General features: G+C 66.4%; 55 protein-coding genes and 1 pseudogene (2 of these 56 only partly in view). 32 read left to right on the top strand and 24 right to left on the bottom strand.

The features are described from left to right. A protein-coding gene (locus IB259_RS14220; RefSeq protein WP_175161368.1) for an AsmA family protein crosses the window boundary here: on the top strand, nt 1–1,074 show its 3' portion. Its footprint begins 1,446 nt before the window's first position; only the last 1,074 of its 2,520 coding nucleotides appear in the window; the start codon falls outside the window, past its left edge; its stop codon occupies nt 1,072–1,074. Further along, the gene (locus IB259_RS14215) at nt 1,071–1,457 is read left to right on the top strand and encodes an MOSC N-terminal beta barrel domain-containing protein (RefSeq protein WP_054451940.1); all 387 of its coding nucleotides are present in this window, start codon (nt 1,071–1,073) and stop codon (nt 1,455–1,457) included. Before IB259_RS14220 ends, IB259_RS14215 begins: the two co-directional genes overlap by 4 nt. A gap of 22 nt (nt 1,458–1,479) precedes the next feature. On the opposite strand, the gene IB259_RS14210 is transcribed toward IB259_RS14215, so the two are convergent. The 4 genes from IB259_RS14210 to rsmD all read right to left on the bottom strand — a co-directional run bounded on the left by IB259_RS14210 (nt 1,480) and on the right by rsmD (nt 4,205). After that, a complete protein-coding gene (locus IB259_RS14210; protein ID WP_175161370.1) occupies nt 1,480–2,703 on the bottom strand; it encodes a benzoate/H(+) symporter BenE family transporter in 1,224 nt (407 codons plus the stop codon). After that, on the bottom strand, nt 2,700–2,951 hold the full coding sequence (locus tag IB259_RS14205; protein ID WP_042795127.1) for a YfhL family 4Fe-4S dicluster ferredoxin: 252 nt from the start codon (nt 2,949–2,951) through the stop codon (nt 2,700–2,702). Before IB259_RS14205 ends, IB259_RS14210 begins: the two co-directional genes overlap by 4 nt. Before the next feature lie 125 nt (nt 2,952–3,076). Beyond that, nucleotides 3,077–3,580 carry a pantetheine-phosphate adenylyltransferase gene (gene coaD, locus IB259_RS14200; protein ID WP_013396175.1) on the bottom strand — a complete coding sequence of 168 codons (504 nt, stop codon included), beginning with the start codon at nt 3,578–3,580 and terminating at the stop codon, nt 3,077–3,079. 58 nt (nt 3,581–3,638) lie between these two features. After that, the gene (gene rsmD, locus IB259_RS14195; RefSeq protein ID WP_054451938.1) at nt 3,639–4,205 is read right to left on the bottom strand and encodes a 16S rRNA (guanine(966)-N(2))-methyltransferase RsmD; all 567 of its coding nucleotides are present in this window, start codon (nt 4,203–4,205) and stop codon (nt 3,639–3,641) included. Here rsmD and ftsY point away from each other — a divergent pair. Further along, nucleotides 4,204–5,583 (top strand): signal recognition particle-docking protein FtsY, encoded by a 1,380-nt coding sequence (ftsY, locus tag IB259_RS14190; protein WP_054451937.1) that lies wholly within the window; start codon nt 4,204–4,206, stop codon nt 5,581–5,583. The two genes, rsmD and ftsY, sit on opposite strands and share 2 nt — an antisense overlap. A 78-nt stretch (nt 5,584–5,661) precedes the next feature. On the opposite strand, the gene IB259_RS14185 is transcribed toward ftsY, so the two are convergent. Continuing rightward, nucleotides 5,662–7,320, bottom strand: coding sequence for a CYTH and CHAD domain-containing protein (locus IB259_RS14185; RefSeq protein ID WP_119449619.1), 1,659 nt, complete (start codon nt 7,318–7,320; stop codon nt 5,662–5,664). A gap of 331 nt (nt 7,321–7,651) precedes the next feature. Here IB259_RS14185 and IB259_RS31235 point away from each other — a divergent pair. Both IB259_RS31235 and IB259_RS31000 read left to right on the top strand, forming a co-directional pair. Beyond that, nucleotides 7,652–7,780: pseudogene (locus tag IB259_RS31235) on the top strand (ESPR domain-containing protein); the annotation flags it as partial. Then, entirely contained in the window at nt 7,781–13,603 is a 5,823-nt protein-coding gene (locus IB259_RS31000; protein WP_255509551.1) for an autotransporter domain-containing protein, read from the top strand. 73 nt (nt 13,604–13,676) lie between these two features. Here IB259_RS31000 and phnE (IB259_RS14145) read toward each other — a convergent pair whose 3' ends face one another. From phnE (IB259_RS14145) to IB259_RS14120, 6 genes are all read right to left on the bottom strand, one after another. Next, nucleotides 13,677–14,501 carry a phosphonate ABC transporter, permease protein PhnE gene (phnE, locus tag IB259_RS14145; protein ID WP_119449618.1) on the bottom strand — a complete coding sequence of 275 codons (825 nt, stop codon included), beginning with the start codon at nt 14,499–14,501 and terminating at the stop codon, nt 13,677–13,679. Beyond that, the gene (gene phnE / locus IB259_RS14140; protein ID WP_054451934.1) at nt 14,498–15,382 is read right to left on the bottom strand and encodes a phosphonate ABC transporter, permease protein PhnE; all 885 of its coding nucleotides are present in this window, start codon (nt 15,380–15,382) and stop codon (nt 14,498–14,500) included. The genes phnE (IB259_RS14145) and phnE (IB259_RS14140) overlap by 4 nt, the downstream gene beginning before the upstream one ends. Beyond that, entirely contained in the window at nt 15,379–16,149 is a 771-nt protein-coding gene (phnC, locus tag IB259_RS14135) for a phosphonate ABC transporter ATP-binding protein (RefSeq protein ID WP_192329341.1), read from the bottom strand. Before phnC ends, phnE (IB259_RS14140) begins: the two co-directional genes overlap by 4 nt. A gap of 6 nt (nt 16,150–16,155) precedes the next feature. Next, entirely contained in the window at nt 16,156–17,154 is a 999-nt protein-coding gene (gene phnD, locus IB259_RS14130; RefSeq protein WP_054451932.1) for a phosphate/phosphite/phosphonate ABC transporter substrate-binding protein, read from the bottom strand. A gap of 165 nt (nt 17,155–17,319) precedes the next feature. After that, the gene (locus IB259_RS14125; protein ID WP_054451931.1) at nt 17,320–18,138 is read right to left on the bottom strand and encodes an IclR family transcriptional regulator; all 819 of its coding nucleotides are present in this window, start codon (nt 18,136–18,138) and stop codon (nt 17,320–17,322) included. 12 nt (nt 18,139–18,150) lie between these two features. After that, entirely contained in the window at nt 18,151–18,966 is an 816-nt protein-coding gene (locus tag IB259_RS14120) for an HAD-IIB family hydrolase (RefSeq protein ID WP_054451930.1), read from the bottom strand. Nucleotides 18,967–19,117: 151 nt separating this feature from the next. Between IB259_RS14120 and ribBA the strand changes: the two genes are divergently transcribed. The 6 genes from ribBA to IB259_RS14090 all read left to right on the top strand — a co-directional run bounded on the left by ribBA (nt 19,118) and on the right by IB259_RS14090 (nt 23,616). Further along, nucleotides 19,118–20,293: a bifunctional 3,4-dihydroxy-2-butanone-4-phosphate synthase/GTP cyclohydrolase II gene (gene ribBA / locus IB259_RS14115; RefSeq protein ID WP_192329338.1), complete on the top strand. Its 1,176-nt coding sequence runs from the start codon at nt 19,118–19,120 to the stop codon at nt 20,291–20,293. Nucleotides 20,294–20,303: 10 nt separating this feature from the next. Beyond that, a complete protein-coding gene (ribH, locus tag IB259_RS14110; RefSeq protein ID WP_006391339.1) occupies nt 20,304–20,834 on the top strand; it encodes a 6,7-dimethyl-8-ribityllumazine synthase in 531 nt (176 codons plus the stop codon). Then, a complete protein-coding gene (nusB, locus tag IB259_RS14105; RefSeq protein ID WP_054451928.1) occupies nt 20,803–21,297 on the top strand; it encodes a transcription antitermination factor NusB in 495 nt (164 codons plus the stop codon). Before ribH ends, nusB begins: the two co-directional genes overlap by 32 nt. Nucleotides 21,298–21,524: 227 nt before the next feature. Then, nucleotides 21,525–22,490 carry a thiamine-phosphate kinase gene (thiL, locus tag IB259_RS14100; protein ID WP_119451993.1) on the top strand — a complete coding sequence of 322 codons (966 nt, stop codon included), beginning with the start codon at nt 21,525–21,527 and terminating at the stop codon, nt 22,488–22,490. A 56-nt stretch (nt 22,491–22,546) separates the two neighbouring features. Beyond that, the gene (locus IB259_RS14095; protein ID WP_054452311.1) at nt 22,547–23,053 is read left to right on the top strand and encodes a phosphatidylglycerophosphatase A; all 507 of its coding nucleotides are present in this window, start codon (nt 22,547–22,549) and stop codon (nt 23,051–23,053) included. Beyond that, nucleotides 23,050–23,616 carry a CinA family protein gene (locus tag IB259_RS14090; protein WP_054451926.1) on the top strand — a complete coding sequence of 189 codons (567 nt, stop codon included), beginning with the start codon at nt 23,050–23,052 and terminating at the stop codon, nt 23,614–23,616. The genes IB259_RS14095 and IB259_RS14090 overlap by 4 nt, the downstream gene beginning before the upstream one ends. 45 nt (nt 23,617–23,661) lie before the next feature. Here the strand turns inward: IB259_RS14090 and pyrF are convergent, their stop codons facing one another. From pyrF to IB259_RS14075, 3 genes are read right to left on the bottom strand one after another with little or no spacing between them, the layout of a single operon-like run. Then, a complete protein-coding gene (pyrF, locus tag IB259_RS14085; RefSeq protein WP_054451925.1) occupies nt 23,662–24,480 on the bottom strand; it encodes an orotidine-5'-phosphate decarboxylase in 819 nt (272 codons plus the stop codon). Between the two features lie 6 nt (nt 24,481–24,486). Then, the gene (locus IB259_RS14080; RefSeq protein WP_054451924.1) at nt 24,487–25,806 is read right to left on the bottom strand and encodes an NAD(P)/FAD-dependent oxidoreductase; all 1,320 of its coding nucleotides are present in this window, start codon (nt 25,804–25,806) and stop codon (nt 24,487–24,489) included. A gap of 49 nt (nt 25,807–25,855) precedes the next feature. Then, nucleotides 25,856–26,254 (bottom strand): diacylglycerol kinase, encoded by a 399-nt coding sequence (locus IB259_RS14075; RefSeq protein ID WP_054451923.1) that lies wholly within the window; start codon nt 26,252–26,254, stop codon nt 25,856–25,858. A gap of 182 nt (nt 26,255–26,436) precedes the next feature. On the opposite strand from IB259_RS14075, the gene IB259_RS14070 reads away from it, so the two are divergent. The 11 genes from IB259_RS14070 to IB259_RS14020 all read left to right on the top strand — a co-directional run bounded on the left by IB259_RS14070 (nt 26,437) and on the right by IB259_RS14020 (nt 38,585). Then, nucleotides 26,437–27,174, top strand: coding sequence for a FadR/GntR family transcriptional regulator (locus IB259_RS14070; protein ID WP_175160383.1), 738 nt, complete (start codon nt 26,437–26,439; stop codon nt 27,172–27,174). A 13-nt stretch (nt 27,175–27,187) separates the two neighbouring features. Continuing rightward, nucleotides 27,188–28,258, top strand: a complete 1,071-nt coding sequence (locus IB259_RS14065; RefSeq protein ID WP_370528703.1) for an L-idonate 5-dehydrogenase — start codon at nt 27,188–27,190, stop codon at nt 28,256–28,258. Nucleotides 28,259–28,320: 62 nt separating this feature from the next. After that, nucleotides 28,321–29,295 (top strand): sialic acid TRAP transporter substrate-binding protein SiaP, encoded by a 975-nt coding sequence (locus tag IB259_RS14060; protein ID WP_054451920.1) that lies wholly within the window; start codon nt 28,321–28,323, stop codon nt 29,293–29,295. Between the two features lie 63 nt (nt 29,296–29,358). Further along, the gene (locus IB259_RS14055; protein ID WP_225596857.1) at nt 29,359–29,985 is read left to right on the top strand and encodes a TRAP transporter small permease; all 627 of its coding nucleotides are present in this window, start codon (nt 29,359–29,361) and stop codon (nt 29,983–29,985) included. Between the two features lie 44 nt (nt 29,986–30,029). Further along, nucleotides 30,030–31,436, top strand: a complete 1,407-nt coding sequence (locus IB259_RS14050) for a TRAP transporter large permease (RefSeq protein WP_175160381.1) — start codon at nt 30,030–30,032, stop codon at nt 31,434–31,436. A gap of 13 nt (nt 31,437–31,449) precedes the next feature. Continuing rightward, nucleotides 31,450–32,196: an SDR family oxidoreductase gene (locus IB259_RS14045; RefSeq protein WP_192329336.1), complete on the top strand. Its 747-nt coding sequence runs from the start codon at nt 31,450–31,452 to the stop codon at nt 32,194–32,196. Between the two features lie 29 nt (nt 32,197–32,225). Next, on the top strand, nt 32,226–33,092 hold the full coding sequence (locus tag IB259_RS14040) for a fumarylacetoacetate hydrolase family protein (RefSeq protein WP_054451917.1): 867 nt from the start codon (nt 32,226–32,228) through the stop codon (nt 33,090–33,092). A 26-nt stretch (nt 33,093–33,118) separates the two neighbouring features. Continuing rightward, nucleotides 33,119–34,654, top strand: coding sequence for a UxaA family hydrolase (locus IB259_RS14035; RefSeq protein WP_192329334.1), 1,536 nt, complete (start codon nt 33,119–33,121; stop codon nt 34,652–34,654). A 46-nt stretch (nt 34,655–34,700) separates the two neighbouring features. After that, a complete protein-coding gene (manD, locus tag IB259_RS14030) occupies nt 34,701–35,912 on the top strand; it encodes a D-mannonate dehydratase ManD (RefSeq protein WP_088142648.1) in 1,212 nt (403 codons plus the stop codon). Nucleotides 35,913–35,915: 3 nt separating this feature from the next. Beyond that, nucleotides 35,916–37,478 (top strand): mannitol dehydrogenase family protein, encoded by a 1,563-nt coding sequence (locus IB259_RS14025; RefSeq protein ID WP_192329332.1) that lies wholly within the window; start codon nt 35,916–35,918, stop codon nt 37,476–37,478. 42 nt (nt 37,479–37,520) lie between these two features. Then, nucleotides 37,521–38,585: an Ldh family oxidoreductase gene (locus IB259_RS14020; protein WP_192329330.1), complete on the top strand. Its 1,065-nt coding sequence runs from the start codon at nt 37,521–37,523 to the stop codon at nt 38,583–38,585. A 28-nt stretch (nt 38,586–38,613) separates the two neighbouring features. Here IB259_RS14020 and IB259_RS14015 read toward each other — a convergent pair whose 3' ends face one another. From IB259_RS14015 to IB259_RS13990, 6 genes are all read right to left on the bottom strand, one after another. Further along, complete coding sequence (locus IB259_RS14015) at nt 38,614–39,615, bottom strand: amidohydrolase family protein (protein ID WP_192329329.1); 1,002 nt, start codon at nt 39,613–39,615, stop codon at nt 38,614–38,616. Between the two features lie 68 nt (nt 39,616–39,683). Continuing rightward, nucleotides 39,684–40,235, bottom strand: a complete 552-nt coding sequence (locus IB259_RS14010; RefSeq protein ID WP_119452003.1) for a 3-hydroxyanthranilate 3,4-dioxygenase — start codon at nt 40,233–40,235, stop codon at nt 39,684–39,686. A gap of 140 nt (nt 40,236–40,375) precedes the next feature. Then, the gene (locus IB259_RS14005; RefSeq protein WP_054451910.1) at nt 40,376–41,344 is read right to left on the bottom strand and encodes a LysR substrate-binding domain-containing protein; all 969 of its coding nucleotides are present in this window, start codon (nt 41,342–41,344) and stop codon (nt 40,376–40,378) included. Nucleotides 41,345–41,350: 6 nt separating this feature from the next. Continuing rightward, nucleotides 41,351–41,788, bottom strand: a complete 438-nt coding sequence (locus tag IB259_RS14000; RefSeq protein ID WP_054451909.1) for a RidA family protein — start codon at nt 41,786–41,788, stop codon at nt 41,351–41,353. Nucleotides 41,789–41,812: 24 nt separating this feature from the next. Further along, nucleotides 41,813–43,270, bottom strand: coding sequence for a 2-hydroxymuconic semialdehyde dehydrogenase (locus IB259_RS13995; protein ID WP_192329328.1), 1,458 nt, complete (start codon nt 43,268–43,270; stop codon nt 41,813–41,815). 78 nt (nt 43,271–43,348) lie between these two features. Further along, the gene (locus IB259_RS13990; protein ID WP_225596856.1) at nt 43,349–43,903 is read right to left on the bottom strand and encodes a GNAT family N-acetyltransferase; all 555 of its coding nucleotides are present in this window, start codon (nt 43,901–43,903) and stop codon (nt 43,349–43,351) included. A 148-nt stretch (nt 43,904–44,051) separates the two neighbouring features. On the opposite strand from IB259_RS13990, the gene IB259_RS13985 reads away from it, so the two are divergent. Further along, nucleotides 44,052–44,888 (top strand): AraC family transcriptional regulator, encoded by an 837-nt coding sequence (locus IB259_RS13985; RefSeq protein WP_192329327.1) that lies wholly within the window; start codon nt 44,052–44,054, stop codon nt 44,886–44,888. An 82-nt stretch (nt 44,889–44,970) separates the two neighbouring features. Then, on the top strand, nt 44,971–45,462 hold the full coding sequence (locus tag IB259_RS13980) for a MarR family winged helix-turn-helix transcriptional regulator (protein ID WP_192329326.1): 492 nt from the start codon (nt 44,971–44,973) through the stop codon (nt 45,460–45,462). Nucleotides 45,463–45,473: 11 nt separating this feature from the next. Here the strand turns inward: IB259_RS13980 and IB259_RS13975 are convergent, their stop codons facing one another. From IB259_RS13975 to groES, 3 genes are all read right to left on the bottom strand, one after another. Beyond that, a complete protein-coding gene (locus IB259_RS13975; RefSeq protein WP_054451906.1) occupies nt 45,474–46,391 on the bottom strand; it encodes a YihY/virulence factor BrkB family protein in 918 nt (305 codons plus the stop codon). Between the two features lie 200 nt (nt 46,392–46,591). Beyond that, nucleotides 46,592–48,232 carry a chaperonin GroEL gene (groL, locus tag IB259_RS13970; RefSeq protein ID WP_054451905.1) on the bottom strand — a complete coding sequence of 547 codons (1,641 nt, stop codon included), beginning with the start codon at nt 48,230–48,232 and terminating at the stop codon, nt 46,592–46,594. A 37-nt stretch (nt 48,233–48,269) separates the two neighbouring features. Beyond that, on the bottom strand, nt 48,270–48,557 hold the full coding sequence (groES, locus tag IB259_RS13965; RefSeq protein ID WP_006221616.1) for a co-chaperone GroES: 288 nt from the start codon (nt 48,555–48,557) through the stop codon (nt 48,270–48,272). Between the two features lie 369 nt (nt 48,558–48,926). Here groES and IB259_RS13960 point away from each other — a divergent pair, with 369 nt between their 5' ends. Continuing rightward, a complete protein-coding gene (locus IB259_RS13960) occupies nt 48,927–49,277 on the top strand; it encodes a hypothetical protein (protein WP_054451904.1) in 351 nt (116 codons plus the stop codon). A gap of 182 nt (nt 49,278–49,459) precedes the next feature. Then, nucleotides 49,460–50,443: a tripartite tricarboxylate transporter substrate binding protein gene (locus tag IB259_RS13955; RefSeq protein ID WP_192329325.1), complete on the top strand. Its 984-nt coding sequence runs from the start codon at nt 49,460–49,462 to the stop codon at nt 50,441–50,443. A gap of 51 nt (nt 50,444–50,494) precedes the next feature. Here IB259_RS13955 and IB259_RS13950 read toward each other — a convergent pair whose 3' ends face one another. Beyond that, nucleotides 50,495–50,920 carry an Rrf2 family transcriptional regulator gene (locus tag IB259_RS13950; RefSeq protein WP_192329324.1) on the bottom strand — a complete coding sequence of 142 codons (426 nt, stop codon included), beginning with the start codon at nt 50,918–50,920 and terminating at the stop codon, nt 50,495–50,497. Nucleotides 50,921–50,991: 71 nt separating this feature from the next. Here IB259_RS13950 and IB259_RS13945 point away from each other — a divergent pair, with 71 nt between their 5' ends. The 6 genes from IB259_RS13945 to IB259_RS13920 all read left to right on the top strand — a co-directional run. Further along, a complete protein-coding gene (locus IB259_RS13945; RefSeq protein ID WP_192329323.1) occupies nt 50,992–51,969 on the top strand; it encodes an alpha/beta fold hydrolase in 978 nt (325 codons plus the stop codon). Nucleotides 51,970–52,121: 152 nt separating this feature from the next. Beyond that, complete coding sequence (locus IB259_RS13940; RefSeq protein ID WP_054451900.1) at nt 52,122–53,051, top strand: DMT family transporter; 930 nt, start codon at nt 52,122–52,124, stop codon at nt 53,049–53,051. Between the two features lie 11 nt (nt 53,052–53,062). Then, the gene (locus IB259_RS13935; protein WP_192329322.1) at nt 53,063–53,461 is read left to right on the top strand and encodes a hypothetical protein; all 399 of its coding nucleotides are present in this window, start codon (nt 53,063–53,065) and stop codon (nt 53,459–53,461) included. Between the two features lie 137 nt (nt 53,462–53,598). Next, a complete protein-coding gene (locus IB259_RS13930) occupies nt 53,599–54,207 on the top strand; it encodes a hypothetical protein (RefSeq protein WP_192329320.1) in 609 nt (202 codons plus the stop codon). A 142-nt stretch (nt 54,208–54,349) separates the two neighbouring features. Then, the gene (locus tag IB259_RS13925) at nt 54,350–54,931 is read left to right on the top strand and encodes an SMI1/KNR4 family protein (RefSeq protein ID WP_125472459.1); all 582 of its coding nucleotides are present in this window, start codon (nt 54,350–54,352) and stop codon (nt 54,929–54,931) included. Nucleotide 54,932: 1 nt separating this feature from the next. Beyond that, nucleotides 54,933–55,174, top strand: the beginning of a protein-coding gene (locus IB259_RS13920) for a hypothetical protein (RefSeq protein ID WP_125472458.1). It continues 775 nt past the right edge of the window; only the first 242 of its 1,017 coding nucleotides appear in the window; it begins with the start codon at nt 54,933–54,935; the stop codon falls past the right edge of the window.

Raw genomic sequence — 55,174 nt, 5'->3', positions numbered from 1 at the left:
AAGCTGAGCGATGCGCCCAAGGTGAATTTCGCGCTGGTGGTGGATACGCTGGACCTGGACAAGCTGGTGCCGCCGGTTGCGGCAACGCCCGCGCAGCCGGCGCCCAAGCAGCCGGCCGAAGCCAAGAAGGAAGACGGCAAGCCCGCGCAGCCTGCAGCCCCTGCGGCGCCTGCCAAACCTGCCGACGACACGATCGACCTGTCTGCGCTGATCGGTCCCAGCGTCAATGGCACGATCAAGGTTGGCAAGCTGGTCGTGCGCGGCCTGAAGGCCGACGACGTCGGCGCCGCGGTCAAGCTGGACAAGGGCAAGCTGGATATCTCCAGCCTGACTGCCGGCCTGTACGGCGGCAAGCTGGCGGGCACTTTGTCGGTGGACGCCGCGCAGGGTAACCAGCTGGCCACCAAGATGTCGCTGGCCGGTATCGCCATCGAACCGTTCCTGATGGACCTGGCGCGCCAGAACGTGCTGAGCGGTACGGGCAGCCTTGCGCTGGACCTGAAGACAGCCGGCGCCAATGCCTACGCCATGAAGAGCGGCCTGGGCGGCACCATGCAATTGCGCCTGCGCGATGGCGCGGTCAAGGGCATCAACCTGACGCAGACGCTGCGCGAACTGAAGGCCGCCTTCAAACCGGAATCGCAGAATGAAACCGTCGCGTCCGACACCAGCAAGCAGACGGAATTCTCCGAGATGGACGCCGACCTGGCCTTCACCAAGGGCGTGGCCGCGGTCAAGCGCCTGAACGTGGTGTCGCCCCTGTTGCGCGTGACGCAGGGCGATCCGGCCACCATTGACTTCGTCAAGAGCGAATTGGACCTGGTGGCGCGAGCCCGCGTCGTCAATCCGGCAGCCGATCCGGAAGGCAAGGAACTGCTAGACCTGAAGGACGTGACCATCCCCGTGCACGTCAAGGGACCGTTCGACAAGCCGACCTATACCGTGCTCTGGAAGGACGCCATCGGCGGCATTCTCCAGCGCAGCCTGGAAAACAAGCTTCGCGAAGCGGTGACGGGCAAGGGCAAGGGCGGCGCTGCCGTCGACAAGGCTTTGAAGGGACTGCTGGGCAAATGAACGCCGAGAACTTCCAACCCGTGGCCGAGTGCGGCGTCACCACGCAGGCCGAGGCCGCGGGCTATCACCGGCAATGGCTGGTCGCCAACGATTCCGGGCAGTGGCTGAACCGCAGCCTGTGTCCGCGGCTGGCCGACGTTTCGGTCGAGCTGCGGCTGGGCTACCTGGTGCTGAAGGCGCCTGGCATGCTGCGCATGGACATTCCGCTGGACGTCATCGAAGACGACGACAGCGTGCGCTACAGCATGAAGGTGGGCGAGCAGGTGGTGGACGTGATCGACGAAGGGGAACTGGCCGCGGCCTGGATTTCCAACTTCGTCCAGGTGCCTTGCCGCATCATGAAGGTGCATCCCGATACGCCCGTGGCCGCCTGGCCGGCCTGAGCGGGCCGGGCGCAAGGGCCGTTCAAGCCTGAGCGCCAGAGCGCTTGAATTCGAAAGCCGCGTGGGCCAGCAGGCCTGCCAGAAGGCCCCAGAAGGCCGATCCGATACCCCAGAAACTGAAGCCAGATGCCGTGGCCAGCAGCGTGATGAGCGCGGCTTCGCGGCGTTGCGGGTTGGCCATGGCCGCGGCCATGCCGCCCATGATGGTGCCCAGCAGCGCCAGCCCGGCCAGCGCGGCCAGCAGGGCGGCGGGCAAGGCCTGGAAGAACACGGCCACGGCGCCGGCTACGACGCTCAGCACGACGTAGCCCAGGCCGTAGGTGGCCGCGGCGATGTAGCGCTTGGACGGGTCCGGATGCGCTTCGGGACCGGTGCAGATGGCCGCGCTGATGGCGCCCATCGTGACGCTGTGCGCGCCGAAGGGCGCGGCCAGCAGGCCCAGCAGGCCGGTGGCCGCCACCAGGCGCGAGGCGGGCGGCTGGTAGCCCGCCGCTTGCAGGATGGCCAGGCCGGGAAGGTTCTGCGAGGCCATCGCGACCACGAAAAGCGGAATGCCCAGGCTGACCGCGGCCTGCGCGCTGAAGGCGGGCGTGGTCCAGACGAATTCGGTGAGGCGCCAGTCCAGCAGGTCCAGCTGGATCAGGTTCAGGCCGAAGGCGATGGCGATGGCCACCAGCATGACGACCAGCACCGCGTAGCGCGGCGCCCAGCGCCGGCACAGCAGATAGGCGACGCACATCGCCAGCACCAGCGCGGGCTGCTGCTTGATGTTGCTGAAGACGCCCATGCCGAAGTTGAGCAGCACGCCCGCCAGCATGGCCGCGGCGATTTCGCCGGGGATGCGGCGCAGGATGGGATCGATCCAGCCGAACAGGCCGCAGGCCAACGTCAGCGCGGCGGCCAGGATGAAGGCGCCGATTGCCTCATTGAAGGGAACGCCGGCCAGCGCGGTGACCAGCAGCGCCGCGCCAGGCGTGGACCAGGCCATGACGATGGGCAGGCCCGTGCGCAGGCTGTACAAGGCGCCGCCCAGACCGAACGCCAGGCTGAGCGAGCCGATCCAGGAGCCGATGTGCGCCGAATCCAGGCCCGCGGTATGGCCTGCCTGCACCATCAGCACGGCAGTGCCGCCGAAGCTGACCAGCACGGCGACGAGGCCGGCGGCGATGGCCGATGCGGACAGGTCGCGGCGGGCGTGGTGGCGGGAAGGAGGGAGGTTGATGCTGGACTGCGCGGCGTCGCTCATGCGGCACCGGTCAGGCGACGGTATTTGGCCATGAGCTGTTCCTGGCCTTCATTCCATTGCGGGTGCAGCTCGATGCACTCCACGGGGCACACGACCTTGCATTGCGGCTCGTCGTGATGGCCCACGCATTCGGTGCACCGGTCAGGGTCGATGACGTAATAGTCCTCGCCCATGGAGATTGCTTCGTTCGGGCACTGGGGCTCGCAAACGTCGCAATTGATGCATTCTTCGGTGATGGTCAGGGCCATGGCGGGCTGCGGTATGGGGCGGGTAGGGCTAAGCGCATTGTACCGCCGCCGCGCGCCCGGGCCGCGCAGCGCAAGAAGGGCGCTTTGCGCGCCCTTCGAGGGTGGAGCAATACCTGCGGCGGGGCTCAGCCCGGCCAGGACTGTTCGCGGCGTTCCTTGGCTTTTTCCTGGAGCCAGCGCTCGACGGATGGGAACACGAACTTGCTCACGTCGCCGCCCAACTGCGCGATCTCGCGCACGATGGTGCCGGAGATGAATTGGTACTGGTCCGAGGGCGTCATGAACAGCGTTTCGACATCGGGCAGCAGATGGCGGTTCATGCCGGCCATCTGGAATTCGTACTCGAAGTCGGACACGGCTCGCAGGCCGCGCACGATCACGCGCCCGCCCTGGTCGCGCACAAAGTCCTTGAGCAGGCCGCCGAAGCTTTGCACTTCCACGTTGGGATAGTGTCCCAGCACTTCGCGCGCGATTTCCACGCGCTCGTCGATGCTGAAGAAGGGCTTCTTGTTGCGGCTAATGGCGATCCCGACCACGACTTTGTCGAAAAGCGTGGCGGCACGGCGGACCAGATCCTCGTGGCCTCTGGTCAGCGGGTCGAAAGTGCCGGGATATACAGCGGTGATCATACGAGCTCCGTACCGTTATTTGTGGTTTACACCATCCTCCGAAGCTCGGATTATTGACCTATTTGCGCAATGCAGCAAATTCCAGCAGGTGGTAGTGGACCGCGCCTGCCTTGTCCTGCCGCAAGATCGTGAATCCTTCGGGGGCTTCGATGGGGCTTTCCGCCTCTACGTAGACTAGCCCATGCTCGGTCAGAATGCCTGGCAGAATCGGCCACAGGCGCGGCAGCCAGCCTTGGCCGAAAGGCGGATCCAGCAGGATCAGGTCAAATCGGGACGCATCCATGCGCTCGGCGACCTGCATGGCGTCGCCCACGTGGATGCGTATCATGTCGGCTTTGAGCTTGTCGCGCAGTGTCCGCAGCGCGGACGCGGCGGTCTTGTCCCGCTCGACCATCTGTACATGCGCCACGCCGCGCGAGGCCGCCTCGAAGCCCAAGGCGCCGCTGCCGGCGAATAGATCCAGCACCTGCTTGTCGGCGAACTCGCCGCCCCACAGGTGATTGAGCCAGTTGAACAGCGTCTCGCGCACCCGGTCGGGCGTGGGGCGCAGCGTCTCCACGTCGGGCACGGCAATGGGGGTGCGTCTGTATTGGCCCCCGACGATACGAATATACTTGTTACCCATGTTTAGCCGCTTCTTCAAGAAAAAATCCCCTCCGCCCGCCGCGCCGGTTCAACCCGCGCCGCCGCCGGAGGCTGCAGACGCCGTAGCCGCGCCTGCCGAGCCCGCCGCCGTCCCGGTCACTCCCGCGCCGCCGGCGCCTGTGGCCGCCGAACCGCGCCGCGAACCGAGCATTGACCCGGGCGTCGCCGCACCGGCGGCACCGCCCGTTGTGGCGCCTGTTGCTGCGCCGCATGAGGCGCCGGCCGTGACGCCCGCGCCGGTTGCGCCGACACCCGCTACGGTATCGGCGCCAGCGCCTGTTCCGGCGCCAGCGCCGGCCCCGGCATTGGCCCCCGCTCCTGTCGCGGCGCCCGCGCCGGTGGTGGCAACGCAAGCTCCGATCGCCGCTCCCGCGCCGGTTGCGGCTCCGGTGGCTCCGGCTGCGGCGCCGGCCCCAGCCCCCGAGCCCGCCGCCGAAGCCCCCAAGAAGGCTTCCTGGCTGTCCCGCTTGAAGCAAGGCCTGTCGCGTACGGGCCAGAGCATCGGCGGGATCTTCATCGGCGTGAAGGTCGACGAGAACCTGTTCGAGGAACTCGAATCGGCGCTCATTATGGCCGATGCGGGCCTGGAGGCCACGGAAAAGCTCCTGACGGCGCTGCGCGCGCGGGTCAAGAAGGAACGCATCGAGGACCCCGCCAAGGTCAAGGCGGCCTTGCGCCAACTGCTGGCCGACCACCTGCGCCCGCTGGAGCGCGCCTTCGACCTGAAGCGCACGCAACCCCTGGTCGTCATGATCGCCGGCGTCAACGGCGCCGGCAAGACCACTTCCATCGGCAAGCTGGCCCACACCTTCCAGCGCCAGGGCGCCAGCGTGCTGCTGGCCGCGGGCGACACGTTCCGCGCCGCCGCGCGCGAGCAGCTCATCGAATGGGGCAGCCGCAACAACGTGACGGTGATCTCGCAGGACGGCGGCGATCCGGCAGCTGTGGCGTTCGATGCGGTCAACGCCGGCCGCGCGCGCGGCATGGGCGTGGTGATGGTGGATACCGCGGGCCGCCTGCCCACGCAGCTGCACCTGATGGAAGAGCTGAAGAAGATCCGCCGCGTCATCGGCAAGGCGGACGCCGCCGCGCCGCACGAAGTGCTGCTGGTGGTGGACGGCAATACCGGCCAGAACGCCCTGGCGCAGATCCGCGCCTTCGATGCCGCCATCAATCTGACCGGCCTGGTCGTGACCAAGCTGGACGGCACCGCCAAGGGCGGCACGCTGGCAGCCGTGGCCGCGGGCAGCCAGGGCGTGCGCCCGATCCCGGTGTACTGGATCGGCGTGGGCGAAAGCCTGGAAGACCTGCAGCCCTTCGTGGCCGACGAGTTCGCCGGGGCTTTGCTGGCGGATTGAGGTCCGTGGGTCCGGCGCGCATGCGCCGGAAAAAACAAAGGGACGGCGCATGCCGTCCCTTTTGCGTTCAAGCCCGCGTCACTTCCAGAATGGCTTGCTGGCGGCCAGATCGTCGAACGCTTGCTGCGCGTCGTCCGCCAGTTCTTCCAGGCGCGCGCTGATCCAGCCCAGGGCGAACCAGGCTTGCGGATGGGTGGCGGTACACGACTCGTAGTAGTCCTTGGCCACTGCCAGGTCGTTGATTTCGCCCAGCACGTCCTGCACGCGCGACAGCAGCTTGCGATAGCCGCGCAGTTTGCCCGCGGGCAGCAGCGACTCGGCGAATGCCAGGCTGTACCGCAGCCGTTTGCCGCGCTTGCGCAGTTCGTGGCGCGTGGGAATGTCGAGCGTCGCGAATTGCGTGCCCTGGTCGGCCACCTTGCTGTGCCAGCGGTGCAGGCGCCGCGCAAGCTGCTTGTGCAGGCGCTGCGGATCGGGTTCGGGCGCCAGCATCGGAATGATGGTGGGTTTGACGCTGGGCGCCGCCACGCCGCCTTCCAGCCGGATGGCGGGCTCGGGCGCGGCGTCGCTGGGGGTGCCGTTGGCTATCGTCTGGCCTTCCGCGGACGGCAGGGCCGGCGGCACGTCCAGGCTCCATTCCAGCAGCTCCAGCATCCAGGCCTGGAAGGCCTTGCCGCCGGCGATGCTGCGCGCGTCCTGTTCCGGGGGCGCGGCTTCCATGGGGATGACCGGCATGCCTGCGCGCATCAGCGCGGGCGCCACGGTTTCGTTCAGCACGTCCTGGTCGCGGTTGGCGCCGAAGGCGGCGAAGTGCGTGCGCACGCCTTGCAGCAGAGTGTCTGGAATCGGTGCGATCCAGCCGTCGAACAGCTTCCAGGCCGAACGCAGCCGGCGCACGCCCACGCGCAGCTGATGCACGTGTTCGGAGTTGCCGGCGCGGTAGACGCCCTCGGTGTCGACCTCGGCCAGCACCGAGGCGTTGCGCGCGATCTGGTCCAGGCATTCCGCCGCGATGCGCGCCATGGCCTGGGGCGCCGTCATGTCTTCGCGCAGCTTGACCGATGCGGCGCCGCGCGGCGCCCAGAACTGGGCGATGGCTTGGGCGCGGCGGGCTTCGAGGTCATCGCCCGGAATGGCGTCTGCATCTGCCAGGCGCTGAGCCAACTGGGCCAGCGCATCGCCGCGTTCGGACTTGCTGCGCGGGTCCAGCACCAGGCTGTGGCGCTGCTGCCAGCCGCGAGCCGCCGCGAAGATAGCGGCGGGGCGGCCCGACACCAGTTCGAATTCCAGTTCGGAGATGGGCAGCTCCAGCGCGCCGGCGCGCAGGATGCCGGTGTCATAGGCCAGTTCCACCGTGCCGTAGCGCGTGCGGACCTTGCGCAGGAGCCGCTGCACATCGGTTTCATAACGCAGGCCCAGTTCGCCCTTGATGGCTGCCAGCGCGGCTTCGACCTCGGTGCCGGCATACACCGACAGGTCCAGCACCGGGCCCGGCCGCGGGTGATTGAGTTCGATGCGCGTGATGGCATTGATGCCAGGCATCTTCAGCGTCTGCACCCAGTCGCGGCCTTCCTGGCGCAGCCGGATGGCGATGCGCGCCCGCGCAAGTTCGCGTTCCGGCGTATCGAAATACATGGCGTGCAGGCGGATGCGGGTCGCCTCGCGCTGCTTGACCTCTCGGAGCACCGCCTGGCGCGAGGCCGCAGGCACGTGCAGTTTCAATTCCTGTTCCGACATGGCGGCGGGCGTCCAACGGCAAAAGCCGAGATCTTAATCAAACGGGGCGGGCGATTTGATGACCGGTCATATTTATTTCACATGGAGCATAAACGTGTTTGCGGCGCATCAACAACCGGGTGAGCAGCCTTGCCCGCAAGCCAGGGGGAGACGCTGGCAGCCGCATGCCGAAGCGTTGGCCGGCTTCGTTCAATTACCAAGTTTCAGTGATATGCAATGTTACGAATCGCTTTTCTAATTGTAATTGGCGGGTAACGCGCTTCGCGGCCCCGGCTTCTACCCGCGTCTGCCCGGCAACTGTTCGTGCGGGCCCCGATTACATAAGAGCCCAATGAATCATACGTATCGCATCGTCTTCAACCGCAGCGCAGGCTTGTGGAAAGTGGTAAGTGAAAATGCTCGCGGGCAGGGCAAGGGCGGTTGCCGCAGGGGGCGATCCGCGCGCGGAAGCCTGCCGTTGATGGCGATGTTGCTGGTTGCCCTGGGCACGGCCAGCGAAACACAAGCGGGGCCGCTGGTCTCCTTCACGGGCGATACCACGGTCGGATCCATGTCAAGCCCGAAGATTACGGTCTTCGTCCCGCTCTCCGTGGGTATATTCGGCGTGGGAACAGTGACTATCGCCGATGGCGGCGAGCTGTTGATGTCGCTCGGCAACACAGTGTCTCTGGCCGACTCGGCCTCGGCGGACGGCACGATCAACATCGGCGCGGCTCCCGGCGCCGCGCCCGCGGGCGCTGGTTTCCTGGTAACGCAGCGACTCGCGTTCGGCGCGGGTACCGGCACGCTGAATTTCAACACCAACAACCTCTACGACTTCGGCGCGGCGCTGGTCAGCAGCGCGGCGGGCACGCACCAGCTCAATCACTATGCCGGCTCCACGCGGCTGTCCGGTAATAGTTCAGGCTTCGTCGGCAACACCACCGTCACGGGCGGGAACCTGCAGATCCTCAACGTTCTGGGTACCGCGGAAGGACGTATCGATGCCGGGCAAGCTCCCGGCGCCACGGCCCGGGTCAGCGTGTTCAGCCCCGGCTCGACCTGGGCGCTGACGGACAACCTTTTTGTCGGCGGCGCCGGACCCGGAGAGCTGAGCATCTTCAGTAGCGGCACGGTCTCGAACCAGTTTGCGACGGTGGATGCCCGGCAGAATGACGCGGCGAAAGTGACGGTTTCCGATGTCGGGTCGCTCTGGAGCAATCGCGCGGTGCTGCTGGTTGGTTCGGAAGGCGGGAGGGGCAGCGTGTCGATCCTGGCGGGGGGATATGCGACCAGCGTCGATGGCGTTGTCGGGCGCATCCAGAACGGCAATGGCGCCTTCCTGGTGTCGGGGCGCGGTTCAACCTGGATCAATAACGGCGAGCTCAGGGTGGGCGATGTGTCCGGTCAGGGCACACTGACCATCGAATCGGGGGGCTTCGTCTCGAACAAAGACAGCTATGTGGGCAGCATGAGCGGTAGCGGCAACGTTGTTGTCCGCGGCGCCGGCTCCATCTGGGACAACAGCGGCGCGATGACCCTGGGATTTGGCGTGGGAACGGGGGCGGGCAGCCTGACGATCGCGCAAGGCGGCACAGTGAGCGTTGGCGCGAGCGGCGGAGGGGCCGTGTCCCTGGCGCAGGACCGGTTTCTTTTCTTTCCCACCACCGGCACGATCAATATCGGCGCGGCGGCGGGGCAGCCGGCCGTAGGCGCCGGCACGCTCAACGCCAGCGCAATCCAGTTCGGCGCCGGCATTGCCACCGTGAACTTCAACCATACCGAGTCCGCCTACACGTTTTCGACGCCGCTGTTGAGCACAGGCGCCGGTTCACATAGTCTGAACCAGATCGCCGGCACCACGTTGCTGACGGGCGCCAATAGCTCATTCCGGGGCAGGACCACGGTGTCGGGCGGCAAGCTGGTGGTGCTGGGCCAGTTGGGAGGTTCGGCCGCCGTCACGGGCGGGGTCTTGCAGTACGGAGACGGCGCCACGGGCGCGGCCAACACCCTGAGCGGCAACCTGAATGTCTCAGGCACCGGCAGCACGCTGGCGGTGCATCGGGGCGCCACGCTGGCGGTCACGGGCGACATGGAAATGGCCGATGGCACCGTGCTGGACTTGATGGCCGGCACGGGCAGCCCGCTGTTGCAGGCAAACAAGGTCACGTTGGGCGATGGCGTGGTGTTCAGGCTGAGCGGCATCGCCGACAAGAACGCGCTCGATACCGTGTTGATCGAGGCGCCCACAGGCGGCATCGACGGTGATTTCGGCGCCGTCAACGTGGGCGGCTTTACCGGAGAGGTCGACTATCTCACCGTCAACACACGCAAGTCCGCGGACAACAAGCAGTACCTCGCCACCTACGGCCTGAGCTGGACCGCCAACAACAACCTGGCCCATGGCACTTTCACGCTGGCCGATGCGTCGAACCGGTTCACGCTGGGGGTGCCGCTTTCCGACCAGGCAGCCAATGCCGCCGCCGGTTGGGACGGCAAGAGCTTGACCAAGGCCGGCGCGGGCACGCTGGTGCTGCAAGGCGCCAACACGTACAGCGGCGGCACGGCCATCCTGGGCGGCACGTTGCAGGTCGATAGCGATGCCAACCTGGGCGCTGCCGCCGGGGGACTGCGGTTTGGCGACGGTACGCTGGCGACCACCGCCAGCTTCGACACCGCGCGCGCCGTCACGCTGGCGCAGAGCGGACGTTTCGACGTGACGGCGGACACCACGCTGGGCCTGAGCGGCGCGGTGGCGGGCGCGGGAGCCCTGGTCAAGAGCGGCGCGGGCACGATGGTGTTGAGCGGCAGCAATAGCCACGGCGGGGGGACGATGATCGCCAGCGGCACGCTGCAGATCGACCGCGATGCCAACCTGGGGGCGACGGCCGGCGGCCTGGCCTTCGGTGACGGCACGCTTGCGGCCACGGCCACCTTCGACATCGCGCGCACGGTCGCCTTGGCGCAGTCGGGGCGATTCGATGTGGCCGCGGGCGCCACGCTGGGCCTGACCAGCGCGGTCTCGGGCGCGGGCGCGCTGGCCAAGAGCGGCGGCGGCACGCTGGTTCTCAGCGGTAACAACAGCTATGGCGGCGGTACGTTGATTGCAGGTGGCCGGTTGCAGGTGTCGAGCGATGCGAGCCTTGGCGCTGCGTCCGGCGGCTTGCGTTTCGACGGGGGCACCTTGGCGACCATGGGCAGTTTCGATACCGCGCGGGCGGTCGCGCTGACGCAGGCAAGCAGTTTTGACGTGGCCGCCGGCACGACGCTGGGGTTGCTCGGCGCCGTCACGGGCAGCGGCGATCTGTTCATGTCCGGCGCCGGCACGCTGCGCCTGGACAACGGGGCCAACGCCTACGGCAATACCTGGGTGCGCGCTGGCACCCTGGTCGGCCATGCCGGTTCGATCTCGGGCAACGTCGACATCAACAGCATCGGCAGGCTGGTGTTCGAGCAGACCGCCGATGCGCGCTTTGCCGGCGCCATCTCGGGCGACGGCGCGCTCGTAAAGAAGGGCGCGGGCACGCTGAGCCTGGCTGGCAACAGTTCCTCCTACTTCGGCAAGACCACGGTGTCCGGCGGAAGGCTCGTGGTGCAAGGTTCGCTGGGCGGCTCGGCCGAAGTCACGGGCGGCGTCCTGCAATATGGCGACGGCGTAGCCGGCGCAGCCAATAGTCTGACAGGGGACTTGAACGTCGGCGCAGCGGGCAGCGCCTTGTCGGTGCAGGGGCCGGCGTCGCTGGCGGTGGCGGGCAATGTCAATCTGGCGGATGGCACAGCCCTGGATATCGCAGCCGGCGCGGGCGGCCCGTCCTTGCAGGCGGGCGGGCTGACGCTGGGCGAGGGCGTCGCCTTCGCCCTCAGCGGCATAGGCAGCGCCAGCCAGCTCGACAAGGTGCTGATCGACACCCGTGGCGGCATTCGCGGCGACTTCGGGTCGGTGCGCGTGGGCGGCTTCAGCGGCGCGGTGGATTACCTCACGGTCAACACGCGCAAGTCGGCCGATGGCCTGCAATACCTCGCCAGCTACGACCTGAGCTGGACCGCCAACAACAATCTGGCGCACGGCACGTTCACGTTGAGCGATGCCGCCAACCGGTTCGTAGTCGGTGCGGATCTGGCAGACCAGGCGGCCAACGCCGCGACGGGCTGGAGCGGACGATCGCTGCTCAAGGCCGGCGCCGGCACGTTGGTCCTGAGCGGCAGCAACACCTATAGCGGCGGCACCACGATCGCCGGGGGCACGTTGCAGGTTGCAAGCGATGCGAACCTGGGCGCGGCTTCTGGCGGCGTGGCATTCGGTGGCGGCACACTGGCGGCATCGGCGTCCTTCGATACCGCGCGTGCCATGACGCTGACCCAGGCCGGGCGCTTCGAGGTGGCTGGCGGCGCAACGCTGGGGCTGGTCGGCACAGTCTTGGGCAACGCCGACCTGATCAAGACCGGAGCCGGCACGCTGCGACTGGACAACGCGGGCAACGCCTACGGCAATACCGTCATCCAGGAAGGCATGCTGATCGGCGATGTCGGGTCGATCCGGGGCAATGTCGACAACAATGGCTCCTTGGTGTTCGAACAAGGCGCGAACGCAACGTTCGGCGGCGCCATCTCCGGTGGCGGCGCGCTGGTCAAGAGCGGCGCGGGGACGCTGGCGCTGAGCGGCGACAGCTCGGGCTTTACCGGCAGCACCACGATTCAGGGCGGCCGGCTGGCCTTGAACGGCAAACTTGGCGGCGCGCTCAATATCGGCCAGGGCGGCGTGCTCGGAGGCCGCGGCACAGTGGGCTCGGGCGCTGGCTCGGTGGTGACCGTGGCGGCCGGCGGCACGCTGGCGCCAGGGAATTCCATCGGCACGCTGACCGTCGACGGCGATCTCGTCATCGAGAGCGGCGCGCGCTACGCCGTGGAAACCAATCCGCAGGGCGCCGATGCCGACCTCATCCATGTCACGGGCAATGCCACGATCAATGGCGGCTCGGTCGCGCATATCGGCATCGGCGGCGACTACGGGCTGCGTTCCGTCTACACGATACTGGCGGCCGACGGCGCCTTGTCCGGCCGGTTCGATACGGTGACGTCCGACTATGCCTTCCTGACGCCGAAACTCGGCTACGACTACGGCGCGGGCCGAGTGTCGCTGGAATTGGCGCGCAACGGCACCGCGATGGCCACGGCCGCCGACACGCGCAACCAGCGCGCGGCGGCGGGCGCCATCGACAGCATCGGCATGGCGGCGGGCAATGGGCTTTACGACGCGTTCGCCGTGCTACCGGACGACAAGGGCTTGCTGCGTTCCAGCTTCGACCAGCTATCCGGCGAAATCCACGCGTCGGCCAAGACCGTGCTGCTCGAAGACAGCCGCTATGTGCGCGACGCCGCCAGCGAGCGCCTGCGCTCGGCCGCGGGCGCGGTCGGCGCGTCGGCGACGCCGGTGCTGGCGTCCGCAGGGGGCGGCGCCCGCCTGGCTCCGGCAACGGCGACGGGGCCCGCCAGCTGGATACAGGGCCTGGGTTCCTGGCGCCAGACCGACGGCGACGGCAATGCTGCCCAGGTCAAGAGCTCGACCGGCGGCTTTCTGCTGGGCGTGGATGCGTCGGTGTCCGATGCCTGGCGGCTGGGCCTGATGGCGGGCTACACCCGCACGGATTTCGACGTGCGCGATCGCGCGTCATCGGGCGACAGCGACAACTACCATCTCGGGGCCTACGGCGGCGGCCAGTGGGGCGCGGTGGGCCTGCGCGGCGGGCTGGCCTACAGCTGGCACGACATCGCGACTCGGCGCTCGGTATCCATGCCCGGCTACTCCGACAGCCTCAAGGCCAACTACGACGGCCGCACCGTCCAGGCGTTTGCCGACCTCAGCTATCGCATCGACACGCGCGTCGCTGCGCTGGAGCCGTTCGCCAACCTGGCCTACGTCAACCTCAAGACCGACGGCTACAGCGAGAGCGGCGGCGCGGCGGCGCTGCGCGCAAACAGCCAGACCACCGAGACCACGTACACGACACTGGGTTCGCGGCTCATGTCCAGCTTCGAACTGGGCGGCGCGCAAGCCACGGCTCGCGGATCGCTGGGCTGGCGCTACGCCTTCGGCGACTTGAAGCCCGCCGCCACCCAGGCTTTCGCGGCGGGCGATGCCTTTACCGTGGCCGGCGTGCCCATCGCGAAGAACAGCGCGGTGCTGGAGGCGGGGCTGGATGTGCAGGTTTCGCGCAAGGTGTCGTTCGATCTGTCCTACCAAGGACAGCTCGCCAGCGGGGCGCAAGATCACGGCGTCAGGGCAGGGGTGAGCGTGCGGTTCTGATTCATCAGCCCCCCAAAAAAAACCGCCCGTTTCCGGGCGGAGCAAAGGAACGCTGTAGGGATCCGCGGACGCGTCAGAGGATGCGTTTGCGGACCTGGGTGATGATGATTTCGGCCACGACCACCACCGCGAAGATGGCAGCCAGCACCAGCGCCACGCGGTCCCACTGGAACAGGTTCAGAGCCGTGTCCAGTGCCATGCCGATGCCGCCGGCGCCCACCAGGCCAAGTACCGCCGATTCGCGCACGTTGATGTCCCAGCGCAGCAGCACGATGGACCAGAAGGCGGGGCGGATCTGCGGCCAGTAGGCGTACCAGATCACGGATGCCTTGCTGGCGCCGGTGGCGGTGACGGCCTCGATCGGGCCGCGCTGCGCTTCCTCGATGGCTTCGCCCACCAGCTTGCCGACGAAGCCGATGGAGCGGAACGCAATGGCCAGCGTGCCGGCCAGCGCGCCGGGCCCGAAGATGGCGATGAACAGCAGCGCCCACACGAGCGAATTGACCGAACGGCTGGACACCAGGATCAGCCTGGCCAGCATGTTGACGGTCTTGCTGGGCGTGAGGTTGTTGGCCGCCAGCAGGCCCACCGGCACCGCCATCACCACGGACAGGATGGTGCCCAGCGTGGCGATGTGCAGCGTTTCGATCAGCGCGCCGTGCACGCCTTCCGGGTAGTAGGCCCAGTCTATCGGCCACATGCGCTGGAACAGATCGGCCATCTGCTCGGGCGCGTCGTACAGGAACTCCGGAATGATCTCGACGCCGCGGATCGCCTGCACGATGGCCGCGACCACCAGCAGGTAGAGCGCGAAGCGCAGCAGGCGCTGGCCCATGCTGTAGCGTTGCCAGACGCGCGGCGAACCCGGTGGATTGAAGGTGGATGCGTGGGCGTTCATTCGTCCACCTCCGCACGGCGCTTGACCGGAGTTGCGCCGCTGCCGATGCCGCGCGCTCCCGCGAAGCGGCCTTGCAGGATGCGTTCGAATCCCAGGTTGTCCAGGAACACGGCGCGCACGAAGCCGGCCAGGATTTCACCCAGCATGATGATGGCGATCAGGGTCAGCAGGATGGCGCTGACGAAATCGTAGTCAAAGCGCTGGAACGCCGAGAACAGCGTGCCGCCCACGCCGCCCGCACCCACGATCCCCACCATGGTGGAGTTGCGCAGGTTGGAGTCGAACTGGTAGGTGGCAAAGCCGATGAAGCGGGCGAATACCTGCGGCAGCACGCCGAAGATGATGACGTTGGCGAACGAGGCGCCCGTGGCGCGCACGGCTTCCACCTGCTTTAACGAAATCTCTTCGATGGCCTCGGTGAACAGCTTGCCGATGAAGCCGACCGAGGCGACCGTCAGCGCCAGGATGCCGGCCAGCGCGCCAAAGCCCACGGCCTTGACGAACAGGATGGCGACGATGACGGGATGCAGCGCGCGGCACAGGGCCACGATGGCGCGGGCGGGCCACGATACCCAGGTGGGCATCATGTTGCGCGCGCCCAGCAAACCGATGGGCAGCGCGATGATGATGCCAAGCACCGAGGCCAGCACCGCGATCTCCAGGCTTTCCGCGATGCCCTTCCACAAGGTGGCGGGCTTTTCGAAGTTGGGCGGAAACATGCGCGCCAGGAACGTGGACGCGTGCCCCATGCCGGTTTCGAAACGCGCCCAGCTGAAGTCCAGCTGCGCGCCGGCATACAGCGTGTAGGCCAGCAGCAGCAGCACGCCGGCCTTGGCGCGCCCGGACATGGCGAAGGGGCGGGCGCCCTTGGGTGGGATCATTCCAGCCAAGACTCGCCTCCGTAGATGGTCTTGAGCATGGCGGCGTCCAGCCCCTGGCCGTCGCCGTCATAGACCACATGGCCGCCGGACATGCCGACGATGCGCGTGGCGTAGCGGCGGGCGAGTTCGACGTCGTGGATGTTGACGATAACGGGAATGCCCGTGGCGCTGCCCTGTTCGGACAGCAGTTCCATGATCTCGACGGAGGTCTTGGGGTCGAGCGAGGACGTGGGCTCGTCGGCCAGCAGCAGCTGCGGGCGCTGCATCAGCGCGCGGGCAATGCCCACGCGCTGGCGCTGGCCACCCGACAGCGCATCGGCGCGCTGGTCGGCGAAACCCGCCAGGCCCACGGTGTCCAGCAGCTTGTAGGCGTGCTGGATGTCCTCGGGCTCGAAGCGGCGCATCCAGGCCTTCACGGCGGAGGTGTAGCCCAACCGTCCGGTCAGGAGGTTTTCCATGACCGTCAGGCGTTCGACCAGGTTGTATTCCTGGAACACCATGCCGATGTGGCGGCGTGCGCGGCGCAGCGACGCGCCGCGCACGCGGGCCAGGTCCACGGACCCGTCCTTCGACTGCAGCACGATCTCGCCCTTGGTGGGTTCGATCAGCCGGTTGATGCAACGCAGTAGCGTGCTTTTACCGGTGCCCGAGGGGCCGATGATGGCTGTAAGCCCCTGTCCCGCGATCTGCAGGTCGATGCCGTTGAGTACCGGCCGGCCGGCCCGGTATTCCTTCACCAGGCCGGAAATGCGTAGCGACGTCGTCATACGGAATTACTTCTTGCTCTTGGCGGATTCGCGGTCGTAGGCAGCGCGGTTGAAACTCTCGCCGCCGGATTCGGCGACCTGGCGCACGATGGCCCAGTCCTTCTCGTAGGTCACCGGGTAGAAGCGGTCGGCGCCGTCGAAGGCCTTGGACATTTCCGCGGGGAAGCGGTAGTCGTAGAAGCACTTGAGCATCTGGTCGCGGAACTTGGGCTCCAGGTCATGCGCGTAGGCGAACGACGAGGTCGGGAATTTCTCGCTCTTGTAGATCACGCGGAAGTCGGCTTCCTTGACCTGGCCGCGCTCGACCATGCGCTTGAACACGTCCGAGGCCACGGCAGCGGCGTCGTAGTCGCCGGAGTTCACGCCCATGACGGACTGGTCGTGCTTGCCGGAGAAGATGACCTTGTAGTCCTTGTCGGGAGTCAGGCCTTCCTTGGGGAACAGCGCGACCGGCGCCATGTGGCCCGAGTTCGACGAGGGGGCGGTGTGCGCGAGCTTCTTGCCCTTCAGGTCGGTCAGCTTCTGGTAGGGGCTGTCCTTCTTGACGATGACGATCAGGTTGTAGCCCTGGAAGCCGTCGGCATAGCCCTTGACCGCGAAGGGCACGGCGCCCGCGATGTTCACGGCGAAGGCGGTGGGGCCGGTCGAGAAGCCGCCCACGTGCAGGCGGCCCGAGCGCATGGCCTCGATTTCCGCGGCATTGCTCTGCACCTGATAGAACACCACGCGCTTGCCCGTGCATTCGGACAGGTGCTTGGTGAAGGGCTTGAAGATGTCTTCGTAGACCGCCGGGTCTTCCACCGGGGTGTAGGTGAACACCAGGGTGGACGGGGTCTTCAGCTTGGCCGGATCGGTGGGCGTGTCGGCCACCAGGTCCTTGTTGGCGTCGCAGTACATCTGGTCCAGGTCGCCGCGGTTGGTGCAGGCGTCGGCGGCTTGCGCGGCGGACGTGCCCAGGGCGAAGGCGGCCAGCGTGGCCGCTTGAAGCAGGCGCAGAGCTTGCATCTTGTGTCTCCTCTTTCTTTGTTTGTGTGACGTGTCACTTAATTCAACCTGAATTCAAACATGGAAGAGGAGGGGACGCACTCGGGAAAGTCCCTGTGTTTCTTTTCGGCTTTTGTTCGCTTTGTTCGATTTATGTTCGTTTTTGCGCGAAATTCGCCGTTTGGCTCAGCTCCGGTAACCGAGCTTGCGCGAGATTTCCTGCGCGCAGGCCAGCAGCGGCCGGGCGATGGCGCCGTCCCAGGCCACATCGAACAGTCCCGTGGGGCCCAGGCTGGTCAGGGCCAGGGCGATATTGCCGGTGTTGTCGAAGACCGGCACCGACAGCGCGTCCACGCCTGGCAGCGGGTTGCCCAGGGCGCGCGCCATGCCGTGCACGCGGATGTCGGCCAGTTGCGCCTCGATGTTGGCGCGGGACGCCTTGCGCGGCGGCGGCATGCTGGCGATGACGGCCGTGTCGCCTTCCTCGCGCGCGATGTAGTGCTCGCTGACCTTGGGCGGCAGCCAGGCCGCGAACACCAGGCCAGTGGCCGTGTGCAGCATGGACATCACCGTGCCCTTGCGCATGTTCACGTGGACCGGGTAGCTGGCTTCGGTCATGTGGATCATGGTGGGGCCGTGCGAACCGAGCACGGCAATGCCCAGCGTGTGGCCGATTTCCGATTGCAGCTTGGCGATTTCCGGCATGGCGACGCGCACGGGGTCCAGGCGCTGCAGGCTGACCAGGCCCATCTGCAGAGCGAAGGGGCCCAGTTCGTACTGGCCGGTGATGGCGTCCTGCTGCACCAGGCCGACGCGGATGAAGCTGACCAGGTAGGGGTGCGCCTTGGCCGAGGTCATGCCGGCGCCCGCGGCCAGGTCGCGCAGGGTCAGGGGCTTGCCGGCGTCGACCAGGGCGGCCAGCAGCGGCACGCCCACCTCGATCGACTGGATGCTGCGGCGGCCGTCGTTGGCGGCCGGAGAGGAAGCGGAAGGGGATGTCGCCACGGTATGCGGACCTCAGGCCGGCTGTGCTTGGGGGGACCGCGCGGCCAGCAGCCGGTCGGCCATTTCCACGAAGCCCGCGCCGCCATGGTAGGCGGCGACGAAGGCGGGGCGGTGCGTCAGGCGGTGCAGCTGGGCCTGGATGTTGGCCACGCCGACCGAAATCGGGAAGTAGGCGAACATGGGTTCGTCGTTGGGCGAGTCGCCGATGAACAGGGTGCTGTCCAGGGCGCCGGCCACGTCCGCGCCGAACTCGCGCTGGAACATGGTGCGCGTCATGGTGAGTTTGTCGTAGTCGCCGAACCAGCCGTTGACGTGGATGGAACTGACCTTGGCCTGGGCGCCGGCTTCCTCGAAGATCTGGACAATCCGGGTGATCGCCGTATCGGGCAGGGCGGGCACGTCCTCGCAGAAATCGATGGCCAGGTCGGCCACGCGGTAGTCCTGGTCGCTGGCCACGGCGGCGCCGGGCACTTCGGCCAGGACGCGGTCGCGGATGGCGTCCAGCTTCCGGCGGCTGGCCTGGCGCGAGGCGGCGTCGGTCCAGTAGTGGGTGGTCATGCGGCGGGCCTGGCGGTCATAGGCGTAATAGAAGGCGCCGTTTTCGCCGACCACGGCGCGCACCGGCCACATGCGGGCGATGTGGTCGCACCAGCCGGCGGGGCGGCCGGTAATGGGCACGACCTGGATGCCGGCCTGTTCCAGGCGCTCCAGCGCCGCATAGGCGTCCGCCGGCAGGCGGCCCTCGGTGGTCAGCGTGTCGTCGATGTCGGTCAGCACGACGCGGACGGCCGCCGCGACGGTCAAAGGCATGGCCGCAAGGGCTTGCATGTGGGGTTTCCTTGGCTCGGTTTTTTAGGGGTGGTCTCCGGGCGAAAGTTTACCGGACACCCCCGGCCGGCGGGGCTGGCAGGGCCGGATAGGGGTTCCGCCTCCAGGGGCGGTAAAATCCGGGCTTTCCCGCCTGGTTTACGTGCCCGCCATGTCCGTCCAGTTGTCCCCTTTGCCCGGCTCCGAGCCGGAATCCTTCGGCATCGCCTCTGTTGCCGAAATCATCGCCGAGCTGCGCGCCGGCCGCATCGTCATCCTGGTTGACGAAGAAGACCGTGAAAACGAGGGCGACCTCGTCATGGCCGCCGAATTCGTCACGCCCGAAGCCATCAACTTCATGGTGACGCACGGCCGCGGCCTGGTGTGCCTGACCTTGACCGAAGAGCGCTGCCGCCAACTGGACCTGCCCCTGATGGCGGCCCGCAACGGCACGCGCTACGGCACCAACTTCACCCAGTCGATCGAGGCCGCCGAAGGCGTCGAGACCGGCATTTCGGCCGCCGACCGCGCCCGCACCATCCAAGTGGCGGTGGCGCGCGACGCCAAGCCCGCGGACCTGGTCCAACCCGGCCACATCTTCCCGGTGCGCGCCGTGCCCGGTGGCGTGCTGGTCCGTGCCGGCCACACCGAGGCGGGCTGCGACCTGACCGCCATGGCCGGCCTGACGCCCGCCGCCGTGATCTGTGAAATCCTCAAGCCGGACGGCACCATGGCCCGCCTGCCGGACCTGGTGCAGTTCGCCCGCGAACACGGCCTGAAGATCGGCACCATCGCCGACCTGATCCAGTACCGCAGCGAACACGAATCCATCGTCAAGCGCGTGGGCAAGCGCACCATGCAGACCGCCTGGGGCGAATTCGAAGCCGTGGCCTATGAAGACGCCGCCACCGGCTCCGCCCATTTGGCGCTGGTGCATGGTAACGTGACTCCCGACGCCGAGACGCTGGTGCGTGTGCACGAGCCGGCCTCCGTGCTGGACGTGCTGGACACCGGCGCCAGCCCGCACAGCTGGGGCGTGGCGCAGGCCTTGCAGGCCATCGCGGCCTCGCCCGCCGGCGTGCTGGTGCTGATGAACTGCCAGTCGTCCACGGAACACCTGTTTGGCCAGATCGCCGGTTGGAAAGACTCCAAGGCCCAGGCCAACCCCGGCAACGCCGACCGCTACGGCCTGCGTACCTACGGGATTGGCGCCCAGATTCTGCGTGACCTGAACGTGGGCCAGATGAAGCTGCTGGCCCGGCCGCGCAAGATGCCCAGCATGGCGGGCTTCTCGCTCACCATTACGGGTTACGATTGCGACCCTCCGAATACTCCCGCAACACACTGAAGGCCGACCTATGAACCCTTACATCCTTACCCCCGACCTGAACGGCGAAGGGCTGCACATCGGCATCGTACGCGCCCGCTTCAATGAAGAAATCGGCCAGGCCGAACTCGAAGCGTGCCTGAAGGAACTGGCCGAACTGGGCGTGGACGAGCGCGACGTGATGGTCGCCACCGTTCCCGGCGCCCTGGAACTGGGCGTGGCCCTGTCCCATATGGCCGAAACGTTTGAATTCGACGCCCTGATCGCGCTGGGCGCGGTCATCCGCGGCGAGACCTATCACTTTGAAGTGGTCAGCAATGAAATGGCCACTGCAATCACCCGTATTTCCCTGGAAACCGGCATCCCCGTCGCCAACGGCGTGCTGACCGTCGACACCGACGAGCAGGCGCAGGCGCGCGCGGCCGGCAAGGGCCGCGATTGCGCCCAGGTGGCCGTTGAAATGGCCAACCTGGTGGCGGCCCTGGAACCCGAGGAAGAAGACGAAGACGACGAAGACGAGGACGAAGATTTTGACGACGAAGAAGACGACGACCAGCGCTGATAGCGCGGCGCAGGCCCGCGCCAACGCGCGCAGCGCGCGCCGCCGCGCACGCGAATTCGCCCTGCAGGGCGTGTACGCGTGGCTGCTGCGCGGCGGCGAAGGCACGCAGGACGCCGGCGAGATCGACGCCCATCTGCGCGACACCGAGGATTTTTCCGAGGCCGACGCGCAGTGGTTCAAGACCTTGCTGCATGGCGTGCTGCGCGAAGCGCCCGCGCTGCGTGAGCGTTTCACGCCCTACGTCGACCGTCCGCTGGCCGAACTGTCGCCTGTCGAGCATGGCATCCTGCTGATCGGCAGCTTCGAACTGATTCATCACGTCGAAGTGCCGTACAAGGTCGCCATCAATGAAGCCGTCGAACTGGCCAAGTCGTTCGGCGGCACCGACGGCTTCAAGTTCGTCAACGGCGTGCTCGACAAGCTGGCGGCCGACGTCCGCGCCCACGAAGTCAACAAGAGGTAGCTTCCTCTCCCCCCCGAAGCGCTGCGCGCTTCCCCCCCAGGGGGGCGCCGCTGCGGACCGGCAGAGCCGGATCCGCGCGGCCCGGATTTGGGGGGCACCTGTTTCTTGCCGCGTGAGGAGTGGGTTGGGGTTTCTTCCTGGTTGTGCGGGGCGCCGCATGATTTGTGGGGGCGGCAAGCCCCCGTAGGTTTCAATGCCGGCCTGCCGTGCCGGACTGCGGAGTTGCCTTGGCGTCCGAATTTGATCTGATCGCGCGCTATTTCACCCGCGCGGCCCCTGCCGGCCTGCTGGGCGTGGGCGATGATTGCGCCCTGTTCCCGGTCCCGCCCGGCGAACAGGTGGCCACCAGCACGGACCTGCTGCTGGAAGGCCGCCATTTCTTTCCCGATGTGGATCCGCAAGCGCTGGGGCATAAGGCCCTGGCGGTGAACCTTTCCGACCTTGCTGCAATGGGCGCACGCCCCATCGGCTGCGTGCTGGGCCTGGCCTTGCCGCGGCTGGACGAGCCCTGGCTTGCGGCTTTTGCCGCAGGCTTCCATGCGCTGGCTGCGGCTCACGGTTGCCCGCTGATCGGCGGCGACACGACGCGCAGCGCGCATGACCTTGCCATCAGCGTCACTGTGTTCGGCGCCGTGCCGGCCGGGCAGGCCTTGCGCCGCGATGGCGCCCGGGCTGGCGACGACATTTGGGTGTCCGGCGAGCTGGGGGCGGCCGACGTGGCCTACCGCCTGCTGGACGGGCAATACCCCTCTGACGCGGCGCTGCTGGCGGCGACGCGCGGCGCGCTGGAATGGCCGGAGCCTCAGGTCGCGCTGGGCCTGGCCTTGCGCGGCATCGCCCATGCCGCCATCGACATTTCCGACGGACTGCTGCAGGACCTGGGTCATATCCTGGCTGCCAGCAGCGTGGGCGCCATGCTGCATTACGCCGCGATGCCTGTGTCGCCCGCCCTGGCTGGCTTGCAAGAAGCGCCGCTGCGCCGCGCGGTGCTGGGCGGCGGCGACGTCTACCAGCTATGCTTCACCGCGCCCGCCTCCCGGCGCGAGGCCGTGCTTGCGGCGGCGGCTGCGGCCGGCGCGCGCGTGACCCGCGTGGGGCAGATCCAGGCGCAGCCGGGCCTGTCCGTGCTGGACGGCCAGGGCCAGCCTCTCGCCGAGCTGCCGGCCGGTTTCGATCACTTTCCCGCGGCCTGATCCGCCGCGTCCCAACCCGCATACCCATGCCGTCGACCGACAACCGTCCCACCTCCATGCGCGACCGAGCCCGGACCGCATACCCGCCGCTGTCCTGGGTCTGCCGCGATCCGGGCCGGCTCATCGCCTTTGGCTTTGGCAGCGGCCTGATCCGGCCGGCCTCCGGTACCTGGGGCACGCTGCTGGCCTGGGCGATCTGGGTCGCCGCCGCGCCCGCAGCCTCGGATTGGGCGATCGGCGCATTCCTGGCGCTGGCTTTTTTGTATGGCTGCTGGGCCTGCCATCGCGTCGGGCGTGAACTCCAGCAGTCGGATCATGTCGGAATGGTCTGGGACGAGATGGTGGCGTTCTGGCTGGTGCTCTGGCTGACGCCCGCGGGCTGGTTGCCGCAGGCGCTGGCGTTCGTGCTGTTCCGCACGTTCGACATCGTCAAGCCGCCTCCCATCAAGTTCTTTGACGCCCATATCAAAGGCGGTTTCGGCGTGATGTGGGACGATATCGTGGCGGCTGGATACGCCCTGCTGGTCATGGCGCTGGTCGTGCGCACAGGAGTCTTGGGATGAGCGGACAACAAGAAAGCACCCGGCCCAATCTGTCGGCCGAACAACTGGCGCAAGCCACTTCGCTGGCGCTGGTTGAACGGCTGGGCGAAACGCTGCGGCGCAAGGGCTGGATGCTGGGCACGGCCGAATCCTGCACCGGAGGCCTCCTGGCCGGCGCGATGACGGCGGTGGCCGGTTCCAGCGACTGGTTCGAGCGCGGCTTCGTGACCTACAGCAACGAGGCCAAGGTTGCTGAACTGGACGTATCGCCCGACGCCTTGCACCACTTCGGCGCCGTCAGCGAACCGGTGGCGCTGGAGATGGCCAACGGCGTGCTGCTGGCGTCTCCCGCCGCGCATGTGGCGGTGTCCACGACCGGCATCGCCGGGCCGGGCGGCGCGACGCCGGGCAAGCCGGTGGGCATGGTGTGCTTCGGCTTTGCGCAGCGTTCGGGCGAAGGCATCAGCAGTCGCGCCGTCACGCACGTGTTCCCCGGCGACCGTGCGCAGGTGCGCCAGGCGGCGGTGGACTACGCGCTGCGCGGGTTGCTGGAATTGTTGGGCGCGCCGGTCAACCGGCGCTGAGAAACGGATTGCGCGGCAGGGGGCTGCCGGCCCCCATGCCCCGGATCAGCGCACTGCGTTGATCGCGTCGCGCAGGCCCTTGGCCGCCGTGCCGGCGGCCTCGCGCCAGTCGTCGCCGCCGCTGGCGTAGATGATGGCGCGGGACGAGTTGATCATCATGCCGCTGCGGGCCGCGTTGGCGCCGGCGTTCACGGTGGCGGTGATGTCGCCGCCCTGGGCGCCGATACCTGGCACCAGCAGGGGCACCGCGTCGCCGATGCGTGCGCGCACCGCGGCCAGCTCATTCGGGAAGGTCGCGCCCACCACCAGGCCGCACTGGCCATTGGCGTTCCACTTGTCGGCGACCAGGCCTGCGACGTGCAGGTACAGCGGCTCGCCATTGTCCATCTTCAGGAATTGCAGGTCCGAACCGCCGGGGTTGGAGGTGCGGCACAGCACGATCACGCCGCGGTCGCGCCACGCCAGATAGGGCTCGACCGAGTCCAGGCCCATGTACGGGCTGACCGTCAGCGCGTGCGCCTGGTAGCGTTCGTAGGCTTCGCGGGCGTAGTTCTCGGCGGTGGAGCCGATGTCGCCGCGCTTGGCGTCCAGCACGATGGGCAGATCAGGGTGTTTTTCGCGGATGTGCTGGCACAGCGCTTCCAGCTGGTCTTCGGCGCGATGGGCGGCGAAGTAGGCGATCTGCGGCTTGAAGCTGCAGGCATAGGGCGCGGTGGCGTCCACGATGTCGCGGCAGAACTGGAAGATGGCGTCGGGCTTGTCCTGCAGTTCGCGGGGGAAGCGCTGCGGGTCGGGATCCAGCCCGACTTGCAGGAGCGAGTTGCTGGTGGTCCAGGCGTGTTCGAGTTTTTGCAGGAAATTCATGGGAGTTCAGTGCAGTTTGACCCGCGGGCGCGTGCGCCGCATGAGCAGGCGGGCCAGGGCAAGGGAGGCGGTACGCGAGATGCCGAGCACCGCTTTGTGGTGCATCAGGTGCAGGCTCATGTACATCAGGCGTGCCAGTGTACCGCTTACGAACAGTCCCCGTCCGGCCAGCTTGCCCATCAGGCTGCCGACGCCAGCGTCCTGGCCCAGCGACACCAGCGAGCCATGGTCCTCGTAGACATAGGGCGTGGTGGGCTCGGGCGTATGGCGCAGGCGCGCGGTGAGTTTCTTGGCCAGATAGTCGGCCTGCTGGTGCGCGGCTTGCGCGCGGGCGGGCACGCTGCGGCCGTCGCGCCACGGCGCGGCGCAGCAGTCGCCCAGCGCCAGGATGTGCGGATCGGCGGTTTCCAGCCGTTCGTTCACCTCCACCTGGCCCACCCTGTTCAGCGGCAGGTCCAGGCCGGCCAGCAGGGCCGGGCCCTGGATGCCTGCCGCCCACATGCAGAGCTGGGCCGGGAACTCGCGGCCGTCGGCCGTCTTGACGCTGTCGGCGGTGACTTCCGAGACCCGGCAGGACGCTTCCACCCGGATGCCCAGTTCCGTCAGGCGGTTGGTGGCCGCGACCGAGATCTTCTCGGGCAGGGCCGACAGGATGCGCGGGGCGCCTTCCACCAGGGTGATGGCCAGATCGCGTTCGGCGCGGAAATTCGGCAGGCCGTAGGCGCTGACCACGTGGCTGGCCTCGACCAGCTCCACGGCCAGCTCGACGCCGGTGGCCCCGCCGCCCACGATCACCAGATCCAGGCGGGCCGAGGGATTGCGCACCTTGGCCTGATCCACCAGGGCCATGGCCTTGAGCATGGTCAGGCGGAACTGCTCCGCGTTTTCGGTGGAATCCAGCGTGACCGCATGTTCGGCCGCGCCGGGCGTATTGAAGAAGTTGGACGTGCTGCCCAGAGCCAGGACCAGCGTGTCGTAGGCGAGCTCGCGGCGTGGCAGGACTTCCTGGCCTTGCGCGTCGTTCACCGCGTCCACGGTGATGCGGCGCTGCTCGCGGTCGATGTGTTCCAGGCGGCCCTGCGCGAACGAAAACCCGTTCATGTGGGCCAGCATCAGGTAGGACAGGCCTTCCTGGTGGATGTCCAGCGTGCCGGCGGCCGCTTCGTGCAGCGAGGGCTTCCAGATATGGAAGGGGCGGCTGTCGACCAGCGTGATGTGCTGCCGGCCATGCACGCGGCCCAGCTTGGCCGCCAATTCCAGGCCGCCGGCGCCGCCGCCGACGATGACAATGCGCTCAGAGGAGTCGGGCGTCGATCTAGGCATCATGGCTTCCAGTATAAATAGCGGCGCATCTCCCGGGAGATGACTAGCGGTGTCAATGCATGACGAAACGGCTGATGGCCACGCCTACCCAGACCGTCCCGGCGAAGATCAGCAGCAGCATCACGGCGGCGCTGCCCAGGTCCTTGGCCCGCCCCAGGAGCGGGTGCGATTCGACGGAAAGCGCGTCGGCCAGCGCCTCGATGGCGGAGTTCAGCAGCTCCGCCGCCAGCACCATGATGACCGTGCCCACCAGGAAAAACACTTCAACCGTCGTGCGGCCGAGGAAGAACGCAGCCGGGATCATCAGGACGGCCAGCGCCAACTCCTGGCGGAACGCCGCCTCGTACTTGATCGCGGCCTGCAGACCCTGCAGGGAGTAGCGCAGCGCATTCAGGATGCGGCGCAGGCCCCCGGTGCTTTTGTAGGGCGAATGATGCGGATTCTGTGACATGGGTGCGGAAAATGGGCTGGGTGTGGCGGCTTTTTAACAGATATGCATTGCCCGCGAAGCCATCGCACGCATCTTTGGGCAAACCCTAATTGTGACGTATCCCGCACCGGCGCAAGATTTGGTCAATTGGTAAGGCCACTTTACCTTTTGGCCTGACTTATCCACCGGTACACCCGCAGTCCATGCCCATCCAGACCATCGAACCCCGCCGCCTGTATCGCCAGATCGCCGACCAGCTGCGCCTGCTGATCGAGTCGGGCGAATTTCCGGTTGGGGCGCGCCTGCCGCCCGAGCGCGATCTCGCGCTCAAGCTGGGCGTGTCGCGTCCGTCCGTGCGCGAGGCGCTGATCGCGCTGGAGGTCGAAGGCTGGGTGGAAGTCCGCATGGGTTCGGGCGTCTATGTGCAAAGCCTGGCCGGCGGGCCGCGCGCCAGCCTGACGGCAGAGAGCCCGCTGGAAACCATACGCGCCCGCCAGGTGATCGAAGGCGAGCTGGCCGCGCAGGCCGCGTTGCGCAATACGCCCGCGCTGGTGGATGGCCTGGCCGAAGCCGTCGGCACCATGGAAGACGAGGCGCTGGCCGGCAACGTGCCGATCCGCGGAGACCGGCTGTTCCATCTGCGCGTGGCCGAGATGGCGAACAACGCCGTGCTGGTGCGCGTGGTGAGCGAACTGTTCGACGAGCGCCACAATCCGCTGTCCGTGAAGCTGGGCGACTACTTCGAGAATCCTTCCAGCTGGGCGGCCGCCATCGCCGAGCACCGCAAGGTGATCGACGCCATCCGCGCCGGCGACGACCGCGGCGCGCGCGCCGCCATGCACCACCATCTGGCCTGCTCGCACGACCGCCTCACCGCAAGCTGGCCCGGCGCGGACGCGTCAGGTCAGCTCTTGGATAGCCGGGAGCAGACGGAATCATGAGCATCGCACGCAGATGCCCGATGTTCGGAACGCCAAGGAGCAAGTCGCCATGACGCTGGCCTGTCGCATCCACGGGGCGCGCGACCTGCGCCTGGAACCGGACGAAGTCGCGCCGCTGGCGCCGCACGAGGTGGAGCTGAGGCTGGGCGCCGCGGGCATCTGCGGATCCGACCTGCACTATTTCCTGCATGGCCGCGTGGGGGCCTTCGTCATCCGCGAACCCCTCATCCCCGGTCATGAGGCGTCGGGCGTCGTGCTGCGCACGGGCGATGCCGTGCGGTCGGTGGCGCCGGGCATGAAGGTCGCCATCAATCCTTCCCATCCTTGCGGCGGCTGCGATTACTGCCGCGCCGGCCGCGACAATCTTTGCCGCAACATGCGCTTTCTCGGCAGCGCCAGCATCTATCCGCACGTGCAAGGCATGTTCCGCGAGCGCTTCGTCATGGGCGAACGCCAACTCACGCCGGTGCCGGAAGCAGACGTTACGCTGGGCGAGATCGCCTGTGCCGAGCCGCTGTCCATCGGCCTGCATGGCGTCAACCGGGCGGGTCCCATGATGGGCAAGCGCGTGCTGGTCACGGGCGGCGGCACCATAGGCTGCATGACCGTGCTGGCCGCCAGGCTGGCGGGCGCGGCCCACGTGACGGTGGTGGACGTGGCCGACCGACCGCTGGACATGGCGCGCCAGGTCGGCGCCGCCGAGGCCGTGCGCAGCGACCAGCTCGCGCCCGCCGATCTGGCCGATATCGCCGACATCAGCATCGAGGCCGCCGGCAGCCCCGCGGCGCTGGCGACCTGCTTGACGGCGACGCGGCGCGGCGGCCGCATCGTGCAAGTGGGAACGCTGCCCGCCGAGGGCATCTCGTTTCCTGCCAACAACATCATGGCGCGGGAGCTCGACTACGTCGGCGCGTTCCGCGCGGGCGTGGAGTTCGATTGGGCCGTCTCCTACCTGCGTGCGCGCAAGGTGGACGTGCGGCCCCTGATGAGCGCGCAGTTGCCGTTGTCGCAGGCGTTCGAGGCCTTCGAGCTGGCGGCGGATCGCAGTCGCAGTACCAAGGTGCAACTTGTAGTTGAAGCGTGACCCCGCTGGCGGCTCACCATGGGCCGCCACGCCGGGCATTCAAAAAACAACGAGGAGACGACATGAACCTAGGCAACGCCGTCAAGGCGCTGGTTGCCGCCCTGGCGCTCGCCGCCAGCGGCAGCGTAGTGGCGCAAACCAAGCTCAAGTGGGCCCACGTGTACGAAACATCCGAACCCTTCCATACCGCCTCCGTCTGGGCGGCGCAGGAAATCGGCAAGCGCACCAACGGCCGTTACCAGATCGACGTATACCCGGCCTCGCAGCTGGGCAAGGAAAACGACATCAACCAGGGCCTGACCCTCGGTACGGTGGACATGATCATCTCCGGCTCCAGCTTCGCGGCCAAGAGCTTTCCCCGTATCGGCGTCACCTACTACCCCTACATCTTCCGCAATCCCGAGCACCTGATCGCCTACACGAAGAGCGATATCTACAAGGAACTCACGCGCGGCTACGACGAGAAAAGCGGCAACCACATCGTCGCCACCACCTACTACGGCACGCGCCAGACCACGTCCAACCGACCATTCACCAAGTGTTCCGAAATGAAGGGCCTGAAGATCCGCGTGCCTGACGTGGCCGCCTATCTGGCCATGCCGCGCGCCTGCGGGGCCAACACCGCGCCGATCGCCTTCGCCGAGGTCTACCTGGCTTTGCAGAACGGCACCGTTGAGGCGCAGGAGAACCCGCTCACCACCATCGAGGCCAAGAAGTTCTACGAAGTGCAGAAGAACATCATCCTCACCGGCCATATCGTCGATCACCTGAACACGGTGATCTCGGGCAAGCTGTGGAAGAGCCTGTCCGACGAAGACAAGAAGATCTTTGCCGAAGTGGCGCAGCAGGCGGCTGAGAAGGCTTCCGCCGAGGTCGCCGAAAGCGAGAAGAAGATGGTCGAGGTGTTTCGCAAGCGCGGCCTGAACGTGGCGGAGGTGAACGTCCAGGACTTCCGCGACACCGTGCTGGAGAAAGTGCCGTTCAAGCAGTACGGCTACGAAAAATCGGATTGGGAACGGATTCAGGCCGTGAAGTAAGCGCGCCCGGGGCCGCCCCGCGGCCCCGCATCGACCCGTCCGACTCCGCACAAGGGGAACGCCATGCATTCCGATGCCAAGGCCGCCGTGATGGCGGCCGCCAGCAACAACCCTGTCCATCCCACGGGGCACCAGCCGCCCGCCACGGCGCAGGAGATCGTCCAGAGTTTCGAGGAAGCCGATCATCACGAGGTCAGCCTGGCGGGCTACCAGCCCGAGGACTGGATCTGCCTGGGTATTTTCTGGACCATGGCGCTGCTGGTCTTCCTGCAGTTCTTTTCGCGCTATGTGCTTAACGACTCCTACGCCTGGACCGAGGAACTGGCCGTCTATTGCCTGATCGGCGTGGTGTTCATCGGCTCGGCCATGTGCGTGCGCGCCTGCCGCCACATCCAGGTGGATTTCCTGTACCGCTACCTGCCGCGCCCTGTCGGTCGCACGCTGGCCACCGTCATCGACCTGCTGCGCACGGCGTTCTTCGGTTATGCGGTGTGGCTCACCTACCGCTACATCGCGCTGGTGGGCGACGAGCCCATGACCACGCTGTTCTGGAACAAGGCCTATGTCTACTGGATGGCGCTGGCGGGATTCGTCCTGATGTTCCTGCGCTCGGTGCAGGTGTCGATCTGCAATTGGCGCCAGGGCTACTCCATCCTGGAAAACCCCGCGGCCTACGAGTCGCAGGACTAGCCGGGGCGGCCCCGGAATCCGACAACGACAACCGGAAGCGAGACATGGGCATACTGATCGGAACCTTTCTGCTGTTGATGATCTTCGGCCTGCCGGTGGCGGTGGCCATGGCAGGCGCATCGCTGCTGTTCGTGCTGATTTCGGGCAGCGTGCCCGACGTGGTGGTGGCGCAGCGCATGATCGCGGGGGTGGAGTCCTTCCCTCTGCTGGCCGTGCCGTTCTTCATCCTGGCCGGCAACCTGATGAACATCGCCGGCATTACCGGCCGCATCTACAACTTCGCCGTGGCGCTGGTGGGCTGGATGCGCGGCGGCCTGGGGCAGGTGAACATCATCGGCTCGGTGGTGTTTGCGGGCATGTCGGGTACGGCCATTGCCGACGCCGCGGGCCTGGGCACCATCGAAATCAAGGCCATGAAGGACCACGGCTACGAGACCGAGTTCGCGGTGGGCGTGACAGCCGCCTCGGCCACGCTGGGCCCCATCATCCCGCCGTCGCTGCCCTTCGTCATCTACGGCATGATGGCTAACGTGTCGATCGGATCGCTGTTCCTGGCCGGCCTGATTCCCGGCGCGGTCCTGACCGTGTTGATGATGCTGACTGTGGCCTACTACGCGCGCCGCAACAACTGGGGCGGCGACGTGTCCTTCGACTGGAAGCGGCTGGGCGCCGCCGGGTTGGAAGTCGGCATCGTGCTGGCCTTCCCGCTGGCGATCTGGCTTATGACCGAGGCCGGCATGTCGGCCAACCTGGCGGCGGGTATCGCCTTCGCCGTGTTGCTGGCGCTGGACTGGCGCTACAACTTCTCGGCGGTGATGGCACTGATGGCGCCCGTCATCCTGATCGGCGGCATGACGCTGGGCTGGTTCACGCCCACGGAGGCCGCCGTGGCCGCGGTGATATGGGCGTTGTTCCTGGGGCTGGTGCGCTATCGCTCCATGACCTTGCGGACCCTGGCCAAAGCCACGTTCGACACCATCGAGACCACGGCCTCGGTGCTGTTCATCGTCACCGCCGCCTCGGTGTTCGCCTGGTTGCTGACCACCACCCAGGCGGCCCAGGCGCTGACCGACGGCATCCTCAGCGTGACCCAGAACAAATGGGTGTTCCTGCTGATGGCCAACGTCCTGATCCTGATCGTGGGCTGCTTCATCGACACTATCGCCGCCATCACCATCCTGGTGCCTATCCTGCTGCCCATCGTGCTCAAGCTCGGCATCGATCCGATCCATTTCGGCCTGATCATGACGCTGAACTTGATGATCGGTCTGCTGCACCCGCCCATGGGCATGGTGCTGTTCGTGCTGGCGCGCGTGTCCAAGCTGTCGGTGGAACGGACCACGGTCGCGATCCTGCCATGGCTGGTGCCCCTGTTCGTGGCGCTGATCGCCATTACCTATATCCCCCAGATCACGCTCTGGCTGCCCACCGCCATGGGCATGGCCAAGTAAAGAGGAAAACGTCATGACTGGAAGGCTGCAAGGCAAGACCGCCATCGTCACCGCCGCGGGGCAAGGCATAGGCCGCGCCGTGGCCGAGGCCTACGTCCGCGAAGGCGCCGACGTGCTGGCGCTGGACATCAACGGCGGGGCGCTGGAGACGCTGGCGGGATGCCGGCGCCGCACGCTGGACGTGACCGACGCAGCCGCCATCGGCGCGCTGGTCGCCGAGGCGGGGCCGGTGGACGTGCTGTTCAACGGCGCCGGTTTCGTGCATGCCGGAACCATCCTGGACTGCGACGAAAAGGCCTGGGACTTCTCGTTCGAACTGAATGTGAAATCCATGTACCGCATGATCCGCGCCTGCCTGCCCGGCATGCTGGCGCGGGGCGGCGGCTCCATCGTCAACATGGCCTCGGTGGCGTCCAGCATCAAGGGCGCGCCCAACCGCTGCGTCTACGGCGCCACCAAGGCGGCGGTGATCGGGCTGACCAAGTCCGTGGCCGCGGACTACGTGGGGCAGGGCATACGCTGCAACGCCATCTGCCCGGGCACGGTGGAATCGCCTTCGCTGCGCCAGCGCATCGAGGCGCAGGCCAGCGCCGGCGGGCAGACGCTGGCTGCGGTGGAGGCCGCCTTCGTCGCCCGCCAGCCCATGGGCCGCATAGGCAGCGCCGAGGAAATCGCCCTGCTGGCGGTGTACCTTGCCAGCGACGAGTCCGCCTTCACCACCGGCACCGCCCAGGTCATCGACGGCGGCTGGTCGAACTGAACATTTACTACACACATGAGGAACATGCGATGAAACTGTTGCGCTATGGTGCGAAAGGCGCGGAGAAGCCCGGAATGCTGGACGCCCGCGGGCAGGTGCGGGACCTGTCGGCGGTCCTGCCGGACATAGGCGCCGCCACGCTCACGCGCGCCGGCCTTGCGCCGCTGCGCGCGCTGGACCCGGCCAGCCTGCCGCTGGTGGATCGCCCGGGCCGCCTGGCTCCACCCTGGAGCGGCATGGGCAAGTTCATCTGCATCGGTCTGAACTACGCCGACCACGCAGCGGAGTCGGGCCTGCCGGTGCCGGCCGAGCCTGTGGTCTTCATGAAGCCCACCTCGGCCGTGGTCGGCTGCAACGATCCTGTGGTGCTGCCGCAGGACTCCGTCAAGACCGACTGGGAAGTCGAGCTGGGCGTGGTGATCGGCGAGCGGGCCCGCTACGTCAGCGAGGCGGACGCCATGAAGCACGTGGCCGGTTATTGCGTGGTCAACGACGTGTCCGAGCGTGAATACCAGATCGAGCGCGGCGGTACCTGGGACAAGGGCAAGGGCTGCGATACCTTCGGCCCGGTCGGCCCGTGGCTGGTCACCGCCGACGAGATCGCCGACCCGCAGGCGCTGGACATGTGGCTGGACGTCAATGGCAAGCGCTATCAGAACGGCAGCACCCGCACCATGGTGTTCGGCGTGGCGCAACTGGTGTCCTACGTCAGCCGCTTCATGACCCTGTACCCGGGAGACCTGATCAGCACCGGCACGCCGCCGGGCGTGGGCATGGGCCAGAAGCCGGCGCCCGTGTACCTGAAGGCCGGCGACGAGATGCGGCTGGGCATTGCCGGCCTGGGCGAACAGCAGCAGCGCGTCCACGCCTGGGATCCTGCGCTGATCGACGGTTAGCGGCGCGAGAACGCCAGGAGGCATTCATGTCTGAAACCGATACCGCCGTCATACGCATCCACCCGGCGGACAATGTGGTGATCGCCAGGCGCCAGCTGGCCGGCGGCACGCGCCTGGCTGGCGAAGACGTCGTCGTGCGCGGCCTGGTGCCGCCAGGGCACAAGGTGGCAACGCGCGCCATCGCCGCGGGCGAGCCGGTGCGCCGCTACAACCAGATCATCGGTGTCGCGCGCTGCGACATCGCGCCCGGCGCGCATGTCCACACGCACAACCTGGAGTTCTCCGAATTCGAACGCGATTACGCCGTGGGCGTCGACGCGCGCGCCACCGATTACGTCGACGCGCCCGCGCAGTTCGACGGCATCGTGCGCGCCGACGGCCGCGTCGCCACGCGCAACTACATCGGCATTCTCACCAGCGTGAACTGTTCGGCCACCGCCGCGCGCGCGATCGCCGACCATTTCCGTCGCGATATCCATCCGGACGCGCTGGCGGCCTATCCCAACGTGGACGGAGTGGTGGCGCTGACGCATGGCGCCGGCTGCGCCACGGGCAGCGAGGGCGAACCGCTGCGCCTCTTGCGCCGCACGCTGGGCGGCTACGCCCGCCATCCCAATTTCGCGGGGCTGCTGGTGCTGGGCCTGGGCTGCGAAACCAACCAGATCGGCGGCCTGATGGAGCAGGAGGGGCTGCGCGAGAGCGGCTTGCTGCATACCTTCAACATCCAGGAGACCGGCGGCACGCGCAAGACCGTGGAGCATGGCATTGAACTGGTGCGCGCCATGCTGGCGCAGGCCGACCGCGTCCAGCGCCAGCCAGTGCCTGCAAGCATGTTGACCGTGGGCCTGCAATGCGGCGGGTCCGACGGCTATTCGGGCATCAGCGCCAATCCGGCGCTGGGCGCCGCAGTGGACCTGCTGGTACGCCATGGCGGCAGCGCCATCCTGTCGGAGACGCCGGAGATCTATGGCGGCGAGCACCTGCTGACCCGGCGCGCCGCCACGCCCGAGGTCGCGGCCAAACTGCTGGCCCGGCTGCGCTGGTGGGAGGAGTACTGCGCCCGCAACGACGCGGAAATGGACAACAACCCCTCGGCCGGCAACAAGGCGGGCGGGCTGACCACCATCCTGGAGAAATCCCTGGGCGCCATCGCCAAGAGCGGCACGACCCGCCTGGCCGACGTGTACGAATACGCCGAGACGGTGAGGGCGCGCGGGCTGGTGTTCATGGATACGCCGGGCTACGACCCGGTGTCCGCCACCGGCCAGGTCGCGGGCGGCGCCAACCTGATCTGCTTCACCACCGGCCGCGGCTCGGCCTACGGCTGTGCGCCCGCGCCGTCCTTGAAGCTGTCGACCAACACGGCGCTGTGGCAGCGGCAGTCCGACGATATCGACATCAATTGCGGCGAAGTGGTTGACGGCGCGCAAAGCGTGGCCGGGATGGGCGAGCGCATATTCCGTCTGATGCTGGAAACGGCTTCGGGCCGGCGCACGCGCAGCGAGGAACATGGCTACGGCCAGAACGAGTTCGTGCCTTGGCAGTTGGGCGCGGTGATGTAGGCGCCCGGCGTCGGCCAGGGGTTTCCAGCATTCCACAGGACCATCCATGAAGATTACCCAAGCGCGCGTCATCGTCTGCAGCCCCGGCCGCAATTTCGTTACCTTGAAGATCGAAACCGATGAAGGCCTGTACGGCATCGGCGATGCCACGCTCAATGGCCGTGAGCTGGCCGTGGCGGCCTACCTGACCGAGCACGTGATTCCCTGCCTCATCGGCCGCGATCCGCAGCAGATCGAGGATATCTGGCAGTACTTGTACCGCGGCGCATATTGGCGGCGCGGTCCGGTCACCATGTCCGCGATCGCCGCCGTGGACACGGCCTTGTGGGACATCAAGGCCAAGGCCGCAGGCATGCCGCTGTACCAGTTGCTGGGCGGCAAGAGCCGTTCGGGCGTCATGGTCTACGGCCACGCCAATGGCCGCGACATCGACGAAACCGTGGACGAGGTGCTGCGCTACCGCGAGATGGGCTATCTGGCCATCCGCGCGCAAAGCGGGGTGCCGGGCCTGAACTCGGTCTATGGCGTGGGGCGCGGCCGCATGTTCTACGAACCCGCCGACGGGTCCCTGCCGTCCGAGCACGATTGGTCCACGGAAAAGTATCTGGACCACGCGCCGCGCCTGTTCCAGCGGGTGCGCGACGCAGTGGGCTGGGACACCCATCTGCTGCACGATGTGCATCACCGGCTCACGCCCATCGAGGCCGGCCGCCTGGGCAAGTCGCTGGAGCCCTACCGCCTGTTCTGGATGGAGGACGCCACGCCCGCGGAAAACCAGGAAGCCTTCCGGCTGATCCGCCAGCACACGGTCACGCCGCTGGCCGTGGGCGAAGTTTTCAACACTATCTGGGACTGCAAGGACCTGATCGAAAACCAGCTGATCGACTACATCCGCGCCACGGTGGTGCATGCGGGCGGCATCACGCATCTGCGCCGCATTGCCGACCTGGCCGCGCTCTATCAGGTGCGGACCGGCTGCCATGGCGCCACCGACCTGTCGCCAGCCTGCATGGGAGCCGCTCTGCATTTCGACCTGTGGGTGCCGAATTTCGGCATCCAGGAGTACATGCGGCACACGGACGAAACGGACGCAGTGTTTCCCCATGCTTACAGCTTCAATCAGGGCATGCTATACCCTGGCGACGCGCCGGGCCATGGTGTCGACATCGACGAAAAGCTCGCCGCCAGATATCCCTACCAACGCGCCTACCTGCCGGTCAACCGGCAGGCGCATGATGGCGCACTATGGCACTGGTAATCCATGCTCGAACGTTTGAATTCGGAGTCCCTGGCGCATCTGCCCGAGGACGTGGAATCTCCCGCCTATGACCGCAGCCGGGTCACGCCCGGCATTGTGCATCTGGGCATAGGCGCCTTCCACCGCGCCCACCAGGCGGTGGTGACGGACCTGGCCATGGCCGCCAGCGGGGACCTGAGTTGGGGCATCGTGGGCGTTTCGCTGCGCAGCCCCGCCACGCGCGACGCGCTGACGCCGCAGGACGGCCTGTACACCCTGGCGCTGCGCGACGCCGGCCCGGATGGGCAGTTGCGGGAACAGTTGCGGGTGGTCGGGTCGGTGTTGCGGGTCGTGGTGGCCGAGGAAGATCCCCAGGCGGTGCTGGAGCGCATCGCGTCCGCCCAGACGCGCATCGTCAGCCTGACCGTCACCGAGAAGGGCTACAGCCACGAACCGTCCACCGGCCACCTGCGCTGGGATGACCCGGACATCGTGCACGACCTTGCGCATCCGGTCAGGCCGCGCAGCACCATCGGCATCCTGGTGTACGGCCTGGCGCTGCGGCGCGAACGCAGCTTGCCCCCCGTCACGCTGCTGTCCTGCGACAACCTGCACGCCAACGGTGACACGCTGCGCAGCCTGGTGCTGGCCTTCGCCTTGCGGGTCGACGTGGGCCTGACCGCATGGATCGACAACAACTGCACTTTTCCGAATTCCATGGTGGACCGCATCGTGCCCGGCACGCAGGACGAAGACCGCGCGCGCGTGGCAGAGCGCCTGGGATTCGAGGACGCCTGGCCGGTGGTGGGTGAACCCTTCCTCAACTGGGTCATCGAGGACAAGTTCGCGGCCGGCAGGCCTGCCTGGGACGCGGCCGGCGCGAACTTCGTGCGCAACGCGGCGCCATACGAACGCCTGAAGCTGCGCATGGTCAACGCGCCGCATTCCGCGTTCGCGTACCTGGGCTCGATGCTGGGTCTGCGCACCAATAGCGAAGCCGCCGCGACGCCGGCGCTGCGCCGCTATGTCGACGACATGATGCGGCTGGAGCTTGCGCCCACGCTGCGCGGCGTTCCGGGATCAGGGCTGGATGAGTATCGCCAGCGCTTCCTGGCGCGCGTGTCCAATCCGGCGCTGCCTCACCTCACCCGGCAGGTCGCGATGGATGGTTCGCAGAAGGTGCCGCAGCGCCTGCTGGCCGCCATCCGCGACCGCAAGCAACGGGGCGACGATTTCAGCCGGCTGGCCATGTCCGTAGCCGCCTGGCTGCATTACCTGCGCGGATATGACGAGCAGGGCAACACTTATGCCATCCAGGATCCGCTGGCCGGCGCGCTTGCCAAACTGCTGGCGCGCGCCGAGGTGGCGGCAACGGCTTCGGCCCCCTCCCAGGCAGCGCATCGGCGAGCCACTGTGATGGCGGGATTCCGGCCTGTGTTCGGCGATCTGGGCAGCAAGCCCGCTTTTGTCGAGGCGCTGGCCCTGCAGCTGGAACGCCTGCGCACGCTGGGCGTGCTGGGCGCGCTGGAGGCCCTGGAGCAGGACGCGGCCAGGGAAGACTCGGCGCAGCCCGTGCCAGCCGCTTGACCGCTGGCGGCGCGCCGCCAGCATCCATAAGAGGAGCGCAGCATGGCAAGGTCGGAAGGCGTGGGCGCGGCGCATTGGCAGGAATGGGGCGAAGCGTGCTTGCGGGTCCTGGATTTCAATGAAGACGACGGCCACTGCCTGGCATCCAGCCTGGCGCAGACCAGCCTGTGGGGCATTGACTCGCATGGCATCGCGCGGCTGCCGCACTACCTGAACCGGGTCGTCCATGGCTCCATCCTGGCGCGGCCACAAATCCGTATCGAGCAGAGCGGGGCGGCTTGTGCGCAGGTGCATGGCGGCAGGGGCCATGGCATCGTGGTGGCGCACCGGGCCAACGAGACGGCCATGGCGCTGGCGCGCGAGGCGGGCGTGGGCGCCGTCGGCGTCAGCGACTCTTCGCATTGCGGAGCCATCGGCCTGTACACGCGCGCGGCCGCTCGGCAAGGGCTGATCGGCATGGCCTACACGCATTCCGATTCCATTGCCGCGCCGTTCGGCGGCCGGCAACCGTATTTCGGCACCAACCCCATTTCCTTCGCTTTCCCCAGACAGGATGGCGAGCCGCTGTGCCTGGACATGGCGACGACCTCAATCCCATGGAATCGCGTCATGAACGCGCGCCGCGACGGCGCAGAACTGCCCGGAGGCGTGGCGCTGGACGCCGAGGGACGTAGCGTGACCGACGCGCGGCGTGTCCGCGCCTTGACGCCCTTGGGCGGCGACTACGGCCACAAGGGCTACGGCCTGGCGATGATGGTCGAACTCTTGTGCGGGCCGCTCAACGGCAATCCCCATGGACCGCACATCGGTCCCATGTACGAGCAGCTGGATCGTCCACGCGAACTCGGGGCGTTCTTCATCGTCATCGATCCCGCCCGGTTCGCGGGCGGCGCGACGTTGGCCGCCGTGGTGGCGGGCATGGCGGCCGAGCTGGCGGCGCAGCCCGGTTCGCCACGCATGCCGGGCGATCCCGAACTGGCCTCGCAGGCGCAGCGCCAGGCCGCGGGGATTCCGGTGCCGCCGGCGTTGAAGGCCGAAATGGCCGAATGGAGCGCCAGGTTGGGGCTTGCGCTGCCGCCGTTCACACCGCTGGACGGCCAGGCCTGAGCGCAGCCGTCCCGCTACGCAGGAAGCGTCAGCGGACCAGGCCGAAGAACTCCATCGTGTTGCGGCTCAGAATCTTCTGCTGCACGTCCGGCAGCAGGCCAGCGTGGGTCACCAGCTTGCCCACTTCCTGTTCGCCCAGGGGATAGGGGTAGTCGGAACCCAGCAGCACCCGGTCTTCGCCCATTACGTCGATTAGCAGGCGCAGCGCGCGCGGGTCGAACACCGCGCTGTCGGTGTAGAAGCGGTCGGTGTACGAAGAGGGCAGCTGCGGACAGTCCTGGCGGATGATGTCGCGATGGCGCCAGGCATTGTCCACGCGGCCCAGCAGGAAGGCGAAGCTGCCGCCGCCGTGCGCGAAACAGAGCTTCAGGCTGCGCGGGATGCGCTCGAACGCGCCGGACAGGATCAGCGACAGGATGCCCAGCTGGGTTTCAGCGGGCATGGAGACCAGCCACGGCAACATCCATTTCTTCATGCGGCCGTCGGTCATCATGTCCCAGGGATGCACCAGCACCGGGATGTGATCGTTGGCGCAGTGGATCAGGAACTGCACCAGGGTCTCGTCGTCCAGGTCGCGCGGGCCGACGTGGTTGCCGATTTGCACGCCCAGGTGGCCGGCGGCGCAGGCGCGCGACGCTTCCTTGCAGGCCAGCTCCAGATCCTGCAGCGGCACCTGCGCCAGCGCCTTCAGGCGCGCTGGCGCATGGGCGCAGTGTTCCAGCGCCAGGTCGTTCATGCGCGCCGCCCAGTCGGCGGCGGCCCGGGCCGGATAGGAGTAGCCGAACATGATGGGCGTCGCGCAGAGGATCTGCAGGTCTACGCCGTTGCGGTCCATCTGTTCCAGGCGCAGGGCCGGGTCCCACAAGGTGGCGTCCACTGGGCGGAACGGGCGGTCACCCGCCATGATCTGGCCGCTCGAACCGTCGCCGTCCAGCCGCAGCCAGGGCGCGTTGACGGGGTCCAGCGCCGCCGCTTCCTGCCGGGTGATCGGCGGGAAGAAGTGCGCGTGCATGTCGATTTTCTGGGTCATGTGCAAAGGAAAAGAAGTCGGTCGGGCGCGTGGCGGTGTGGCGCAAGATTTGGCAAAAGGAAACGCCCCTAGGCCGGGGCCGCCTGCGCGGAGGGCGCATGCCCCTTGCCCGGATGGATCTCGCCGCAGCTGGGACAGGTGCGTTTCTCGGTGCTGGAATAAAAGGCCTGGAACAGCGGCGGCAGGTCGGTCACGATGCTCTTGAGCTGTACCTCCACGCGGTGCACCAGGCTGCGGCATTGCGGGCAATACCATTCGAAGCCGTCCAGCAGGCCTTCAGGGCGCTGGCGTTCGATGACCAGGCAGGCGCTGTCGGTCTCGGGTCGTTGCGGCGAATGCCGCACGTGCGGCGGCAGAAGGAAAATATCGCCTTCCTTCAGATCCACGCGCTCGGGCTTGCCGTCCACCCACAGCGACAGCCAGGCGTTGCCGCGCAATTGGTAGAAGAACTCTTCCAGCGGGTCGTCGTGGTAGTCGGTGCGGTGGTTCGGGCCGCCGACCACGGTGACGATGAAGTCGGCGTCCTGCCAGATCTGCTGGTTGCCGACCGGTGGCTTGAGCAGGTGCGCGTGGTCGTCTATCCAGCGCTGGAAGTTCAACGGCGGGCCATAGGCAGGCATGCGGATCTCCGGAAGTCTGGGGGGCGGACCGGGGCTGCCCCATAGCCCGCAGTCTAGGCGGGACCTTGCGGGCCTGCACAATAGAAATTACGCCGCCGGGTATGCGGCTTGTCTATGGCGGGATAACCCTGACCTGTCTGTCAACCGACAGCTTCAGCGCGCTGCGCCGCGATCTGCTTCAGATGGTCCACCAGGCGCTGGCAGGCCGGCGTCAGCGGGCGGTCCGCGCGCACCGAGTAGCCCACGTCGCCGAATGCGCCGAAGGCGTCGGTGGGCAGGCGCGCGAGCATGCCCGTGGCCAGGAACGGCGCTGCCGCGTCGTAAGGCAGCAGCGCCAGCGCGTCGCTGTGCATGAGCACGCCGATATTGGTCAGGAGCGATAGCGATTCGACATGCCGGGCCGGCAGGCGCAGGCCGGCGTCCAGGAAGCTGCGCTCGATCGAAGCGCGCAGCGGCGAGCTGGCGGCGGGCAGGATCCAGATGTGATCGGTCAGCGCGGCCAGCGGTGCGGACGGCGCGCCGGCCAGGGGATGGGCGGCGCGCGCCACCAGGCACAGCTCCTCGCGGTACAGCTTGTGATGGTCCACCGCCACGCCGGAGATCGATGCCATGTCGGCGCCGGGCAGGCGGCCGACCACGATGTCCAGGTCGCCCGTGGCCAGCGCCGGCAGCAACTGGGAGGTCGGCCCTTCGCGCACGCTGACCTGGATGCCGGGGTGCGCGGTCATCAGGCGCGCAATCGCCTCGGGCAGCAGCTTGGCCGACGCAGCGATGAGCGTACCCACCACCACATGGCCGCTGGCCCCGCCCAGCACCGCGTCGATGTCGTCGGCCATGTAGCGGATCTCGGCCATCATGGCCTGGACCCGGCGGCCCAGCACCACGGCCAGCTCCGTCGGCGTCACGCCGCGGTTGGAACGGTCGAACAACGACGCGCCGAAGAAGGACTCCAGTTCGTGGATGGCCTTGGTGACGGTGGGCTGGGTCAGATGCAGCTCGCTGGCGGCGCGCGACAGCGAACGGCATGCCAGCACGCGCTCGAACACCTGCAATTGGTGCAGCTTCAGCTTGCGGCTGAGCGCGTTGGGCGTGATGCGGAAGTCCGACATGCGCCGCTAGCGCACTTGCGGCTTGTAGGCGACCGCCTTGATCTCGATCAGCAGCTGCGGGTGCGGCAGCTGATGCACGGCGACGGTGGTACGGGCCGGACCGTCGGAGTCGAAGTACTCGCCGTACACCTGGTTGTAGCCGCCGAAATCATTCATGTTGACGAGGAAGGTGCTGATCTCGACCACGTCGGCCAGCGTCGCATCGGCCGTGGCCAGGATGTCGCGGATGTTCTCGATGACGGCGCGCGTCTGCACCCGGATGTCCAGCATGGCGGTGCCCATGGCGTCGACCTCGGCGCCCGCGATGCGGTTGTCGGGCAAGCGGGAGCTGGTGCCGGAGACATACAGGAAATCGCCGGCGCGCTTGATGTGCGGATACTTGCCGCGGGGCGTGGCCTTGCCGGCGACGACGGTGGCGCTGACGCCGGGCTGGGGTTGGTTCATCGCGTCTTCCTTTGCGTGGGGTGGTCAGAGCTTAATGCAGACATTGGTGGGTTCGGTATAGAAATGTAGCGAATGGCGTCCGCCTTCACGGCCGATGCCCGAAAGGCCGCTGCCGCCGAACGGCGTGCGCAGGTCGCGCAGGAACCAGCAGTTGACCCAGGCCAGGCCGACCTTCATGGCCTGCGCCACGCGGTGGCCGCGCGTAAGGTTCTGCGTCCAGACGGCCGCAGCCAGGCCGTAGCGCGTGTCGTTGGCCAGTCTGATGGCTTCTTCTTCGGTGTCGAAGGGCGTCACGTGGCAGACCGGACCGAAGACTTCCTCCTTGATGCAGCGGGCGGTCTCGGGCAGGCCGGTCCAGATCGTGGGTTGCACGTAGGCGCCTTCGTCGCGCGCGTCGCCGAACACCGGCACGCCGCCGCCGGCCACCACCGTCGCGCCTTCCTCGCGCGCCAGGGCGAAGTACGACAGCACCTTCTCGCGATGCTCGCGCGACACCAACGGTCCCATTTCGGTGGCCGGATCCATGGGCCAGCCTATGCGCAGGGCTTCCGCGCGCGCCGCCAGCGCGGCGACGAAGCGCTCATAGATCGGGCGTTCGACGTAGACGCGCTCGGTGCACAGGCAGACCTGCCCGCAATTGGCGAACACCGATTGCGTCACGCCGTCCACCGCGGCATCGAAATCCGCATCGGCGAACACCAGCGCCGCGTTCTTGCCGCCCAGCTCGAACGACACCGGCTTCACGCCCGGCGCCACGGCTCGCATGATGGCCGCGCCCGTGGCCGACTCGCCCGTGAAGGTGATGCCGTCGATGTCCGGATGGGTGGTCATGAATTCGCCCGCCGAGCCAGGTCCGAAGCCATGCGCCAGGTTCAGCACGCCGGCCGGCAGCCCGGCTTCATGCGCGACCTCGGCCAGCAGCGTGGCCGTGGAGGGCGTGACTTCGGACGGCTTCATGATCACCGTATTGCCGAATGCCAGCGCCGGCGCCACTTTCCAGGTCAGCAACAGCAGCGGCAGGTTCCAGGGCGAAATCACGCCCACCACGCCCAGCGGCTTGCGGTAGGCGTAGTTCAGCGCCTGGCGGCCATCGGGCGTGTCCGTCATGTAGCTTTCCATGTCCAGCGTGCGCGCCAGTTCCGCGAAAGCGCGGAAATTGGCCGCGCCGCGCGGGATGTCGATCTTGCCTGCCCAACCCACCGGCTTGCCGGTGTCGCCGATCTCGGCCTGCAGGAAGTCGTCGAAGCGCCGCGTGATGCCGTCGGCCAGGGCCAGCAGATGATCGGTGCGCTCGGCCACCGACAGCGCCGCCCAGGCGGGCAGGGCTCGGTGCGCCGCCGCCACCGCGCGGTCGATCTGGTCGCGGTTGGCTTCGTGGACCTGGGCGACCAGGCGCCCGTCCACCGGGCTGTGCTTGTCGAAGGTGGACGCGCCGTCTTCGAAGCGGCCGTCGATGTAGTTGCGCAATTGTCGGATCGTCATGTGCAGGGCTCGGTCTGGATGCAAAATAAATACGTATACGTACTATATTTTGGATCATAGACAGCGCCCCGCCTCAAGTCAATGCGATTCCGAAGCCGTCAGCGTCTGCCATTCTTCCTTGCCGATGCGGCTGACATGCTCCGTCCGGTAGTCGTTCATGAACTGATTGAACTTGTTCTCCTCGGTGTGATGGTGCTTGAAGCCGCACTTTTCCTGGGCTTTGCGCGATTTCTCGTTGTCAGCGAAATAGCCGCACCATAGCGCGTTGAAGTTCAACGTTTCAAACGCATGGCGCATCAGTTCCCTGACGGCTTCAGGAATCAACCCCTGGCCCCAGAACGGTACGCCGATCCAATACGCGATTTCGGCTTCGTCGTCGGCAATGTCGAAATTGCTGTCCTTCCCCATGAGCAACGCCACCAGGCCTATGGCGGTGTTGTCTCCCTTCTGTGTCAATGCATAGGCCAGTGGCCGCGAAAAAACCGTCTGGATGATCTCCCGGCTATGTTCGACGCTTGTATGAGCAGGCCAGCCCGCGGCGAGGCCGATCCGTTCGTCGCTTGCATACGCAAACAGGCTCGGCGCGTCGTCGGTGTGCCAGGGCCGCAAAATGAGGCGTTCGGTGCGCAGCATGATTTCCCTTCCTTTCAGCAATGAAAACAGCAGCCGCAATTCTAGGATCCGAGGGCGCAACTGATAATAGACAGGGTTGAGCAGATTAGGTAATTTTGAAAACAAGATTGCGGGAATTCATGGGTGATGATTTAAAATTTCAGCGTAAATGAAAACGCTCTCTCAGCTCTCGGATACAGGCATCGAAGACCTGGCCATCGGCCTCAACAGCTTTGACGAACAGGTGGGGCACCCCTTGGCGTTGGCGTATGTGGTGGTGTTGATCTGCCGCGAGGGCAGCGCCGAGTGGGAAGTGAACTTCAAGCCGCACCGGATGAAGAAAAATGATCTCCTGGTCCTGGCGGAAGATTCCATCGCGCTCATCAAACGCAAGTCGGATGACTATTCATGCGCCTGCTATTTGATGAACCGGTCCATCGCTGCGGAGATTGCGCACGCCCTGCCCAGCAGCCTGTTTTCCTTCTTGAGCCGTTCGCCGTTCTTCGCTGCCGAAAAGCTGTCGCCGCGGTATTCACAGGCCTGGGAAGGCCAGGCGGCGCTGATCCATGAGCAGTGCGTCACCTACCAGCGGACCATGATCGTCAACCACGTCCAGAACCTGTTCTTGTGGATCTGTGAAAAGACAGACGGCCTTGGGGCCGGCATGAGGAATGACTTCAGCAGATCGGAAGCGGTCTGCTGGAAATTCTGGGAGCTGATCTCGATGCACTGCGTACAACAGCGCGGGGTGGCGTTCTATGCAGGGCTGCTGCATATCACTCCATACTATCTGTCGCAGTTGAGCAGGAGGTTCTTCAACGACGCGCCCAAAACGCTGATCGACAGGCAGGTCGTGTTGGAGATAAAAAAGCGCCTTACCCAGCCCAGGAAATCCGTGCAGCAAATTGCCGAGGAACTGCATTTCGCCGACGCCTCCTATTTGGGCAAGTTCTTCAAGCGCCATACCGGCGTGGGCTTGACCGACTACCGGAAAGGCAGGGCATGATGAAGTCTGAAAGGGGCGTGAGCTATCTTATGGACCCGCGCAGCAATGCCATGATCGCCGACATCCATCCCTTGGAAGGCCGATGACCGCTAGATCCCGACGTATCCCTCCCGACCCGGCCGCTCCCCAGGCCCTGCAGGCGTTCGACCTGACCCAGGTCGCGTCCCATCTGCTGCGTCGGGCCCACTTCCGGGCCGAGGCCCTGTTCGCCCAGGCCTTTCCCGACGAAGACCTGACCCCGCGGCAGAAGGCGCTGCTGATCACCGTCTACCAGAATCCCGGCGCGACCCAGAATCGCATCGCCGAACTGATCGCGCTGGACCGCAATTCCTTCGCTGAAATGATCGCGCGCATGACCAAAAAGGGCTACGTGCGCCGCAAGCGCTCAGCCCAGGACGGGCGCGCCTATGCGCTGGAGATCACGGAAGAGGGCATAGCCCTGTTGGCGCGCATCCTGCCGCAGGATGCCGCGGTGGAGGCGGAGGTCCTGGCGCCCATCCCTGAGGATTTGCGGCCCATGTTCCTGAAATGCCTGCGCCTGATGGCGGGGCTGGAGCAGCAGGACGATGCCTGAGCGCGTCTGATTCAGGCGTCCGCTGCAGGCGCCGAGTCCGACGCGGGCGCGCTCTTCCTGCCGAAGCGCAGCGCGAACTGGCGCGTGAACACCGCGCCGAAGAAGAAGATCTGCGCCGAATAGTAGATCCACAGCAGCAGCGCGATCAGCGATCCTGCTGCGCCGTAGGCCGACACCGCCGCGCCCCGGCTGAGATAGACGCCGATGCCCCACTTGCCCACCAGGAACAGCGCCGCGGTCACGATGGCGCCCGGGATCACGTCCGGCCACGAGATCTTCGCGCTCGGCAGCAGCTTGTAGATGACCGCGAACAGCGCCACCACGATGGAGAAGGAAAACAGGCTGGAAATCCACTCCGCCACCAGGGCGAAGGACGAGGCCGTCCATAGATCGCCGTAATAGCCGCGCGCGGCTCCGAGCGCGGCGTTCACAGTCAGCGATATCAACAGGAACAGCGCCAGCACCAGCACCAAGCCGAACGACAGCATGCGGCTGCGAACCATGCCGTGCAGCCCGCCTTTTTGGTTCGCGGAGACTTCCCACAATTCGTCCAGGCTGGCCTTCAGTTCCGCGAAGGCCGTGGTGGCGCTGAAGATCAGCACGAAGATCGATATCAGCGCCGCGATCCAGCCCTTGCCTGATTCATGGGCGCTGGCCAGCACCGTCTGGATGACTTCAGCGCCGCGCTCGCCGGTCAGCTCGCGCAGTTGTGAGAACAACTCCGAGCGCACCGCGTCTTCGCCGAAGAACGCGCCCGCCACCGCGATCACCAGGATCAGCATGGGCGCAAGCGAAAACACCATGTACAGCGCCAGCGCCGCGCCCTTGCTGGAGGCGCGATGGGTGGACCACTGTTTGGCCGAGTCCATCAACAGCCCGCCGATTTCGGACGGACGCAGGGCGCGCAACAGGGTCGGGGGCAAACGCATGGGACTCGGCTCGTTCTGGGGGAGCCTTCATTGTAGGGACGCATGCGCTGCGGCGAAACCCGCAGATTGTGCGCAAACGTGTTCTTTGGCGAGGCCGCGTTGCGGAAAAAAGAAAAACCCCCGGGGCGAAGGACCGGGGGTTTTTCGGGATACTGCATTCCCCGGCCGGAGCCGGGGAGGCCTTGCAAGGATGGCGGGACTTAGAAGTCCATGCCGCCCATGCCGCCCATGCCGCCGGGCATGGCCGGAGCAGCGGGCTTGTCTTCGGCCAGTTCGACCACGGCAGCTTCGGCGGTCAGCAGCAGGCTGGCGACGGAAGCGGCGTTCTGCAGGGCGGTGCGGGTCACCTTGGTGGGATCCAGCACGCCTTGCTCGACCAGGTCGGTGTACTCGCCGGTCGCGGCGTTGTAGCCGTAGTTGCCCTTGCCGTTCAGCACGGTGTTGACGACCACGCTGGCTTCTTCGCCGGCGTTGGTGACGATGGTGCGCAGCGGCTCTTCCACAGCACGCAGGATCAGCTTGATGCCGGCGTTCTGGTCAGGCGTGTCGCCCTTCAGGTCAGCGATGGCTTGCTTGGCGCGCAGCAGAGCAACGCCGCCGCCAGCCACAACGCCTTCTTCCACTGCAGCGCGGGTGGCGTGCAGGGCGTCTTCGACGCGAGCCTTCTTTTCCTTCATTTCGACTTCGGTGGCAGCGCCAACGCGAATCACGGCAACGCCGCCGGCCAGCTTGGCCACGCGTTCTTGCAGCTTTTCACGGTCGTAGTCGGACGTGGCTTCTTCGATCTGGACGCGGATTTGCTTGACGCGAGCTTCGATCGACTTGCTGTCGCCAGCGCCGTCGATGATGGTCGTGTTTTCCTTGCCCACTTCGATGCGCTTGGCTTGGCCCAGTTCAGCCAGGCCGGCCTTTTCCAGCGACATGCCGGTTTCTTCGGAGATCACCGTGCCGCCCGTCAGGATGGCGATGTCTTCCAGCATGGCCTTGCGGCGGTCGCCGAAGCCAGGAGCCTTGACGGCGGTCGTCTTCAGGATGCCGCGGATGTTGTTCACAACCAGGGTAGCCAGGGCTTCGCCTTCGACGTCTTCAGCGATGATCAGCAGCGGACGGCTCGACTTGGCAACTTGTTCCAGCACGGGCAGCAGGTCGCGGATGTTGCTGATCTTCTTGTCGAAAATCAGGACAAACGGATCTTCCAGAGCGGCAACTTGCTTGTCCGGGTTGTTGATGAAGTAGGGCGACAGGTAGCCGCGGTCGAATTGCATGCCTTCGACGACGTCCAGCTCGTTTTCCAGCGACTTGCCGTCTTCGACGGTGATGACGCCTTCCTTGCCGACCTTGTCCATCGCGTCAGCGATGATCTGGCCGATGGAGGTGTCGCTGTTGGCGGAGATCGAGCCAACCTGAGCGATTTCCTTGCTGGTCGTGACCGGCTTGGATTGCTTCTTCAGTTCAGCGACGGCGGCGGCGACAGCCTTGTCGATGCCGCGCTTCAGGTCGATCGGGTTGAAACCGGCGGCAACGTACTTCAGGCCTTCCATGACGATGGCCTGGGCCAGCACGGTGGCGGTGGTGGTGCCGTCACCGGCGTTGTCGGAGGTCTTGGAGGCAACGTCCTTGACCAGCTGGGCGCCGATGTTTTCGAACTTGTCCTTCAGTTCGATTTCCTTGGCGACGGACACGCCGTCCTTGGTCACGGTCGGGGCGCCGAACGAGCGCTCCAGCACGACGTTGCGACCCTTGGGGCCCAGGGTGGTCTTGACAGCGTTGGCGAGAACATTCACGCCGCGGACGATGCGCACGCGGGCGTCGTCACCGAACAGTACTTGCTTGGCAGCCATTTCTTAGCTTCCTTCGAAAATTCGTTTGAGGCGGGGTTTACTGGACCACGGCGAGGATTTCGTCCTCGCGGATGACGAGCAGCTCTTCGCCGTCAACCTTCACGGACTGGCCGGCGTACTTGCCGAACAGCACCTTGTCGCCAGCCTTCAGGTCGACCGGCAGGATCTTGCCGTCTTCGGTCTTCTTGCCGGGGCCGACGGCCACGACTTCACCCTGGTCGGGCTTTTCAGCGGCGCTGTCGGGGATAACGATGCCCGATGCAGTCTTGCGCTCGTTTTCGAGGCGTTTGACGATCACGCGATCGCCCAGGGGACGCAAGGCCATGAGGAACTCCTGTTGCAAAAAAGAGAAGGAAATGATCGGTTAGGCCCGGGAACGCTTGTTAGCACTCACCGGTGTCGAGTGCTAATTATAGGGATGATGTTCTAGGGTTCAAGGGGGAGGGGGCTGGTTGTTACATATTGGGGAGCTGGATGGCGTCTAACTTCATTGAGGCCAAAGTTAGACGAGCAGCCGGCAAGCACGGCGACAAAGGACAGGCGTGCAAACACGGGGAGGGAAACAGCCCCAGTACGCTGTGATAGCAGCCATAATCAATTCAACCTGGCCTCGAGTGAAGGCAGGAGTTCAGGTTTGGCTCCCACATAAACCGGTAGCGGGTGGGCCGTAGCGTACTCAGTGCGGAATATCTCAATGATGACACCGGAAACGCCAGGCGACGACGCGGTACGGACCCGCAACCACGGGCCACTGCCCCAGGGTTTTCGGGCTGGATTGATTACGGCCATCACGGTATTGCTGGGCTTTTCGCTGGGTTTCCTGCGCTACTGGGGCTTCGACGCGCCGGGCGATTGGAGCGCGCTGTCCGTGCTGCCCGGCGTGTCCCTGTTGCTCGCCAGCCTGCTGCAGATAATTGCTCTCTACCGCGCCTTGCGTCTGGAAGATGAAGCCGAGAATGAATACCGGAAAACCGTGCGGTGGTTCATTACGTCGGCGATGCTGCTGTTGCTGGGTGTGACAGCGGCGTTGTGGGAGGTAGCGTGATACGCCGCCCGTGCCGCTGGAAAATTAGGGTAATCCGGGATTCTTTAAGCCTAAACTTTTGTGAAGAATGAGCGGCAGACGCGGGATCGCCGCCGCATGAGGCATCAAGGCGGTTCTCCGTGGTGCGGCATGTGACGCACCGTACGCGGGATCGCGGGGTGAGCCCCCATAGGGAGAATCGCATGCTGTTGCGTAGACGTTGTCTGGCCATGATGATGCTGGCGCTGACTGGCTGGGCCACGGGCAGCCATGCGCAAACGCCGTCTCAGGCCTGGCCCGTCAAGCCCGTGCGCCTGGTCGTGGGCCTGGCGCCCGGAGGGCTGGTCGACGTGCTGGCACGCACGGTGCAGCCGCACTTGGCCGAAGCATTGAAGCAGACCGTTATCGTGGAGAATCGGGGCGGTGCGGGCGGCAACTTGGCGGGCGCCGAGGTTGTGCGCAACGGTGGCGACAACCATACCTTCCTGCTCAATCCATCGACGACCGAATCGGTCAATCCAGTGATGTTCGCCAGCATGCCGTTCGATCCGCAGCGGGACCTGCGGCCGGTTGCCTTGCTGGCCAATAGCCAGTTGTTCCTGTTTGTCCGGTCCTCGCTTGGCGTCAATACGCTCGAAGAGTTCGTGGCATACGCGCGCAAGCAGCCAGCTCCTCTCAATTACGGTTCGGCCGGAAACGGCACGACGCCGCATCTGGCCGGCGAACTGCTCAAGCAGGCTACTGGCATGCAGGCTACCCATGCGCCTTATCGCGGCGTGGCGCCAGCGATACAAGACCTGGCAGCGGGCCAGATCGACTTCGCGTTTGGACCCGCCACGGTCTTTCCCATGGTGCAAGCGGGCAAACTGAAGGTACTTGCGGTGGCGAGCCGGCAACGCGCTGCCGTGGCGCCCGACATACGAACCTTTTCCGAGGTCGGCATCGACGGTGTTTTCGCAGACAGCCTGTTTGGCGTGTATGCCGCCGCTGGCACCCGCGATGACGTGGTCGATCGCATGAACGCCGAAATCAATAAAGTGCTTGCGAGGCCGGAGATCCAGGCGCGCTTTCTCGATGCGGGCGCCGAGGCGCTACCGCTGCGTGTGGCGGACTATGCCGCGCGCGTGCAGGACGAAAAGAAATTGTTCGCCCCGTTGATGAAGTCGTTGGGGCTGAAGGAACAGTAGATAGAACAACGATAAACGCTCTGCCTGCGTAGCTCATTCGACTCTACGGCTTCATCCTTCCTCGCGCGAGGCAATCTCCGCGGCAAGCTCGGAAAGCGATACCGCGCCCAAGCGTTGCAGCAAGGCATGCTCGCCTTCGCGCAGGGAATCCACCACCAATTGGTTCGCGGCTCGTTCCACGGGGCAGGCAGGATTGTCGTCGGCTGGCCCGATGGTAAAGACCGTGCCATGGGCGATGGCTTCATGGACATCGCGCGCGGTGATGGTTTCCAGTCCCCTGGCCAGTACCCAGCCGCCGTTGCGCCCGCCCGTGGAGGTCACCATGCCGGCGGTACGCAGCGCCGCCATGGATCGGCGCACCACCACCTCATTCGTATGCAGCATCTGGGCCAGCGTTCCAGAAGTGGTCGTGCCGCCGCGCAAATGCATGTGGATCAAGACGTGCAGCAGACGGGCAAGGCGGGTGTCATTGGCCATGGGATCAATTACCGTAACTACAGGTGTTACGGTATTATAGCTGCACCGGATACTTCTTGAGAGCTTGCCCGATGATCGACCTTGAAACACGCGATGTGGCCGTCAACGGTATCACGCTCAATGTCACGGCCCAGGGCGAAGGTCCATTCGTCGTGCTGTGCCACGGCTTTCCCGAGACCGCTTATGCCTGGCGCCATCAGCTGCCCGCCCTGGCCCGTGCGGGATTCCGCGCCGTGGCCCCGGATTTGCGCGGTTATGGCGCCAGCGACAGTCCGGCGGATGTGGCGGCGTTCACAACATTGGATGTCATCGGCGACCTGGTCGCGCTTATCGAAAGCGAGGGGGCCGATGATGCGGTGATCGTGGGGGGCGATTGGGGCGCCAGCATCGCATGGCAGGCAGCCCAACTGCGTCCGGACCGCTTTCGGGCCGTCGTCGCCCTGGGCGTTCCCATGATGCGCAGAGCGCCGGTTGCACCCAGCCGCCTCTTCCCCAGAACCGAGTCCGCTGCGTTTTACACGCATTACTTCAACGAGCCGGGAGTTGCTGAAGAGGAGTTCGAGCGCGACATCAGCGCGACCCTGCGCGCCATCTACTTCGCGGCATCGGGCGACGCCGGGACGCGTGACGACCCCGCCACGCCCAATCCGTTTGGCATGGTAGCCGCTGGCCGTGGCCTGCTCGATTCGCTGCCTGTCCCCCAGACGTTGCCGGCCTGGCTTACTCCATCGGATCTGGCGACCTTTGTCCAAAGCTACACCGCCAGCGGTTTTCGTGGCGGCCTCAACTATTACCGGAATCTGGACCGCAATTGGGCGCTGCAGGGGGCCTTTGAGGGAAAGACGGTGGATGTGCCTGCGCTTTATCTCGTAGGGGAAAGGGATACGGGCCTGGCGATTCCCGGCATGGACCAGATCATCGCGGCCATGCCGGCCCTCGTTCCCCAACTGCGCGCTGCTGAAGTCATTCCCGGCGCGGGGCATTGGTTGCAACAGGAAGCCCCCGAGGCAGTCAACAAGGCGCTCGTCGATTTCCTGAGGAGCCTTTGACCGTGCGAAGAAGCCATACTGCAATATCGCGTTGAAACTGCGCCAGCTAAAATCCCGCATGCGCGCTGACGGCTGTCACGGATAGACAACCTCGACGCATTGCTTTTCACCGTCGCCCCGCGCGACCACCGCAGCTCACCTTCGAAGCACAGATGAAAAATACGCTGATGGCCACGCACCTGCGCCTGGTCGGCATGGCCGCGCTCTGGGGCGCGTCGTGGTCCTGGGGCAAGGTCGTCGCCCAGGCCATGGCTCCATTGGCCGCGGCCAGCCTGCGGTTCCTGTTCGCCAGCGTGGTGCTGGTTCTGTGGATGCATCGCGCCTCGGCGCTGCGCGGCCTGAAGTCCCTGACGCGCAACCAATGGCTTGGCCTGGCCGCCGCCGCGTTGGCGGGCGTCTTTGGCTACTCCAGCTTCTTCATGTTGAGCCTGCAGCTGGTGCCGGCCGGCAAGGCCGCGATCGTGGTGACGCTGAATCCAGGCGCGACGCTGTTGCTGGCGGCGATCCTGTTCCGCGAACATCTCAATCCAGCCATCCTGGCCGGCATGGTTCTTTCGGCCATCGGTGCGTATATCGCCATCGGCGGCGGGGTTTCACAAGCAGCCGCCGGCTCCGGCGTAGGCATCGGCGAACTGCTGCTGCTCGGTTGCGTGGCCTGCTGGGTGGCCTACACCCTGATCGGCCGGCTGGTGCTCAAAGGCGTGGACGCCCTGACCACCACCACGGTGACCACCGTGATTGGCGCGCTGATGCTGCTGCTCACCAGTCTGATCGTGGAAGGCGTTCCCGCCTGGCAGAAGCTGGGGCAGGCGCCGGCCAGCGCCTGGGGCAGCCTGCTGGCTTTGGCGTTCGGGGCGACCGCGATCGCCTACGCCTGGTACTTCGAAGGCGTGAAGGCGCTGGGCGCCGGCGCGGCGTCGGGCTACATCACGCTGGTGCCCGTCTTCGGAGTGCTGTTCTCCAGCCTTTGGCTGGGCGAAGCCACGCCCGCGAATCTGTTCATCGGCGCCGCCCTTGCGATCTCGGGCATGGCCATCATGCACGTCGGCCGGCGTCGCGCCGAGGCGCGACAGCGCCGATAGGCGGACCTTCCATGCAGCCCTATACCCACGACAACATGCCGGCCCAGGAAACTTGGCTGGACTGCGCGACCGCCGACGGAGGCCGGCTGCGCGTGGTGCTGCTCGCAGCCGATCAGCAGGCGGCGGCGCCGCTGCTGGAGCGGGCCCGCTCGATCGCTCAAGCGCTGGCGACGCACCGCGACGCCGCGTTGCAATTCCTCTGGCAGGCGGGACGCGACACCGGCGACCCCGAAGATCCCCCTGTGACGTTCCTGGAACACTTCACGCCATCCGACCTGATCGTCGCCGCCGACGGGGGCTACGTGCTGCACCTGGCGCCGCGCGACGCGACCTGGTTCATGGATGGCTATTGGCCGGCCGTACGCTTCGTGGCGGATGACCGACCTGCGGACTGGATCTGCGAATCCTGATCCGAGCCACCGTATCCAAAGCGGCCTCTTGGCGCTTGGAGGCAATGTCGCGTCAGGTTCCGCACAGGCGCATGATTACACTCTGATCGTGACACGTGCGTCATTCACGGAGAAGTCGACATGCAATTGGCTCAAACATGACTAGCAACGACGGGATTCAGGTCTCGGTCTATACCCGCTGGCACCAGTTGTCGGTGCCGTTGGCCTTCGCCCTGGCGGCGGGCAGCTTCATGCTGGTGGTGTTCAACCGTGGGCCGATTGTTCTGGCGGTTGTGCTGGCGGTGCTGGGGTTGCTGGCGCCGCCGCTGGTGGCGTTCAAGGGCTTTCCCACACGCAATACCGTCAAGGTGACGTCCGAAGGGCTGGAGTTTTCGCGCCGCTCCGCCGTCGCCTTCGCCCAATTGTCCCGCTGGGGCACCGACGATTATCTCAAGCTGGTCCGTCCCGGCCTGCCGACGTTGCTGGTCAGTGCAGTGGACCGGCCCACACGTGAACGTCTGTTGCGCGAGTTTGAGCAGGCCTTGGCGGCGTGGCATACGCGCCAGCCCGCCGGTACGCAGGCGGCGCGCCGCACACATTTCTATGGTTCCACGGCAGGACGCCTGGTGGGCCTGTTGATCATCGTGCTGGGGGCGGGTGTGGCTGTCATGGCGCTGAGCTTGCGCGAACCGTCGATGTCGCTGGCTATCGTTGGCGGGCTGGGAGCGCTGTTCGGATTGGCGATGCTGTTTGGCCGGCGGGGCTGAACGGTCATGGCGGCCAGGCAGGTCGAGGTGTGTGCGCAGGTCGTGGAAGCGCTTGCCGCCGCAATCAAAGATATAGTGGTGCGCTTTCAAGGCTCCCGCTTTCGCGGCGAACCAGGACTTTTCTTAGCTTCAGGATGCTTGCATGACCATGACCGCCGAACAGTTTCATCAACGCATGTGGGAAATCCTGGATCCCGTGGACACCGAGCATTTCGAGGTCGTGGCCGCGCCCGCGCCCGATGCGGAGGCGATCGCCGGGCTGGAAGCCGCTGTAGGCTTCCCGCTGCCTTCGGCGTTTGCGGCCTTCTGCCAGCGTACCAACGGCCTGTGCGTGATGGCGCGCGAGGAAGTCTGGCCGCATGCGAAGGAATTCGAAGTCGGCCCCGCCTGGACTTTCTGGCGCGGCCTGGTGCTGTTGGGCATCGATGCGCCGGAGTTGCCCGAATGGGCCAGCATCTCGGCGCAGCAGCGCCAGCTCGCCGAGGCCGGTTTGCCCGGCATCCTGCCCGTGCTGAAGGTCGTGGGTGACGGCAGCCGGATCTGGGGCGTGGATCAGGCGGGGACGGTCGTGGCGATCGATGACCTGACCGATGTGGAGCCGCTGGCCGGCGACCTCACCGACCTCTACGCCGAGCAGATAGCCGATCTGCTGCAGCGCCAGCAGGATATGGCGCAGCGGCTGGCCGAACGCGCGGCGCGCAAGCAGCGCAAGCTGCCGGGGTAGCATGAGCGCAATGCTGCAAGTCACGGAAGAACCCCTGGCCGATGAGGACATCGTGCTGCTGCGCCGTGGCCGTCGCGGCAGATTCCTGACGGCCGTGTTCGCGGGGCTGATGTTCCTGCTGCTGGCGAGCAGCGCGATCATGTTCGTCGTGCTTGGCGCGTCCGATCGCAGCCTGCGCCGCGGCGCTGACGGCGTGGTGATCCTGTTGTGCACAGTGGCGATGACTTGCTTCGCGGTCTTTCT

Source organism: Achromobacter sp. ACM04 (assembly GCF_014851465.1).
GTDB classification, from domain to species: Bacteria; Pseudomonadota; Gammaproteobacteria; order Burkholderiales; family Burkholderiaceae_B; genus Achromobacter; species Achromobacter aegrifaciens.
Note: the sequence above shows the minus strand (reverse complement) of the source record. Positions and strands in the feature narration are given on the sequence as shown.

Excerpts from the sequence above, each read along its gene's own strand:
- IB259_RS13980 (WP_192329326.1), top strand. The coding sequence starts at position 44,971 with ATGACCGCTAGATCCCGACGTATCCCTCCCGACCCGGCCGCTCCCCAG.
- IB259_RS14060 (WP_054451920.1), top strand. The coding sequence starts at position 28,321 with ATGAACCTAGGCAACGCCGTCAAGGCGCTGGTTGCCGCCCTGGCGCTC.
- IB259_RS14065 (WP_370528703.1), top strand. The coding sequence starts at position 27,188 with ATGCCCGATGTTCGGAACGCCAAGGAGCAAGTCGCCATGACGCTGGCC.
- IB259_RS14005 (WP_054451910.1), bottom strand. The coding sequence starts at position 41,344 with ATGTCGGACTTCCGCATCACGCCCAACGCGCTCAGCCGCAAGCTGAAG.
- coaD (WP_013396175.1), bottom strand. The coding sequence starts at position 3,580 with ATGATCACCGCTGTATATCCCGGCACTTTCGACCCGCTGACCAGAGGC.
- IB259_RS14080 (WP_054451924.1), bottom strand. The coding sequence starts at position 25,806 with ATGATGCCTAGATCGACGCCCGACTCCTCTGAGCGCATTGTCATCGTC.
- IB259_RS14020 (WP_192329330.1), top strand. The coding sequence starts at position 37,521 with ATGGCAAGGTCGGAAGGCGTGGGCGCGGCGCATTGGCAGGAATGGGGC.
- IB259_RS14185 (WP_119449619.1), bottom strand. The coding sequence starts at position 7,320 with ATGTCGGAACAGGAATTGAAACTGCACGTGCCTGCGGCCTCGCGCCAG.
- phnC (WP_192329341.1), bottom strand. The coding sequence starts at position 16,149 with ATGACGACGTCGCTACGCATTTCCGGCCTGGTGAAGGAATACCGGGCC.
- groES (WP_006221616.1), bottom strand. The coding sequence starts at position 48,557 with ATGGCCTTGCGTCCCCTGGGCGATCGCGTGATCGTCAAACGCCTCGAA.
- IB259_RS13955 (WP_192329325.1), top strand. The coding sequence starts at position 49,460 with ATGCTGTTGCGTAGACGTTGTCTGGCCATGATGATGCTGGCGCTGACT.
- IB259_RS14025 (WP_192329332.1), top strand. The coding sequence starts at position 35,916 with ATGCTCGAACGTTTGAATTCGGAGTCCCTGGCGCATCTGCCCGAGGAC.
- ribBA (WP_192329338.1), top strand. The coding sequence starts at position 19,118 with ATGTCCGTCCAGTTGTCCCCTTTGCCCGGCTCCGAGCCGGAATCCTTC.
- IB259_RS13925 (WP_125472459.1), top strand. The coding sequence starts at position 54,350 with ATGACCATGACCGCCGAACAGTTTCATCAACGCATGTGGGAAATCCTG.
- rsmD (WP_054451938.1), bottom strand. The coding sequence starts at position 4,205 with ATGGGTAACAAGTATATTCGTATCGTCGGGGGCCAATACAGACGCACC.
- IB259_RS14015 (WP_192329329.1), bottom strand. The coding sequence starts at position 39,615 with ATGACCCAGAAAATCGACATGCACGCGCACTTCTTCCCGCCGATCACC.
- ftsY (WP_054451937.1), top strand. The coding sequence starts at position 4,204 with ATGTTTAGCCGCTTCTTCAAGAAAAAATCCCCTCCGCCCGCCGCGCCG.
- IB259_RS13995 (WP_192329328.1), bottom strand. The coding sequence starts at position 43,270 with ATGACGATCCGACAATTGCGCAACTACATCGACGGCCGCTTCGAAGAC.
- IB259_RS14070 (WP_175160383.1), top strand. The coding sequence starts at position 26,437 with ATGCCCATCCAGACCATCGAACCCCGCCGCCTGTATCGCCAGATCGCC.
- IB259_RS14035 (WP_192329334.1), top strand. The coding sequence starts at position 33,119 with ATGTCTGAAACCGATACCGCCGTCATACGCATCCACCCGGCGGACAAT.
- IB259_RS13950 (WP_192329324.1), bottom strand. The coding sequence starts at position 50,920 with ATGGCCAATGACACCCGCCTTGCCCGTCTGCTGCACGTCTTGATCCAC.
- manD (WP_088142648.1), top strand. The coding sequence starts at position 34,701 with ATGAAGATTACCCAAGCGCGCGTCATCGTCTGCAGCCCCGGCCGCAAT.
- phnE (WP_054451934.1), bottom strand. The coding sequence starts at position 15,382 with ATGATCCCACCCAAGGGCGCCCGCCCCTTCGCCATGTCCGGGCGCGCC.
- IB259_RS13935 (WP_192329322.1), top strand. The coding sequence starts at position 53,063 with ATGCAGCCCTATACCCACGACAACATGCCGGCCCAGGAAACTTGGCTG.
- IB259_RS13940 (WP_054451900.1), top strand. The coding sequence starts at position 52,122 with ATGAAAAATACGCTGATGGCCACGCACCTGCGCCTGGTCGGCATGGCC.
- IB259_RS14000 (WP_054451909.1), bottom strand. The coding sequence starts at position 41,788 with ATGAACCAACCCCAGCCCGGCGTCAGCGCCACCGTCGTCGCCGGCAAG.
- IB259_RS13985 (WP_192329327.1), top strand. The coding sequence starts at position 44,052 with ATGAAAACGCTCTCTCAGCTCTCGGATACAGGCATCGAAGACCTGGCC.
- groL (WP_054451905.1), bottom strand. The coding sequence starts at position 48,232 with ATGGCTGCCAAGCAAGTACTGTTCGGTGACGACGCCCGCGTGCGCATC.
- IB259_RS14010 (WP_119452003.1), bottom strand. The coding sequence starts at position 40,235 with ATGCCTGCCTATGGCCCGCCGTTGAACTTCCAGCGCTGGATAGACGAC.
- IB259_RS13960 (WP_054451904.1), top strand. The coding sequence starts at position 48,927 with ATGATGACACCGGAAACGCCAGGCGACGACGCGGTACGGACCCGCAAC.
- phnE (WP_119449618.1), bottom strand. The coding sequence starts at position 14,501 with ATGAACGCCCACGCATCCACCTTCAATCCACCGGGTTCGCCGCGCGTC.
- phnD (WP_054451932.1), bottom strand. The coding sequence starts at position 17,154 with ATGCAAGCTCTGCGCCTGCTTCAAGCGGCCACGCTGGCCGCCTTCGCC.
- IB259_RS13930 (WP_192329320.1), top strand. The coding sequence starts at position 53,599 with ATGACTAGCAACGACGGGATTCAGGTCTCGGTCTATACCCGCTGGCAC.
- IB259_RS13990 (WP_225596856.1), bottom strand. The coding sequence starts at position 43,903 with ATGCTGCGCACCGAACGCCTCATTTTGCGGCCCTGGCACACCGACGAC.
- IB259_RS14215 (WP_054451940.1), top strand. The coding sequence starts at position 1,071 with ATGAACGCCGAGAACTTCCAACCCGTGGCCGAGTGCGGCGTCACCACG.
- ribH (WP_006391339.1), top strand. The coding sequence starts at position 20,304 with ATGAACCCTTACATCCTTACCCCCGACCTGAACGGCGAAGGGCTGCAC.
- IB259_RS14095 (WP_054452311.1), top strand. The coding sequence starts at position 22,547 with ATGCGCGACCGAGCCCGGACCGCATACCCGCCGCTGTCCTGGGTCTGC.
- IB259_RS13975 (WP_054451906.1), bottom strand. The coding sequence starts at position 46,391 with ATGCGTTTGCCCCCGACCCTGTTGCGCGCCCTGCGTCCGTCCGAAATC.
- IB259_RS14210 (WP_175161370.1), bottom strand. The coding sequence starts at position 2,703 with ATGAGCGACGCCGCGCAGTCCAGCATCAACCTCCCTCCTTCCCGCCAC.
- IB259_RS14055 (WP_225596857.1), top strand. The coding sequence starts at position 29,359 with ATGCATTCCGATGCCAAGGCCGCCGTGATGGCGGCCGCCAGCAACAAC.
- IB259_RS14045 (WP_192329336.1), top strand. The coding sequence starts at position 31,450 with ATGACTGGAAGGCTGCAAGGCAAGACCGCCATCGTCACCGCCGCGGGG.
- IB259_RS14040 (WP_054451917.1), top strand. The coding sequence starts at position 32,226 with ATGAAACTGTTGCGCTATGGTGCGAAAGGCGCGGAGAAGCCCGGAATG.
- IB259_RS31000 (WP_255509551.1), top strand. The coding sequence starts at position 7,781 with ATGGCGATGTTGCTGGTTGCCCTGGGCACGGCCAGCGAAACACAAGCG.
- pyrF (WP_054451925.1), bottom strand. The coding sequence starts at position 24,480 with ATGAATTTCCTGCAAAAACTCGAACACGCCTGGACCACCAGCAACTCG.
- IB259_RS14075 (WP_054451923.1), bottom strand. The coding sequence starts at position 26,254 with ATGTCACAGAATCCGCATCATTCGCCCTACAAAAGCACCGGGGGCCTG.
- IB259_RS13945 (WP_192329323.1), top strand. The coding sequence starts at position 50,992 with ATGATCGACCTTGAAACACGCGATGTGGCCGTCAACGGTATCACGCTC.
- IB259_RS14120 (WP_054451930.1), bottom strand. The coding sequence starts at position 18,966 with ATGCAAGCCCTTGCGGCCATGCCTTTGACCGTCGCGGCGGCCGTCCGC.
- IB259_RS14050 (WP_175160381.1), top strand. The coding sequence starts at position 30,030 with ATGGGCATACTGATCGGAACCTTTCTGCTGTTGATGATCTTCGGCCTG.
- IB259_RS14205 (WP_042795127.1), bottom strand. The coding sequence starts at position 2,951 with ATGGCCCTGACCATCACCGAAGAATGCATCAATTGCGACGTTTGCGAG.
- IB259_RS14090 (WP_054451926.1), top strand. The coding sequence starts at position 23,050 with ATGAGCGGACAACAAGAAAGCACCCGGCCCAATCTGTCGGCCGAACAA.